Below are 57,671 nucleotides of genomic sequence, written 5' to 3' on the forward strand. Positions count from 1 at the left end.
CGGCGCGGGCGCGGGCGGCGCGGGCGCGGCGGGCTGACGTTTCGCGCTGGGCGACAGTTCTCGCCTTCCGGAGGCCGTGAGGTGTCGCTGAGCGCGAAACCTCGATGCTCGCCGCCGGCCTGCGCCGCGGGCGGTCGGCCGCGCGGCGCCGCTGGCCCGCGGCACGCTACGTCCGCAGGACCACGTCGGCCAGGGCGGCCGGGTCCTCGGCGGCGATGAAGGCCTGCTCCTGCGCGGCCCAGCGGTCCCACTCGCGCGCGAAGACCTCGCCGTCGCGGCCGATCGCCCGGTCCCAGCGCACGGCGTCGTCGGCCTCGAGCCACACCCGCAACGACGCCAGCGGTGCCGACGCCCGCGACAACGCCCCGCACCCCTCGACCACGATCGGCAGGTCGGGGTCCACCGACGCCCAGTCCGCGGCTGCATCGGCCGCCCAGTCCCAGCGCCGGTACCCGCTCGGTGCTCCGAGGACGTCCGTCACCACGGCGTCGGCAGCCGCACGCAGGCCGTCCCACCCGGGGTAGAGGTCGTCCAGATGCACGAGCTGCGCACCGAGCTGCTCCGCGACCTGTGCTCCGAGGGTGGTCTTGCCCGTGCCGGACCGGCCGTCGATGAGCACGACGGCGCGCCGGCCCGTGGCAGCGGCGACACCGGCAGCTGCAGCGGCCAGGCCGGGGGCGAGGTCACCGGCGGTGGTGCCCGTCGCACGGTCGCCGCCCGTCGCGCCGGCTGCGCGCTCCGCGTCAGGCACGCCACGTCCCCACGCTCACCGCGACCGCGATCGACACCGCGCCGATGCCGACCAGCGCCGCCACCATCGCCCACTCCGGCCCGGCGAACCGTGCGACCCGCGCCCAGGACCGCCGTCCGGGAGCACCGAACCCCCGTGACTCCATCGCCACCGCCAACGTCGTCGCACGCCGCAGCGCGAGCACGAGCAGCGCGAACGCCATCGTCGCCCCGCGGCGGAGCCGTCCGGAGTCGGCCAGTCCTCGCGCGCGTCGCGCCATCGCGAGCTGTCGCCAGTCGTCGACGAGCAAGGTCATCATCCGGACAGCGGCGAGCGCGCCGAGCACGAAGCGCGCGGGCAGCCGGAGCACCTGCGCGAGCCCGTCGGCCAGGTCGGTCGGGTCGACCCGCACGAAGAGCGCGATGGCTGGCACCCCCACCGCGAGGACCCGGAGCGCGGTCGCCAACGCGAGCGTGAGCGACCCGTCGGTGACGTGCGCGAACCCGAGGTCGAACCACTCCCGGCCCGAGGGCCTGCCGTACAGCGCGATGCTCACCGTCGTCAGCGGGACCGCGAGGAGCACCGGTGCGAGTCGGAGCAGCAGGGTCCGGACCGGCAGGCGCAGGAGCGGCAGCAGAGCGAGTTCGAGGGCCAGGGCGACGGCGGCGGAGACGACGTCGAGGCTGAGCACCAGGCAGACGCCGAGGGCGAGCACACCGATCAGCGAGGCGACCGGCTGGACGCCGGGGATGCCGGTCGCGCGGGCCGGCAGCGGTCGTCGCACGGGGTTCGTCGCGTCGGTTCCGTCCACCGCGTCCGCCGTGTCCGACCGGTCGGCCGTGCGGTCGTCCGTGTCGGTCCGGTCTGGAGGCCCGGGGCGGCTTCCGGCTGTCGGTCCCGTCTCCGGGGCGGTTGCGCCCGACGGTCCCTGGTCGCTCCGGACGGTCCGGGCGCCGTCCGGCCCGAGCACGACCTCGTCGGCGTCGAGTGCCCGGACGAGATCGCGATCGTGGGTGACCGCCACCACCGCGGTGCCGGCGTCGGCGAGGGCCCCGAGCCGACCGACGACGGCATGCCACGTGGCACGGTCCTGCCCGGAGGTCGGCTCGTCGAGCACGACGACCGGCGGCCGGGCCGCGATGACCGAGGCGATCGCGAGCCGTCGTTGTTCGCCCCCGGACAGCGTGAAGGGGTTGGCGTCGGCCAGGTGTGCGAGCCCGAACTCGTCGAGCAGCGCGGTGGCTCGTTCGGCGGCGTCCGGCGCGTCGAGTGCTCGGGGGCCGGCCTCGATCTCCTCGCGGACGGAGCGGGCGACGAACTGGTGCTCGGGGTCCTGGAACACCGTGCCGATCCGGGCGGCGAGTCCCCGGCTCGTCCAGGCGTGGGGCGCTGTGCCGATGCCGTCGGCGAGGGCGTCCGTGGCGCGGAGCTCACCGGCTGCCGGTGTGAGCAAGCCCGCGAGGGTCAGCCCGAGCGTCGACTTGCCGACGCCGTTCGGTCCGGTGACGGCGAGGACCTGCCCGGCCCGGAGCCCGAGGTCGATCCCGTTCCCGACCGGTTGCTTCGCCCGGGCCGTGCCGAGCCCCCGGGCTTCGAGCAGTACCGCCGTCCCCTGGTCACGCTCCCCCTCGCCGAGCTCCCCCGCGCCGGACTCCCCCTCGCCGAGCGGGCGGAATGCCGCGGTCGCTCCGCCGGACGCCCCGGGCATTTCGCCCGCTCGTCCGCGCGCACGCTGCCGCACCCGCGCCGAACCACGCCCCGGCTCGGCACCGGGCACCCAGACCCCGGCCGCCGTGAGCGCCTCGCCGTGGTCCGCCAGCACCCGGGCCGGCGGGCCGTCCGCGACCACGCCGCCGCCCGGTTCGAGCAGCACGAGCCGATCGACCAGGTCCAGCCAGGTGCCGATCCGGTGCTCCACCACGAGCAGCGTCGCCCCGGTCTCGTCGAGCAGTGCCCGGACGGCGTCGTGCACCTGCGCCACGCCGGCCGGGTCGAGGTTCGCGCAGGGTTCGTCAAGCACGAGCGCACCCGGCCGCATCGCGAGCACGCCCGCGAGCGCCAACCGCTGCCGCTGCCCACCGGACAGCTGCGCGGTGGAACGGTCGAGCGGCAGGTCGAGGCCGACGACGTCGAGCGCAGACCGCACCCGGTCCCAGGTCTCGTCGCGGGGGACGCCGGCGTTCTCGCAGCCGAAGGCCACGTCGTCGCCGACGCGGGACATCACCGTGTGTGCCTCGGGGTCCTGCATGACGAGACCGACACGCCCGCGGACCGCGCGGGGGTCGGCCTCGTCGACCAGGAGTGTCCCCTGTACCGAAGCAGCGGTGTCGTCCGAGGCGTCGGGCTCGTCGGGCAGCACGCCGGCGACCGCTCGCAGGAGCGTCGACTTGCCGGCACCGGACGGCCCGACGACGGCGACCCGCTCCCCCGGCGAGAAGGTCAGGTCGACGTCACGGACGGCCCAGGCGTCGCGCTCCGGGTACCGCCAGCTCCAGCCACGGAACACGATGCGCGCCCCGCGGACGCCGGCATCTGCGCCGGCGTCGCCGCCGGTGGAAGGGGACGTCGCCGACGGAGCGGGCACGGTCACACCAGGGCGCGGGGTTCGCGACGGCTGTGCTCGCGGCCGGCCGCGAAGGACGACAGCACCCCGGTGCGGGCGAGTGCCCGGACGATGAGCCACGAGCCCGCCCCCGCGATCACGGCACCGGAGATGACCGCGCAGATCACGTAGACGACCTTGAAGGCCACGTCGAGCCCCGGGTACCAGAGGACGGTGTCGTTGATGCCGAGTGCGAGTCCGGCTGCGGCACCGGCGAGCACGACGACCGGCAGGCGGTAGACGCGGTACAGGAACAGCGCGAGGACGATCTCCGCGCCGAGACCCTGGACGAGTCCGGCCTCGAGCGTGAGCCATCCCCACTGGGTGCCGAACAACGCCTCGACCGAGGCGGCGACCATCTCGCCGTAGAGCGCGGCGCCGGGCTTGCGGACGACGATCGCGACGATCGGTCCGGCGAGCAGCCAGACCCCGCCGAACAGGGCCTTCGTGCCGGGGAGCACGAGGTCCATGACGGCGCTGATGGGTTCGTAGCCGAACTCCCAGAGCCGGAAGACGACTCCGAGGGCCACCGCGAGGACACTCGCGACGACGATGTCGACGACCCGCCAACGCAGCGATCGCCGCGGAGCGGTGGTGACGGTTGTGGACGTGCCTGAAGGCATGCTGCTGACTCCTCCCTGCGCCGGCATGATCCGGATCAGGTTCGACGGTCGGAGCGCCGATCGCTCCCTCTCAGCCCGGCGGTCCCGGACTCCCGTGTGTGTGCCAGCAGTCTAGACGCGGTCGCGACCGCGTGACGGACTGGAGGCCCGTGGCGGCGTCGCCACGGGCCTCCCGTCCGTCAGGTGGTCACTTCTTGAGCGCGCGCACCAGCTTGCGGAGGACACGCCCGGCCACCCACACGAAGGGGATGCCGACGACGATCAGCGAGATCGGGTTCGGCTCGAACACGAGGTCCTTGCCCGGGCGGCGGACGTAGGCGCCGACGGGGGCCGACAGGCCGCCGCCACCGCCGCCACCGTTCTCGTCGTCTCCGCCGCCACCGAAGCCGAACCAGCTGACGGACACGGGGATGAGGGTCTGGTCGCCGACCTCGACGGGTTCTCCGTAGTTCGTGGAGACCCCGAGCGGGCGGACCTGGTCTGCGATCTTCGAGACGATGTTGGCCATGCGCGCGACGCTACTCGTCCGTTCCTCCACAGGCCGCGGGGCGCATCACGCATCCACAGCTGGGGCTTGTCTGCGGACGCGGACGAGCGCCGCCGATATGTTGGCCGCACCCACACCTGGAGGACCGTTTGCACACCTGGCCCGGAAACCCGTACCCGCTCGGGGCGACCTACGACGGGAGCGGCACGAACTTCGCGCTGTTCTCCGAGGTCGCCGAGCGCGTCGAACTCTGTCTGTTCGATTCCGACGGCAACGAAGAATGCGTCCGCCTGCTCGAGGTGGACGCCTACGTCTGGCACGCGTACCTCCCCAACATCGGCCCCGGGCAGGAGTACGGCTTCCGCGTGCACGGCCCGTACGACCCGGACTCCGGCGCGCGCTGCAACCCGTCGAAGCTCCTGCTCGACCCGTACGCCAAGGCGACGAGCGGCGAGATCGACTGGGACCAGTCGCTCTTCTCGTACACGTTCGGCGACCCGGACTCGACCAACGACGAGGACTCCGCGTCGCACATGATGAAGGGCGTCGTGATCAACCCCTTCTTCGACTGGCAGGGGGATCGCCCGCCGCGCACGCCCTACGGCGAGACCGTCATCTACGAAGCGCACGTCAAGGGGCTCACCGAGACCCACCCGGACGTGCCGGAAGAGCAGCGCGGCACCTACGCCGGCGTCGCCCACCCCGCGGTCATCGAGCACCTGCAGCGCCTCGGCATCACCACGCTCGAGCTCATGCCGGTGCACCAGTTCGTGAACGACTCGACCCTGCAGGACAAGGGGCTGTCGAACTACTGGGGCTACAACACCATCGGTTTCTTCGCGCCGCACTCGGCGTACTCGTCGTCGGGCGACCAGGGCCAGCAGGTCCAGGAGTTCAAGACGATGGTGCGCGAGCTGCACCGCGCCGGCATCGAGGTCGTCCTCGACGTCGTCTACAACCACACCGCCGAGGGCAACCACCTCGGCCCGACGCTGTCGTTCCGCGGCATCGACAACGCGGCCTACTACCGCCTGGTCGATGACGACAAGAAGTTCTACATGGACTACACGGGCACGGGGAACTCGCTCAACGTCGGGCATCCGCACTCGCTGCAGCTCATCCTCGACTCGCTCCGCTACTGGGTGACCGAGATGCACGTCGACGGGTTCCGCTTCGACCTCGCCTCGGCGCTGGCCCGCGAGTTCTACGAGGTCGACCGGCTGTCGGCCTTCTTCGAACTGGTGCAGCAGGACCCGATCGTGTCGCAGGTCAAGCTGATCGCCGAGCCGTGGGACGTCGGCCCCGGTGGCTACCAGGTCGGCAACTTCCCGCCCCAGTGGTCCGAGTGGAACGGCAAGTACCGCGACACCGTCCGTGACTTCTGGCGCGGCGAATCGTCGACGCTCGGCGAGTTCGCCTCCCGGATCTCCGGCTCGGCCGACCTGTACGAGCACGACGGCCGCACGCCCAAGGCGAGCATCAACTTCATCACCGCGCACGACGGCTTCACGCTGTACGACCTGGTGGCCTACAACGAGAAGCACAACGAGGCCAACGGCGAGGACAACAACGACGGCGAGAGCCACAACCGGTCGTGGAACTCCGGCGCCGAGGGCCCGACCGACGACGAGGCCGTGAACGCCCTGCGGCTGCAGCGTCGCCGGAACTTCCTGGCGACCCTGCTCCTGAGCCAGGGTGTGCCGATGATCGCGCACGGCGACGAGCTCGGCCGGTCGCAGTCCGGCAACAACAACGTCTACGCGCAGGACTCCGAGCTCAGCTGGATCGACTGGGACAGCGCGGACGAAGACCTCGTCCAGTTCACCGCCGACGTGGTGAAGCTGCGGCACGACCACCCCACGTTCCGCCGGACCCGGTACTTCAACGGCCGTCCCGTCCGTCGTGGCGAGGGCGAGCCGCTGCCCGACGTGGTCTGGCTGACCCCCTCGGGCGAAGCGATGGACCCCGAGGACTGGGACTCCGGCTTCGGCAAGAGCGTCGGCATGTACCTGAACGGCGAGGGCATCCGCGGACGCGACGCCCGCGGTGAGCGCGTCACCGACGTCGGCTTCATCACGTACTTCAACGCCCACGACGACGTCGTGACGTTCACGCTCCCGCCCGAGGAGTACTCCCCCGGCTGGACCGTCCGGATCGACACCGCCGACCCCGGCGCCCGCGACGAGGTGCTCGACGCGGGCACCCCGCTCGACGTCCCCGCCCGGTCGATGATCGTGCTGCGTGCCGAGCCCGACCACGAGGTCACGAGCACCCCGGTCGACGCCGAGCAGGACGGCGCCCCCGAACCGGACGCCCCGCAGGACGCCGTCACCCCGGTGAACCCGGCCGGTTCCACCGCACCGAGCGGAACCGCCCGATGACCGCCGGAACGCCCGGCGCCGCGAACCGCGTCCCCGCGTCGACGTACCGGCTGCAGGTCTCGGCCGACTTCGACCTCGACGCCGCACGCGACCTGGTCGACTACGTGCACGACCTCGGCGCCGACTGGCTGTACCTGTCGCCGGTGCTGCAGGCCGAGTCCGGGTCGAACCACGGCTACGACGTGGTCGACCACACGCGGGTCGACACCGACCGTGGTGGCGACCAGGCGATGCGGGCGTTGGCCGAGGCCGCGCACGCCGTCGGCCTCGGGGTCATCGTCGACGTGGTGCCGAACCACGTCGGCGTCGCGACCCCCGAGTCGAACCCGTGGTGGTGGTCCCTGCTCGAACTCGGGCAGGGCTCCCCCGTGGCGTGGGCCTTCGACGTCGACTGGGAAGCCGGCGACGGCAAGCTCCGCGTCCCCGTGCTCGACGACCGGCTGCTCGACGCGATCACGCTCGACACGTCCGACGCCGAGCGTCCGGTGCTCCGCGTCGGCGAGACCGCCTACCCCACCGCACCCGGAACGGTGCACGACGGCGACACCGTTGAGACCGTCCACGACCGCCAGCACTACGCGTTCGTGCACTGGAAGCGCGCCGACCACGACCTGAACTACCGCCGGTTCTTCGCGGTGAACACCCTCGCGGCGATCCGGGTCGAGGAGCCCGAGGTCTTCGCGGCCTCGCACGGGGTCATCGGCGGCTGGTTCCGCGACGGACTCGTCGACGGCCTGCGCATCGACCACCCGGACGGACTGTACGACCCGGCGGGCTACCTGCAGGACCTGGCGGAGCTGACCGGCGGGGCCTACACCCTCGTCGAGAAGATCCTCGAGCCCGGCGAGCAGCTGCCGAGCTCGTGGCCGGTCGACGGCACCACCGGGTACGACGCCCTCGGGGTGCTCGACCGCGTGTTCGTCGACCCCGCGGGCGAGCAGGCGCTGACCGCGGCGTCGGGCGCCGAACCGACCGACTGGCAGCAGCTCACGCACGACACCCGACGGGGCATCGCGGACGGCATCCTCGGCAGTGAGGTCGAGCGGCTCGCACGCCTGCTCGCGCCGAGCTCCGCGACGGAGACGATCACGCACGAGCGGATCGTCGACGCGGTCGCCGAGATCGTGGCCTCGTTCGACGTGTACCGCACGTACCTGCCCGAGGGCGCCCACCACCTCATCACCGCGCTCGAGCGCGCCGCCGAGGCCCGCCCGGACCTCGACGACGTCATCGACCGGATCGCACCGGCACTCGTCGACCCGACGAACGCCGCGGCGGTCCGACTGCAGCAGACCAGCGGCATGGTGATGGCGAAGGGCGTCGAGGACACGGCGTTCTACCGCACCTCGCGCCTGTCGTCCCTGAGCGAGGTCGGCGGCGACCCGAGCGTCTTCGCGGTCTCGGTGGCGGACTTCCACCAGGCACAGCGCGAACGGCTCGGCAGCTGGCCGCACACCATGACGACGCTCACCACCCACGACACCAAGCGCAGCGAGGACACCCGCGCCCGCATCGCCGTGCTGGCCGAGCTCGGCGACGAGTGGGCCGCCACGCTCGAGCGTCTGCAGTCGCTCGTGCCGTTGCAGGACCGCGTGTTCGCCGACCTGCTCTGGCAGGCGATCGTCGGCGCCCGGCCCGCCAGCCGTGAGCGTCTGCACGCCTACGCCGAGAAGGCCTCCCGCGAAGCCGGTGACAGCACCACCTGGACCGAGCCCGACGAGGCGTTCGAGCAGCAGATGCACGCGATCGTCGACGCCGCGTTCGACGACCCGGACGTGGTCGCCGTGCTCGACGCCCTCGACGAGCAGATCGACGCCGCGGGGTGGTCGAACGGTCTCGCCCAGAAGCTCGTCCAGCTCACCGCCCCGGGCGTCCCCGACGTCTACCAGGGCACCGAGTTCTGGGACCGCTCGCTCGTCGACCCCGACAACCGTCGTCCGGTCGACTACGCCGAGCGGCGTCACGTGCTCGCCGAGCTCGACGGCCCGGACGACGACGGCCCCGAGGACCTGCCGGCCATCGGCATCGACGGTGCCGCGAAGCTCCTGGTCACGACCCGCGCACTGCGCATCCGTCGGGACCACCCGGAGCTGTTCACCCGGTACCTGGAGCTCGAGGCCACCGGCAGCGCGGCCGACCACGTCATCGCGTTCGACCGCGGCGGTGCCGTGACGATCGCGACGCGTCTGCCGATCGGCCTCGACCGGGTCGGCGGCTGGGGCGACACGCTGGTGCACGCCGTCCCCGTCGAGCGCATCGACCTGCTCACCGGCCGACACGTCCCCGCCGACCGCGGGATCCCGCTGGCCGACCTGCTCACCACCTACCCGGTCGCGCTCCTCGTGCCCGCCGACGCGGTCGGTGCAGCCGGCCACGCCGACGCGGTGACCGCCGTGACCGACGCGAGCGGTGCCTCCCGGCCCGCCGCCGACCGCACGACGGACGCCACCGAGACCGACGCGCAGGCCGAGATCGACATCCTGGAGGGTCACGCATGACCGCACCCGACCGTTACGCCGTCTGGGCGCCCGAGCCGGACCGGGTCCGGCTCGTCGTCGACGACGTCGAGTACCCGCTCACCAAGGGCGACGACGACTGGTGGTCCACCGACGCCGTGATGCCGGTCGTCGGCGCACGCTACGGGTTCCGCATCGGCGACGACGACGCGGTCCGACCGGACCCGCGCAGCCGGTACCAGCCCGAGGGCGTGCACGGCCCGTCCGAGGTCGTCGACCCCGCACGGTTCGCGTGGACCGACGAGTCGTGGACCGGACGCCCGGCCCGCGGCGCCGTGATCTACGAGATGCACATCGGCACCTACACGCCCGAGGGCACGCTCGACGCCGCCGCCCAGAAGCTGGACCACCTGGTCGAGCTCGGGGTCGAGTTCGTCGAGCTGCTCCCCGTCAACGCCGTGAACGGCGAGTGGAACTGGGGCTACGACGGGGTCGGCTGGTTCTCCGTGCACGCCCCGTACGGCGGCCCGGACGCCTACGACCGGTTCGTCGACACGGCGCACGCGCTGGGGCTCGGGGTCATCCAGGACGTCGTCTACAACCACCTCGGACCGAGCGGCAACTACCTGCCGCTGTACGGCCCGTACCTGCTGGCCGGGCTCGGCAACACCTGGGGTGACTCGGTGAACGTCGAGCACCCCGAGGTCCGTCGGTACGTGCTCGACAACGTGCGCATGTGGTTCCGCGACCACCACGTCGACGGGCTGCGGCTCGACGCCGTGCACGCGATCCGCGACACCACCCGCCCGCACGTGCTGGCGTCGATGGCCGACGAGACCGACGCCTACTCGTCCTTCATCGGCCGTCCGCTGTCGCTCATCGCGGAGTCCGACCTCAACGACCCGGTGATGTTCCGGCCGCGCGAGGCCGCCGGGTACGGCCTCGCCGGGCAGTGGTCGGACGACTTCCACCACGCCGTGCACGTGGCGCTCACCGGCGAGACGAACGGCTACTACGCCGACTTCGCCCCGCTGTCGGCGCTGGCGAAGGTGCTCGAGGACGGCTTCTTCCACGACGGCACCTGGTCGTCGTTCCGCGGCAAGCGGCATGGCCGGCCGATCGACCGCGGGACCTCCCCCGCGACGGCCCTGGTCGTCGCGAACCAGAACCACGACCAGATCGGCAACCGCGCCGCCGGCGACCGGCTCGCCGCGACGCTCGACGACGAGGGGCTCGTGATCGCCGCGGCCCTGACGCTGCTCGGGCCGTTCACGCCGATGCTGTTCATGGGCGAGGAGTTCGCGGCCTCGACGCCGTGGCAGTTCTTCACCTCGCACCCGGAGCCCGAGCTCGGCAAGGCCACCGCAGAAGGGCGCATCGCGGAGTTCGCCGAGCACGGGTGGGACGAGTCAGCGGTGCCGGACCCGCAGGACCCGACGACGTTCACCAACTCCAAGCTCGACTGGGCCGACGTCAGCTCGGAGCGCGGCGCGGCGATCCTGCGTGCCTACCGGGTGCTCATCGCCCTGCGGCGCACCGACCAGGCGTTCGTCGACCACCGCTACGAGGCGAACGCCGTCCGCTTCAGCGAGGACCGCCGCTGGCTCGTGCTCACGCGCGGGCTGCTCGGTCCCGACGTGGCGCCGGTGCACGTCGTGGTGAACTTCGCCGACGACGCAGCCGAGGTCCCGGTGCCCGACGCCGTGGGCGAGGAGCTCTACGGCTTCGGCGCGACCGAGGTCGATGCCGGCGTCGTCCGGTTCCGCGGCCGCGGCGTGGTCGTGCTGCGCTAACCGACCGCGGGCTGCGCGAGCCACCCGCTGGCAGCACACACGAACGGCGACGAACCCCTGGGTCCGTCGCCATTCGTGTGTGCAGACGTTCGTGTGTCCCCGGCGTCAGCCCGCGTGGTCGGCGACCGCGTGCGCGTTCTTCCGCACGGACGGCAGCTTGCGGTGGTCCTTCACCAGGGAGCGGGTCTCGCGGATCCGGCGGTCGATGCCCCACTTCGTCACGAGCGCCAGGCTCTCGCGCACGATGTTGCCGCTCATCTTCGAGACGCCGAACTCCCGCTCGGTGAACGTGATCGGGGTCTCCACGACCCGCAGACCCGCCTCGAGGGCACGCCAGCACAGGTCCACCTGGAAGCAGTACCCCTTCGACGCGACCCCGGCGAGGTCGATCCGCTCGAACGCCCGCGAGGTGAACACCCGGAACCCGCCGGTCGCATCGCGCACCGCGATGCCCAGGGCGAGCCGGGTGTACAGGTTGCCCCCGCGGGAGAGCAGGAGGCGGTACCAGGGCCAGTTCTCGACCTTGCCGCCCTTGACCCACCGGGAGCCGAGCACCAGGTCGTTCGAGTCGGCGAGCTCGAGCATCCAGGGCAGGTACTCGGGGTGGTGGGAGCCGTCGGCGTCCATCTCGACGAGCTTGGCGTAGCCGTGTTCCAGGCCCCACGCGAAGCCGGACAGGTACGCGCCGCCCAGGCCGTCCTTGACGGTGCGGTGCATGACGTGCACCCGACCGGTCTCGCGGGCGATGGCGTCCGCGATGTCGCCGGTGCCGTCGGGTGAGTTGTCGTCGACGACGAGCACGTGCACGGAGTCGTCGGTCGCGGCCAACGTGCGCTCGACGATCGGCCGGACGTTCTCGGCTTCGTCGTAGGTCGGGATGATGACCAGGGTCTCGCTCATGGTGCTCCTCGTGCTCGCAGTCGAATGTATCGCTGGCTTGGTGGGTCAATCCGACGAGAGGTCTGCGAACACGATCAGATTGTCCGTGTAGTGCCCGGTGGCGGTGTCGAACGTGCCGTCGCAGGTGATGAGTCGGAGTTGCGGGGTGGGGGTGGGGCCGTAGACGTCGCTCGTCGGGAACGCCGACTTGGCGGCGCGTTCGGAACGGTCGACGGTGAAGGTGCGGGTGGTGCCGTCGGACATCCGGACGTGGACCTCGTCGCCGGCGACCAGTTCGTCGAGCCGGAAGAACACCGCGGCGCTCGTCGGGCTGTCGACGTGACCGGCGATGACGGCGGGGCCGACCTCGCCGGGGACGATCCCGTCGCTGAACCAGCCCGCGCTGTCCCAGTCGACGGGCGGGTCGAGTTCTCCGGCAGCACCGCGGTGCAGGTCCTCGAGCGAGGACCGCACGCCGATGGCCGGGATCGACACGCTGACCGGGGTGGCCGTCGAGCGGGCCTCGGGCGCGGCCGGGTCCTGGAACCCGTCGGTGCCGGAGCCCGAGGACGAAGAAGAGGACGAGGACGAGGACGACGACGACTGCGACGGAGACGACGAAGACTGCGGCGGGGACGACGCGCCACCGCCGACGGTCGACGCGACCGCCACCCCGGCCACGCCCCCGACCACCACGACGGCGGCGACCACGGCACCGATCACCACGCCTCGGCGCCGGACGGCCGAGACGCGCCCGGCGCTCCGACGGCCGCTCACGAGCCGCCTCCCACGTCGCTGGCGCATCCCCCGAGCACGTCGGAGGTCAGCATGGTCGAACCGATGGCCAACCAGGCGTCTCCGTAGTAGGTCGGTGTGGTCGCCGCCGTGCGGTCGGCCCGCTCGAGGTCGGCGGCAGCCGCACGGGAGGAACCGGCGGCCTGCTCGGCCGCGGCCCGCGCGGTGTAGGCCAGCGCGTTCGTGTCCTGCGTCACCGGGGTGCCACCGAGGTCGAGCTGCGAGGCGAGGCGCGGCGTCCGTCCGAGCGTGGGCGCGAGCGCCGCCGCGAGCTCCCGGTCGGGCGCCGAACACGCCTCGGCGTACCGGAGCGGCGTCCGCATCGCGTCGTAGCCGTAGAGCACGCGCCCGTCGCCACCGGCGGCCGGCATCGGGTCCACCGATCCGTCGGCGTGCACCTGGGACCAGTCGCTGGGCAGATCGGAGGCATCCAGCACGGCGGCCGTCACGGCGCGGGAACCCCGGTTCAGCGCGTTCCAGCGGTCGTCCCCGGTGGCGTCCGCCAGCACCGAGAAGGCCGCGGGCGAGGCGTACGACGTGTTGTAGCTGTAGGGCTCCCGATCCGCCCACGGTCCGGGCAGCAGGATCGTGCCGAGGTCCGTCCGGGCCGTCTCGTGCTGGAGGATCGCCGCCGCGATGCGCTTGCCCGCGGCGGTGTACCGGTCGTCGTCCCAGGCCTTCCCCGCGAGCACGAGCGCACGAGCGGCGTCGAGGTCGGCGTCGCTCGCGGACTGCTCATCGGCGACGCCCTCGTCGGACGTCCACCGCCACGCCAGCAGGTCGTCGCCCGTGAGCAGGTGGTCCTTCGTCCACTCCCAGATCGCGTCGAAGCGCGCACGGTCGTCGTTCGCGTAGGCGATGAGCAAGCCGTACGCCTGCCCCTCGCTGACGGTGTCACCGCCCTGGTCGGTGCGGACGACGCGACCGCCCTCGACGTAGCGGTCCAGGAACGCCGACCGCAGCTGCTGCGGTGAGCGCGCCCCGTCGGGCGCGGTGGTCGAGGTCGGGGTCGCCGTGCCGCGATCGGCGGTCGTGGTGCTCGACGACCAGGGACGGACGGCGACGATCGCGACGACGACGGCGACGAGGACCGCCGCCACAGCGGCGACCGGTATCCAGGTCCTGCGGGTCATGCTGGCCTGCCTCTCCGGGGATGGTGGGGGGTCGAAGGGGAGGCGCGGATCACGTGGGCCGTTCAGCGCACGTGATCCGCGCCTCCAGTCCGGGGCGTCAGCGGAACAGCGAACGGAGCATCGCGACGGCCGCGTGGACCGCCTCGGTCACCGGTCGGTCGGCGGCTGCGCCGCCACCGCCGGTCTGCACACCGCCGGACGGGGTGGCGGCGGTCGCCGCGGCGTCCGTCACGGGCACGACCGTCAGGTTGCCCTTGCTGTCGTCGAGGACGAACAGGGTCGAGACCGTGTTGCCGGCGAGGTCGACCTTGGCGGTGCCCCGCTGGCCGCTGCCGGAGACGTCGAGCGACCACTTGCCGGCGTCGACCGTTGCGTACTTGGTGGCGCTGCCGAAGGTGGCGTCCTCGGCGATCGGGGTGCCGTCGGAGGTCTGCACGTCGACGCGCTTCGCGGTGGTGGCGGCCTGGACGAGCCGGAGCTTCGCCTTGCCGTCGCCGGGCTGCTGCAGGTCGTCGGTGAACGCGGTCGTCTTCAGCCCGTCGTTCTTGCCGTAGGCGACGACGGTGCTGGCGTCGCCCTTCTGCACGGTGACGTCGGTGGAGATGACCGGGGTGGAACGCGGGGCGTCGGCGGCGCGCATCGACAGGACGTAGGTGCCGACCGGCAGCTTCTCGTAGGGGCTGACCTGGCCGTAGGTGACGTCGTCGAGTTCGAAGACGGTCTTGCCCCCGGCGAGGCTGGACAGTTCGACGTCGACGCCCTTCGTGTCCGGCGACAGGTGTCCGACGCGGAGCCAGCCCTGGTCGGCCGTCGCGGCGGAGGCGGTCTGCGGGGCGGCGAGCCCGACCGTCGCGGCGACGAGTGTGGCGGCGAGCGCTCCGACGACGACGGTGCGGCGGCGGTTCGTGGTGCGTGCGGTCATGATGGTGCTCCTTCGGGTCGAGGTGCGGTTGGCGTGCGGGTGTCGTGTCGAGGTGCGGGCCGTGCGGGTCGTGCGGTTCGTGTGGGCCTCCGGACGAGCGGTCGGAATGCCGGGGTCCACGCCGGAGCCCTCCGGGCATTTCGCCCGCTCGTCCAGCGGGCGCTCCGCCCCGACGTGTTCGCGGAGAACGGATCCGCGGCCGCCCCGGCGAGCGGGCGGAATGCCAGGGTCCACGCCGGAGCCCTCCGGGCATTTCGCCCGCTCGCGGAACGCCCGCTCGCGGAACGCCCGCTCGCCGGACGCCAGCTCGGCCAGCTCCCACTCGGCCGAGCGATCGGGGGTCACGAGGCGCTCGTCGCGGTCGTCGTCGGGTCGGCCGGGGCGTACGTCACCGTGAGACGTGCTCCCTCGCGCTCGACCGAGTCCGGCCGGAACGCCTGGGACATGGCGTCGAAGGTCCGAGCGACCCGTGCTGCCGAGGCGTCGTCGCTCGTGTGCAGGACGACGGTGCGGAACGGCTGGCCGGTCTCCCCGGTGCGCGGGGTGAACCGGTCGACCCGCACGTCCTGGTCGGCGAGCACCTGACCGAGCGCGATCATCGCCCGCGAGTCGACCTGTCCGGCGCGGAACTGCGACTTCGTGCCGTCGTCCGCACGCAGGGCCGGGTTCGAGGCGAGCTCGGTCCCCAGGGTCTTCCGGACGTCGGTGGCCCGGGTGATCGCGGTCTCGGCGGCACTGGCTCCCTCGGCGTGGATCCGGCGGACCTCGACCTGCTGGTCACCGGTGCCGAAGGTCGCGACGGCCGTGGAGTTCTCGATCGCCTGCCGCACGTCGGTGGACGAGTTGCCGCCGGTGCGCATGGAGTCCGTCGTGATGACGTAGTCCGAGTCCTTCCAGCCGTTCGGGGACTGCCGTTCCACCGCTCCGTCGGTGTCGAGCTTGTAGTACCAGACGACGTTGTTCCGGGCGAAGCCGTCGTCCACCAGGTCGACCCACATGGCGTCGTCGACCAGCAGACGCGAGGACTTCGGCACGTTGTCGCCCACCCACTGCTCGGCCTGCTGCATCGGCAGGTCGAGGTTGCCGAGCAGGAACCCGCGCAGCTGGGTCCCCCACAGCGGCACCGCGACGACGAGCGCCGCAGCCGTGACGACGGCCCAGGCGATGCCGAGGCCGCGCCGTGCCCTCGGGCCGAACCGGCTCCGGGTGTGGACCCGACCGGCGATCGTCAGGACGGCACGCTCGGCGGTGTACGCGACGAGGAGCGCCGCGAACGGGATGAGCATGATGACGTACGGCACCGGCAGGTACCCGTTCGGCCGGAACATCACCGCGAGCAGGAACACGAGCATCGCGGCGATCGGTCGGACCCGGCGCAGGAACAGCCCGACGACGGCGGCGACCGAGCCGAGCACGATGAACACCGGGTCGAGTGCCCACCACTGCGCGGCGGCCTCGTTCGCCAGGCTGCCCCCGTCGAACACCGATCCGGAAGCGGTCCGCGACCCGAGCTGGTAGGTGACGCCCTCCCACAGGCTGACCCGCCCGGCGCCCGGCACGAGTTCGCCCTTCACCGCGGCGAGCAGCAGGTACCCGCCGCCGATCAGCACGAGCACGGCCCCGGCGACGCTGAGCGTGTACCGGCGGGTGCTCTTGTCGGCGCGACGCACGGCCATCCAGATGAGGAACGGCAACGCGAGCAGGTAGGTCTCCTTGGACAGCACCGCGATGCCGAGGCAGGCAGCGGCACCGGCGAACCCGGCGAGCTGCTGGCGACGGCTCAGCACGAGGACGAACGCGGCGAGCAGCCAGGGCGTCGCGACGTTGTCGATGTACACGGTGCGGTGGTACTGCAGCGCGAGCGGTGACAGCGCGAAGACGAGTCCGGCCGCGGCCGCGGTGATCCGTCCGGCACCGAGCCGTCGGGCCAGGACGAACAGCAGGATGCTCGAGACGGCGGAGAAGAACACCATGGCCTCGCGCCCGGCCTCCACCGCGAAGGGGTACCGCGCGAACGCCCCGGTCAGTCCGGTGTACCCGGCGATCTGGATCCATCCGAGCGGCGGGTGGTCGTACCAGTACGTGTAGTGGGTGAGCTCGCCGAGGTTCGTGATCGCCCACGCCTGGGCGGTGTACGTCCCCTCGTCGTCGATGCGCTGCGGTGTGCCCGACATGTTCCAGGCCTGGACGAGCACGGTCACCGCGACGACGGGCAGCAACCACGTCAGGCTGGCGGCGTGCCGGCGGAACCAGGCCCCGATGCCGGTGCGGTGGGCGGTGGAGCCGCCCCGGATCGGGATGCCCGTGGTGTCGGTGATGCTGGCGGTCATCGGGTGCCTCCCGTGGTGGTGCCGGCGAACGCACGGTCGGACGACGCTGCGCCCGATCCGTCGAGGTCCGAGGCGAAGCCGACCACCTGTCCGGTGCGGTGCTGGCCGGTGTGCTCGGTCTTCTCCCACCCGTTCTGGCCCTTGGCGTGCCGGACGACTGCCCGGACCGCCGCGGCGGCGAGGAACACCTGGTAGGGCACCAGGCCGAGCACGAGCCGCACGTAGTCGCGGAGCCGGACCTTCTCGCCGTACAGTCGGCCGAACTCGTTCAGCCCGACGATCTCGACGGCCAGCAGCATGAGCGTCGGTGCGACCGGGATGAACGACACCAGGGCGATCGCCGTCGGCACCTTGACGAACAGGATCATCAGGACGCTCAGCGGGATGAGCAGCCCGGTGGCCGCCTGGATGAACGGCATCGTGAGCATGTAGCGGGCGAAGAACCGCTGCCGGAAGGACGGCAGCTTCTTCCACTCCCCCTTGCCGAGCACCTGCAGGAAGCCCTGGTTCCACCGCGTGCGCTGCTTGAGCAGCGAGGCGAAGGTCGGCGGGGTCTCCTCGCGGGTGACGGCCTCGGGGCTGTAGGCGACGACGACCTTCGCGCCGTCGGCGGAGAGCCGCACGCCGAGCTCGCAGTCCTCGGCGAGGCAGTGCGCGTCCCAGCCGTTCGACCACTCCAGGCGGGAGCGCGTCACGAAGACGGTGTTGCCCCCGAGCGGGATGAACTTGGACCCGGCGTGGAAGTGCAGGCGCGAGCGGAACCAGAAGTAGTACTCCAGGACGTTCCGGAGCGACCACCAGCTCGACGTGAAGTTCATCAGCTGGACGCCGCCCTGCACCACGTCGGCGTCGGTCTCCTGGAACCGCGAGTCGACGAGGGAGAGCAGCCGCGGGTAGACCTCGTCCTCGGCGTCGAACACCCCGACGATGTCGCCCGTCGCGTGCTGGAGCGCCAGGTTCATCGCCTTCGGCTTGTTCTTCGGCAGGGTGTCGTCCACCACGACCTTGATCAGGGAGGGGTGCCGAGCCGCCGCAGCACGCACGACGGCGTCGGTCTCCGGGTCGTCCTCCCCGACGATCGCGATGATCTCGAAGTCGGGGTGGTCCTGGGTCGCGAGCATGTCGAGCGTCTGCCCCATCACGTCCTGCTCGTGCCGACCGGGCACCAGGAGCGTGAACCGGTGCGCCGCCGGCCGCGGGGTCTGGCTGAAGCTGGTGGACTTCAGCGCGTCCCGGGAGCGCCAGGCGTGCAGCATCCACCAGAGCGTGGTCAACGCGATGATCGTGAGCAGCACGGAGAGGGCGATGAGGGTCGAGTAGCCGAGCCATTCGCCCAGCGACCAGGCGGCCTGTGGGAGCTGCCCCGAGCCTCCCGTCGGCACGTCCGTGGTCCCGCGATTCGGGACGTCCCCGGTCGTGCCGGGGCGTTCGTCGGGCTGGAGCAGCGGCCCTGCGGCCGTCAGCAACACGGCTGAGATGGTCATTCGGGGAACCCCTTCGGACGTGTGTCGGTGGACCGGAAGACGAGGGCCTTGTACGCGGCGAACCGGAACGCGGTGCCGAGGACGAGGCCGACGCCGTTGCCGGCGACGTTGTCGGCGAGGGTGGACGTGAAGCCGAGGACGTAGTGCGAGACGAACAGGCAGGCAGCGGCGATGCCGAGGCCGACGAGGTTCGTGGCAGCGAAGAGCAACCCCTCGCGGACGGTCTCGCGGCGGCCGGTCTGGCGCTGGGAACGGAAGGTGATGAAGCGGTTGCCGAGCCACGCGACCGAGGTCGCCACGATGGCCGACACGATCTTCGCGGCGATGGGACCGTCCGACATGACGGTGGCGCGGAGCAGGTTGTAGACACCCAGGTCGATGACGAAGCAGACGGCACCGATGGTGCCGAACGACGCGAGTTGCCTCGCGGTGGCGAGCAGGCGCGGGACCGTGCCAGGGCGCACGGTCCGCACCGCACCGGTGTCGGGTGACACCAGAACGGGGGTACGAGTTCGGGTCATGCCCCCGATTCGGGGGGCGTGGCTGGGTGGTTTGGGCGGGGTACGCGACTTGCCAGGCCTCTGCCAGATGCGCGACACATGCCGTTCATCTTGACGATCCATCAGCTGCGGTGGTCAGGGGCGCGGGGACGACGGACGGGAGGCCCGGTGCCAGCTGGCACCGGGCCTCCCGTCCGTCGGTCGGTTGCGTCTACGCGGGGCGCGACGACGGGGACACGTTCTTGGACGCGTCCCGTTCCGGGATGTCGCCGAGTGCCTCGTCGATCGCCGCGAGGGCGTCCGCGTCGAGCTTGACCCCGGCGGCCTTGACGTTGTCGGTGACCTGCTGCGGACGCGAGGCGCCGACGATGGCGCTCGCGACGTTCTCGTTCTGCAGGGTCCACGCGATCGCGAGCTGCGCGAGCGTGAGGCCGGCCTGGTCGGCGACGGGCTGCAGGCGCTGCACGGCTTCGAGGACCTCGTCGCGCATGAACCGCTTGATCATGTCCGCGCCGCCCTTCTCGTCCGTGGCTCGCGAACCCTCGGGCAGGGGCTGACCCGGCTTGTACTTGCCGGTCAGGACGCCCTGCGCGATGGGCGACCAGACGATCTGCGACAGGCCGAGCTGCTTCGAGGCGGGGACGACCTCGCCCTCGATGACCCGCCACAGCATCGAGTACTGCGGCTGGTTCGAGATGAGCTGGAAGCCGAGCTCCTTGGCGAGTGCGGCACCGGCGCGGATCTGCTCGGCGGACCACTCGCTGACGCCGATGTAGAGCGCCTTGCCCTGACGGACGACGTCGGCGAAGGCCTGCATCGTCTCTTCGAGGGGGGTCTCGTAGTCGTAACGGTGCGCCTGGTAGAGGTCGACGTAGTCGGTCTGCAGTCGCTCGAGCGAGCCGTCGATCGACTCCATGATGTGCTTGCGGCTGAGGCCGACGTCGTTGTGCCCCTTCGGGCCGGTCGGCCAGTAGACCTTCGTGAAGACCTCGAGGGACTGGCGCCGCTCGCCCTTGAGCGCCTCGCCGAGGACGGTCTCGGCGGCGGTGTTGGCGTACGTGTCCGCGGTGTCGAACGTGGTGATGCCGGCGTCGAGCGCTGCCCGCACGCACTGGGTGGCGACGTCGTTCTCGACCTGCGAGCCGTGCGTCAGCCAGTTGCCGTAGGTGATCTCGGAGATCTTGAGTCCGGAGTTGCCCAGGTACCTGAATTCCATGATGCCGACGCTACTGGAGTGAGCGCGCACGTGAGGGGTCCCGCGAGTGCCTGTCGGGGTGTGGGTGGGGGGGACGGATGCGTGCGTGGGGCGGGTCCGAGGTCAGGTCGGGTCGGGGTCGGGTCGGGTCGGGGTCGGGTCGGGATCGGGGTCGGGATCCGCGAGCGGGCGAAATGCCACGGTCTTCTTGCCAGCCCACCCACACCTTTCGCCCGCTCGCCCGGATGACCCCGGGCTGCGACTTCCGCGCTCCCTGCGATCGCCTCCACCCCGCGAACGGGCGAAACACCGCGGTGCAGTCGGCGGCGGGCGCGGTGTTTCGCCCGCTCGCGGGGGCAACTTTCCCTCCACATGGGCGAGAGCGGGCAAGCAGTCCACAGAGGAGGCCCGACTCCCGTCCTCGGGGTCGGTTCGCCGTCACGCTGTGGAGATGACCGCAAGACGCCGACTCCCGATGGCACTCCGCGACGCTTCGTTCCGGGTACGGGATGCGCTGCACAGAGGCGTTTCGCGTGGCCGACTCGACGCTCGAGATCTCGTCCGCCCGTTCCACGGCATCCGATCAGCGTTCCCACCGGAGTCCGTGGATGAACGCGCAAGGGCGCTCGCTCCTCGACTCCGCCCCGATCAGGTCTTCAGTCACGTCACTGCGGCAGCGATCATCGGCGTCCCGCTCCCCCGTCGTCTCGAACGCGATCAGCGGTTGCACGTCACGACGATCGGGACCGACCAAGCGCTCCGGGTCCGCGGCACGGTCGGCCACCGAGCCCGGTACGGGTCAGTCCGCGCGACGATCACACGAGGGGTGCCGCTGACCACTCCGGCCGATACGTTCGTCGCACTGGGCTCGATGCTGACGCTCGACGAACTCATCGTCGCGGGCGATGCGCTCGTGGGGTGGCTCGGCTGGGCGACGCTCGACGAACTCGCCCAGGCCGTCCGACGACGACGGGGCATCCGCGGGATCGTGAAGCTCCGCCTCGCGCTCGACGAGATCCGGAGGGGATCCCGGTCACCCGGAGAGACCCGGACACGGCTGGCACTCGTCCGCCGCGGACTCCCGGAACCGGCACTCAACCACGATGTCGTCGTCGACGGGCAGTGGGTCGCATGTGTGGACCTCGCCTACCCCGAGGCCAGGGTCGCGATCGAGTACGAGAGCGATCTGCACCGCACCGATCCAGCCACCTTCCGGAAGGACCTGACGCGCGGGGAACACCTCAAGGACGTCGACTGGTGGCTCGTCAGAGCAACAGCAGACGATGTCGCGCACGGCGTCGACCGTTTCGTGGACCGCATCCGTCGGCTGCTCGAGGTCGGCGCCAGAGGAGCCCACGACACGCGGGTTGCGACACTTGGGTGAACAATGGTTGACGCTTCAACCAAAACGGTGCACACTGGCGTATTATCAACTCGATGCAGGCGCATGGAACGCGTCGCACCGCAGACTCTCGTTCGGAAGAAGGACCACCATGACGCTCACCGCTGACACCGTTCCCGGCTACAAGACCGGCACCTGGAAGATCGACCCGACCCACTCCGAGGTCACCTTCTCGGTCCGCCACCTCGCCATCAGCAAGGTCAAGGGCAAGTTCGAGACGTTCGACGCCACCGTCGTCACCGCCGAGAACCCGCTCGAGTCGACCGTCGAGGCCAACATCGACGTCGCGTCGATCAACACCGGCCAGGAGCAGCGCGACCAGCACCTCAAGACGAGCGACTTCTTCCTCACCGAGGAGCACCCGCAGCTGACCTTCCGCTCGACGAGCATCGAGACGAAGGGCGACGACCTGCACATCGCGGGCGACCTGACCCTGCGCGGCGTCACCAAGCCGGTCGTCCTCAAGGCCGAGCTGGGCGGCTTCACCACGGACGGCTACGGCCAGGTCAAGTTCGGTGCCGAGGCGACCACGAAGATCGACCGCACCGAGTTCGGTGTGAACTGGAACGCGGCGCTCGAGGCCGGCGGCTTCACGCTCGGCAACGACGTCACGATCAACCTCGACGTCCAGTTCGTCCTCCAGGCGGCCTGAGCCACCTCCGACTCAACGCCCGACTGAGGGCACCGAGCGGCACTCCCCGAACCCGAGAAGAACGCCCCGACTCCGCACGGAGTCGGGGCGTTCTTCGTTGCCCGCACTGCTCCCCCGACCACGAGCGGGCGAAATACCACGGCCCTTCGTCCTGTCTCATCGGGCATTCCGCCCGCTCGACGATGCCGGCGCCGAAGTCGACGCCGACCCCCGCAAACACGCCCACGCCGGCACCCGTGCCCGTGCCCGAGCCCGAGCCCGTGCAAACATCCACGCCACGAGCGGGCGAAATACCACGCCGATCTCCTTAACACGCCGGACATTTCGCCCGCTCGCGCAAGAACCCGAGCGCGAGGCGGGCGAGCGACCACGGCCGAGATCGGGAGCGCGGCCGAGCGGGCGGAATGCCCGGGACGCAACGGGGACGAAGTGCGGCATTTCGCCCGCTCGCGGAACGAGGCGCGAGGACGCGCGGGACACGGAGCCGAGCGCCCGAGCAAGGGCAGCGCAGGGGCGCCGCCCCGGCCCCCGCCCCGGCCCCCGCCCCCGCCCCCGCCCCCGCCCCCGCGTAACGTTGGTACGTGGGACGGCACCGAGGGGAATCCGCACGCCGGACCCCGAGTTGCACGAGAAGCACCAACCACGAGCACGCCCGCACGACGAACAGGAGCACCACCATGGCCACCGACTGGATCGCGATGCAGGCCCTCGCGGCAGCCGAGTTCGGCCGCCGCGTCGCCGCCGTCGCCGACTGGGACGCCCCCACCCCCGACTCGGAGTGGACCACCCGCGACCTCGTCGCCCACGTCGTCGACGAGCAGCGCTGGATCCCGAAGCTCCTGACCGGGTGCGACTACGCCCAGGCCCAGGCCGACCTCGAGCCGATCGGCGACGACCTGGTGGCCGAGTGGCACCGGTTCGCCACGGCGGCCACCGACGCCTGGCGGAACGCCCCGCAGGACACCCCCGTGCACCTCAGCACCGACGTGGTGCCCGCCGCGCAGTACCTCACCGAGCAGACGAGCGACATCACGATCCACACGTGGGACCTCGCCCGGGCGACCGGCACCGAGGAGTCCCTGCCCGACGAGCTCGTCCGCGCCGTGTGGGAGTACTTCGAGCCGCAGATCGAGGACCTCGCCGCCACCGGCCTGTACGCACCCCCGGTCGACGTCACCGAGGACTCCCCGCTCCAGGTCCGTCTGCTCGCGGTCACAGGCCGCGATGCCAGAGTGACGGCATGACCACCGACACGAAGCGCCTCGGCAACTCGGGGCTCGAGATCAGCAGCGTCGTCCTCGGCATGATGTCGTACGGCGACCCGGACCGGGGATCGCACGCCTGGAGCGTCGGCATCGACGACGCCCGCCCGTTCGTCCGCCGCGCGTTCGAGGCCGGCATCACGACCTTCGACACCGCGAACGTCTACTCCGACGGCAGCAGCGAGGAGATCACCGGCACGCTCCTCGCCGAGCTGGCTCCGCGCGAGGACGTCCAGGTCTTCACGAAGGTCTTCAACCGGATGCGTCCCGGCCGGAACGGCGCCGGGCTGTCCCGCGCGGCGATCATGCACGAGATCGATGCCTCCCTGACCCGGCTCGGCACGGACTACGTCGACCTGTACCAGATCCACCGCTTCGACCCGGCGACGCCGATCGAGGAGACCATGGAGGCCCTCCACGACGTCGTCAAGGCCGGCAAGGCGCGCTACATCGGTGCGAGCAGCATGTGGGCGTGGCAGTTCGCCGAGATGCAGCACACCGCCGAGCGCCACGGCTGGACGAAGTTCGTGAGCATGCAGGACCAGTACAACCTGCTCGAACGCGAGGAGGAGCGCGAGATGCTCCCCTTCTGCGAGCACACCGGCGTCGGCGTGATCCCGTGGAGCCCCCTCGCCCGCGGCCGCGTCACCCGCCCCTGGGACGCCTCCGATTCGGGCTCGCGCGCGCAGACCGACGAGTTCGGCAAGACCCTCTACAAGCAGGACGAGGACGCCAACCGGGCGATCGTCGACGCGGTCGAGGCCGTCGCCACCGAGCGCGGCGTCCCGATGGCGCAGGTCGCCCTGGCCTGGGTCGCCGGCAAGCCCGCGGTCTCCGCGCCCATCGTCGGCGCGACGAAGGAGCACCACATCGACGACGCGGTGGCCGCAGCGTCGCTGACGCTCACCGACGACGAGGTCACGCGACTCGAGTCCGCGTACACGCCCCGGGTGCCGTCGGGTTTCTGACGCCCCCACGAGCGGACGGGAGGCACGGTGCCAGCTGGCACCGTGCCTCCCGTCCGTCAGGTGGTCACGGTGACCGCCGTGCTCAGGCGACCACGCTGCCGTCGGCGCGCTGCAGGCGCGCGATGCGCCGCCGCGCGGCTCGTTCGGAACCGGTCTGGTCGTCGAGCACCGCACCGATCCCGTCGAGCACGAGCTTCGTGGTGCGGACCACCGGCAGCTCCACCGGGCCGACGATCGGCGCACGGAGGCCGAGGAGCGACCGGTGCCGCGGGTCGAGCGTGGACACGGCGCCCTGGAACACCGCGCGGTAGCCGGGTCGCAGCAGACGGGAGAGCGGCGGGTCCTTGATGAACCGGACGACGTCTCGGGTGCGCGAGTCGACCAGGAGTTCGCCGCGGTCGAGGTACCCGTTCATCTGGGCACGGAGCTCCGCCTCGGACTCGGGCGGGTCGACGATGCGCATGAGGCGCCCGGCCTCTGCCCACTCGCGCACGTAGGCGTCGGCGCCGCCGGGGATCGGGCCTCCCCACCGCTGGGCGGCGCGGAGGAACGCATCGGTGAAGGCGAGGTGCACCCAGCGCGCCAGGTCCGGGTCGTTCGCCGCGTAGGGGCGGGTGGTGCCGTGCGCGTCGACGTACTGCCCGCGGACACGCTCGTGGAGCCGGAGCACCCAGTCGCTGCCGCTGCGGGCGGTCTGGCGGTCGCCGTACGTGACGGTGGCGATCCACCGGCTGGTGCCGGCCAGACGGCCGAACGGGTCCTCGCGGTACCGGGAGTGGTCAGCGACACCGGCGAGCGCGCCGGGGTGCAGCGCCTGGACGAGCAGTGCCCGCACGCCGGCGACGATGCCGTGGCTCCCGCCGTGCACCGCCCACGTGGCGGAGCCCGGACCGAAGAAGCCCGCGTCGGTGCCGTGTTCCAGGTCGTCCATCCAGGCCTCCGTGCCGGTCGAACCGCCCGTGAACGTCCGGTTGAGGCGGGATCGGAAGACGTCGGAGACAGTGGACATGTCGTCATGTTCCGTCCGTCACCTGGGCGCGGGGGTGGCATCGCGCAAAGTGGCCCTCCCAGCGTGCACGGGGGTGGCCCACTAGGTTGGGTCGGGTGAGCATCGACACGCCTCGTCCCTGGCTTGCCTCGTACGCCCCGGGGGTCCCGCACGACATCGAGGAACAGAGTGGTTCCCTGTACGACCTGGTCGAGCAGTCGGCCCGGAAGTTCCCCAGGCAGGTCGCCCTCGAGTTCTTCAAGCGCACCACGAGCTACGCCGACCTCGAGGAGCAGATCCTCCGCGCGGCGAACGGCCTGCGGAAGCTCGGCGTGGGCGCGGGTGACCGCGTCGCCATCGTCCTGCCGAACTGCCCGCAGCACATCGTCGCGTTCTACGCGGTGCTGCGGCTCGGCGCGATCGTGGTCGAGCACAACCCGCTGTACACGCCGCGGGAGCTCCGCCACCAGTTCGAGGACCACGGCGCCAAGGTCGCCATCGCGTGGGACAAGTCGGTCGCGACGCTGCAGGACTTCCCGGCCGACGTGCACCTCGACGCGATCGTCTCGGTCGACATCACCCGCGCCATGCCCCGGAGCACCCGGCTCGCCCTGGCGCTGCCGGTCGCGAAGGCCCGCGAGTCCCGCGCGAAGCTGACGGCGAAGGTCCGCGGCACGGTCAAGTGGGACGACCTCGCCGACACCCGCAAGCTGTCGAAGCGGCACCCGCGGCCGGCCACCGACGACGTCGCGCTGATCCAGTACACGTCCGGCACCACCGGGACACCGAAGGGCGCGGTGCTGAGCCACCGGAACCTGCTGGCGAACGCCGCGCAGGCCCGGGCATGGGTGCCGCAGATCCGCCGCGGCGACAACGTCGTGTACGCGGTGCTGCCGATGTTCCACGCCTACGGCCTGACGCTCTGCCTGACCTTCGCGATGAGCATGGCCTCGCGGCTCGTGCTCTTCCCCGCGTTCGACCCCGCCCTCGTCCTGACGGCGATCAAGCGCCACCCGCCGACGTTCCTGCCGGCCGTGCCGCCGATCTACGCCCGGCTGCAGCACGCGGCCGACTCGGCGAAGGTGTCGCTCAAGGGCATCGAGATCGGCATCTCCGGGGCCATGCCGCTGTCGCAGGACATCGTCGAGCCGTGGGAGGCCCGGACCGACGGCTACCTGGTCGAGGGCTACGGCCTGTCCGAGTGCTCCCCGGTCCTGATGGCCAACCCGGTCTCCCCCGAGCGTCGACTCGGGTCGATCGGCCTGCCGCTGTCCTCCACCGAGGCGCGCGTGGTCGACCCCGACGACGACACGAAGGTGCTCGGGATCGACGAGCCCGGCGAACTGCAGGTCCGTGGACCGCAGGTGTTCCGCGGCTACTGGGGCAAGGCCGAGGCCACCGACGAGGTCTTCACGCCCGACGGCTGGTTCCGCACCGGCGACATCGTGGCCATCGACGCCGACGGGTACGTCCGGATCGTCGACCGCCTCAAGGAACTCATCATCACCGGCGGCTTCAACGTGTCACCGTCCGAGGTCGAGGACACCCTGCTCAAGCACCCCAGCGTCAAGGAGGTCGCGGTCGTCGGCATCACGCAGGGCGGCAACGAGCAGGTCGTCGCGGCCGTCGTGCCGAAGGACCCCTCGACGTTCGACGCGGCTGCGCTCCGGGCCTGGTCGCGCGAGCACCTGGCGGCGTACAAGGTGCCGCGCCGGGTCGTGGTGGTCGAGGACCTGCCGCGCTCGATGATCGGCAAGGTGCTGCGGCGGAAGGTGCGGGACCAGATCCTGGACGGCTGACGCGCGAGCGCCGGGCGGCGCCGCTGATCAGCGGGCGCGCCGCGCAGGCAGCGCCAGCACGGACAGCCCGGCGACCACCAGCACGATGCCGGCCCATCCGCCGACACCCAGGCGCTCCCCCACCACGAACACCGCGAGCACCGCGGCCACGACGGGCTCGAGCAGCGACAGCAGCGTCGCGACCGACGCCGTCACCGTCCGGAGGCCGAGCGCGTACAGCGAGTGCCCGATCACCGTCGGCACCAGCGCCAGGTACAGGAACACCGGCCAGTTGCCGGCGTCGGTCAGGAACGGCCCGCCCGCCACCACGGCGAGCACGACGAGCGGCACCGCGGCCACCCCGAACACCGCGCCGACGAGCCCGCGTTCGTTCGGCCCGCGGGCAGCCCGTGCGGCCGCGACCCCGACGTCCCCACCGACCGGCATGCTGTCGGACTCCGCGCGACCGACGGCGATCGGCATCCGGCTCGTCGCAGCGTGCATCCCCCGCGCCACCGCCCACGAGTACAGCGCGTACGTCAGACCGGCGACCAGGGCGCTGCCGACGCCGACCGCGAGTGAGCGCCCGCCACCGTCGTGCTCGGAGCGCGCGAGGGTGACGACGACCATGCCGACCACGCTCACCAGGGTGGCGACGACCCACCGCCGGGTGACGCGCCTCCGGTCGGCGACCCACTCGACCAGGCCGGCGAAGACGGGCGACGAGCCGATGGCCAGGGTCGTGCCGAGCGCGACCCCGGCGTCGGCGAGGGCCGCGTAGAACGCGACCGCGTAGACCACGAGCGACGCGGCGCCGAGCAGTGCCCAGCCGCGGGTCCGGCGCTGCGTGACGGCACGCAGCGTGCCCCGACCAGCGGTCGCGGCGAGCACGAGGCCGCCGAGCCCGAAGGTGACTGCACCGAACACGAACGCCGGCACACCGGGCGCGAAGTGCGTCGCGGTCCCGGTGGTGCCCCAGACCGCTGCGGCGACCGCGATCGCCGCCAGGCCGCCGACGGGCCTGGAGGCACGCCCCGCGCCCGGTCCGTGGCTCACGAGACGTGGACGCTCGGCCGTCGGTTCACTTCGGGTTCCGCTTCGCGCAGGACCTCGCGCGTGACGGGGGCGACGTCGCCGGCACCGGTGAACACGAAGCGCAGGGCGTTCCGGATCGGGCTGCCCTCGTTCCACTCGAAGTAGATGCTCGGCACCACCCCGGCGAGGTCGCGGATGGCGAGGAGCGTCGACGCGATGGTGTTCGGGACGTTGCCGGAGCGGACCTTGAGCACGCGGAACCCGTGGATGACGTGGCCTTCGACCACCAGGTCCTCTTCGAAGTCGGAGGAGTCGGCGGGCAGGACCTCGAGGAACATCGTCGGCACGCGGGCCGGGATGCCGGAGTCGCGGCGTTCCTCGCGCCCCTTCGCCCGGTACGCCTCGGCCGTGCCGGCACCGGGTTCGTTCGCGATGATGCAGACGGAGCTGAACTGGTCGGCGTCGGCCTCGACGAACTGCCGCGCGGTCGCGTCGAGCTCGATCGACGATGCCCGGAGCTCGAACGAACGCCGCACGCGCGAGATGAGCGACACCACGACGATCGCGATGATGAAGATCGCCGCGATCCGCACGCCGTCGGGCCGCTCGATGACGTTGGCGACGGTGGTGTAGACGAACACGACCGAGATCACGCCGAACGCGATGGTGCGCTTGCGCTGCTGCTTGCGGCGCGCGGACAGCGTCACCGCGACCGCGGCGCTCGTGATGAGCACGAGCACGCCGGTGGCGTAGGCGCCGCCCTGCGCGTCGACGTCGGCCTGGAAGATGATCGTGATGACGAACGCGATGAGCGTGAAGATGATCACGAGCGGACGCACCGCACGCGCCCACTGCGGTGCCATGCCGTAGCGCGGCAGGAACCGCGGCACCAGGTTGAGGAGCCCCGCCATCGCGCTCGCGCCGGCGAACCACAGGATGGCGACGGTCGAGAAGTCGTAGATCGACCCGAACACGCCGCCCATGTACTCGTGCGCCAGGTACGCCAGGGCGCGCCCGTTCGCACCGCCGCCCGGCTGGAACTCGCGCTGCGGGATGAGGAACGTCGTCACGATCGACGACGTGATGAGGAACGAGCTCATGATGAGCGCCGCGACGGTCAGCAGGCGCTTGGTGCCGCGGATCCGGCCCTCGGGTCGATCGCTGGTGTCGTCGGTGGCGTCGCCGCGGACCTGCGGCATCACCGCGACACCGGTCTCGAACCCGGAGAGCCCGAGCGCGAGCTTCGGGAACACGATCAGGGCGATGCCGACCATCACGAGCGGGTTGCTGTGCTGTGCCGTCAGCCCGGACCACCAGTCGCTCGCCACCATCGGGTTCTCGAACACGTGCCAGAGGGCGACGATGATGACGACGGCGTTCAGGGCGAGGAACACCGCGACGAGGCCGACCGCGATGCCGATGGCCTCCTTGAACCCGCGCAGGAACACGATGCCGAGCAGGAGCAGCAGCGCCAGCGTGAGCGGCACCGGGATCTCGGTGAACCAGTGCGGCGTGTAGGGGTTCTCGGCGATGTGCGCCGTGGCGTCGGCCGCCGACAGGGTCATCGTGATCATGAAGTCCGTCACGGCGAACCCGAGCAGCACCAGCACGAGCAGCTTGCCCGCCCACCACGGCAGGAGCTTCTCGAGCATCATGATCGACCCGGCACCCCGGAAGCTGTCGTGCGCGATCCGGCGGTAGACCGGCAGCGCCCCGAACAGCGTGACGAGCACGAGGACGATCGTCGCGATCGGCGACAGCAGCCCCGCGGCGAGCGCGGCGATGGCGGGCTGGTACCCGAGGGTGGAGAAGTAGTCGACACCGGTCAGGCACATGACCCGCCACCACGGGTGGGTCTTCTCGACCTCGACCTGGTGCGGGCCCTGGTGGGAGGCTCCCTGGTCGGCCCCGTGCAGCATCCACCGGCGCAGGCGGGTGCTGCGGTCGAGGGGCTGCTCGGTGGCGTCGCGCTGGGCGGCCCGCTCGGCGTCTGTCGCGGTCACGTGGATGATGCTAAGCCGTCCGGGTGACCCCCGTGCACACCCGGACGGTCCTGTGGACGGGGCGCTCCCACTACCGCCGTGTGCGGGACAGTGTCGCCACGATCCCGGCCACGACCAGCAGCACACCGGCGGCGATGCAGGCGGCGAGCAGCAGGGTCGTGGTGTCCACTGAGAACATCGGCAGCGCACTCACGGCCATCGCCCCGGCGAACACGAGCATCAGGACACCCCACAGGATCGTGCCGAACCGTGCGCCACGGCGTGCGGGCCGCCGGACGGGCTCGTCGGGAGTGGCCGGTGGAGCCATCGGCGCAGTCGTCTCGTCGTTGGTCGTTCCGTCGTTCGTCATCGTCCCGTTCCTCACTCGCCGACCGTGATCGCCCGAGGCACCTCGACGCCGCCGCCGAGGATCCACAGGTGCACCGTCGTCGTCTCGTCCGCATCGGCCGTGCGTGCCGCACGGTTCTCGAGCGTGGTGGTCCGGAGCACCCCACCGGTGCCGTCGTCGTCGCCTCCGCCGGTGTCGACGCCGTAGCCGACACCGCTCACCTCGACCCGCACCGGCAGGTCGGTCGGCAGCAGCACCTCGGCCCCGCCGGCACCCAGCCAGAGGTTCACGTCGCCCCCGACCGCCGACGGTTCGAGCTCGCGGAGGTCCAGCGTCGGACCGCCGGCCAACATCGCGAAGTTCCGTTCGGTCCCCGAGGCGGCGCGTTCGACCTGCCACGTGGTGCCACCGATCAGCGAGACCTGGGTGCCGGCGGGCAGGACCCCGGTGACCACCAGGGCCACCGCGGCGACCGTCGAGAACAGTCCGAGCACGTCGTCGTCGCGGCCGCGGATCCCGGCGACGATCGTCGCGATCGCCAGCACCGCGAGCGCCGCGGCGATCCCGAGGACCGGGACGGACCACCCGGCCTGCTGCGCCCAGAACGCGACCCCGGCTCCGGCGACGAGTGCGAGTCCGAGGGACACGGCGACGTACGCCGCCCCGGGTCGCCGCTCCACCCGCTCGGCCCGCCGTTCGGCCGCCCGCTCGCGTTCGGCGCGCATCCGCTCCTCGTGCTGCCGTCGCCGGTCCTCGGGGCTAGCGGGTGCACCCCACTGCCAGGAGGCCCGTCCCGCGTCCGTCGCGCCGGTCGCGTCCGCGGTCCACGCGTTCCGGGCCGGGTGCGGCTCCTCGGGGCTGGTCCAGAAGTCGCCCCGCGGGGCAGCGGTCGGGTCGGTGCCGGTGCCGGTGCTCGCGGTCCGCTCACCGTCCACCCCGCGTCGGGCCAGGACCACGATGAGCCAGACGATCCCGCCGACGAGCACGATGCTCCACGCGGTGGCCAGGGTCGCCTCGAGCCAGCCGGGCATCCCCCAGGCGTCCGGGACCCCCTGCCACCAGAGGCCGCGGGCGGCGGGCACGAAGGTGAGCGCCACGAAGGCGCCGATCGCGATGAGCGCCGGGTCGCGGACCCCGCGGATCATCCGCTCGACGTGGATGCGTCCGGCGGTGTCGGGCAGCAGCGCCCAGCCGACGGCGTAGGCGAGGAAGACCGGCCCGCCCAGCAGCGCGACGACGATCGTCACGCCGCGGACCACGAGCGGGTCGAGCCCGGTGCGGCGGGCGACGGCACCGCACACGCCGGCGAGCCAGCGGTCGTCAGTGCGCGCGATGCCGAGGCCACGGACCCAGTCGAAGAACCGGGTCGTCGAGTCGGCGCTGCCGGCGGCGGTGCCAGGAGCGGAGTCGTGCTGGTGATCGGTCATGGCCACCAGCATCCCGGCAGTGCTGCGCCGACACCATCGGGGTTCCCCCTGACCGGTCCCTGATCCCGGCCCCGAACACTGCTGCGGGGGCCGTCCGGGTGCCAGGATTGCCCCATGGCCACCGCGACGATGACGCGCCCGACCCCCAGGGTCGTCGGCGGGGTCTGCAGCGGGTTCGCGGCGCACACCGGATTGCCGGTCGGGGCCGTCCGGCTCGCCACCGCGGTCCTGGTGGTCTGCGGTGGCGCCGGGCTGCTGCTCTACGCCTGGCTCTGGGCGACCGTGCCGAGCGCGGCCGTCGGGGCAGCCGCCGGCAGCGCACCACTCAAGTCCGTGCTGACCCCGGCCGCCATCGTCGACCAGGACGAGACCACCGCGTCCGCCCGGCATGCCCCGGTCGTCGAGATCCTGCTCGGCGTGGCCCTGCTCGCCGCCGCCGGTGCGGTGGTCGCAGCGCGGATGGGGGTGGCCGTCCCCCTCGAGGTCATCGTCCCCGGCGTCGTGGTCGTCACCGGCGCCGCACTCGCCTGGCGGCAGTTCGACGCGCTCCGCAACGTCCGCACGGCCGGGTCCTCCGCCCTCGTCGTCCGGGCGCTCGGGGCCCTGGTGCTCGTCGTCCTCGGCATCCTGCTGTTCTTCACGACGAGCAGCCGCCCGAACGTCTGGACCGTGCTCACCGCCGCGGTGGCCGTCCTGGTCGGGGTCGCCGTCGTGGTCGCCCCGTGGGTGGTCCGACTCGTCCGCGACCTCGCCGAGGAACGCGCCGCCCGCGTCCGCGACCTCGAGCGCGCCGAGTTCGCGGCACACCTGCACGACTCGGTGCTGCAGACCCTCGCCCTCATCCAGCAGAAGGCCGAGCCGGGTTCGGACGCGGCACGGCTGGCGCGGGCGCAGGAACGCGAACTCCGGTCCTGGCTCTTCACCGAGCGGGCGGAACCGGCGCGCGACCTCGGCGCGCAGCTGCGGGACACAGCCGTGGACATCGAGGCCGAGTACCCCGCCCGCATCGAGGTCATCGCGGTCGGACCCGCCCGCAGCGACCTGCCCGACGGACTCGTCGCCGCCGCCCGCGAGGCGATGCTCAACGCCGCCCGGCACGCCGGTGGGACCGTGAGCGTGTACGCCGAGACCGCCGGCGACCGGGTCGAGCTCAGCATCCGCGACCGCGGCCCGGGCTTCGACGTCGACACGGTGCCCGCGGGTCGGTACGGCGTCCGCGAGTCGATCATCGGCCGGATGCAGCGCCTCGGCGGCCACGCGACCATCGCGCCGGGGCCGGGCCGCACCGGCACCGAGGTCCGGCTGACCCTGCCGCTCGCACCCGCGGCGCACGACGAGGAGCACGCATGACCGAGCCCGCCCCGTTGACCGTCGCGATCGTCGACGACCACTCCATCTTCCGAGCCGGCGTGCGCGCCGGGCTGCCACCGGGCCTCCAGGTCGTGGGTGAGGCGGCGACCGTCGACGAAGCCGTGACGCTCGTCGCGGCCACCCGCCCACGCGTCGTCCTGCTCGACGTGCACCTGCCGGGCGGCGCCGGCGGGGGCGGTGCCGAGGTCATCACGCGGTCCGCACCGGAGAACCCGGACACCCGGTTCCTCGCGCTGAGCGTGTCGGACGCCGCCGACGACGTGGTGCGGGTCATCCGCGCCGGTGCCCGCGGGTACATCACGAAGAGCTCGTCGAGTGCCGAGGTCGCCGAGGCCGTGACCCGTGTCGCGGACGGGGACGCGGTGTTCTCGCCGCGCCTGGCGGGCTTCGTGCTCGACGCGTTCGGAGCGGTCAGCGGCGAGACGGCGCAGCACGACGCCGAGCTGGACCGCCTGTCCGCCCGCGAGCAGGAGGTCATGCGGCTGATCGCGCGCGGGTACGCCTACAAGGAGGTCGCGACGGAGCTGTTCATCTCGGTGAAGACCGTCGAGACACACGTGTCCAAGGTCCTGCGGAAGCTCCAGCTGTCGAACCGGCACGAGCTGACGGCGTGGGCGCTGCAGCGCAAGCTGCTCTGATCACTTCGCGCTGATCCTGGTGTACTTGTTCACTGCCCACGGCACGAACACCACGAGCATCACGGCGATCCCGATCAGCACGGTCAGCACGGGGTGCTGCATCGTCCAGATGTCCGGAACCGGGGCGGACCCGACGTTGCCGAACAGTTCGCGCGCGGCCTGCACGAGCGACGACACCGGGTTCCACTCCGCGAACACGCGCAGCACCAGCGGCAGGGTGTCGCTCGGCACGAACGCGTTCGAGATGAACGTCAGCGGGAACAGGATCATGAACGAGGCGTTGTTGATGACCTCGGGCGTCTTGACGCTCATGCCGAGCAGCGCCATCACCCAGCTGAACGCGTAGCTGAACAGCAGCAGCAGGGCGATGCCGGCCAGGAACTCGAGCGGCGACGAGTTCACCCGCCACCCGACCGCGAGCCCGGTGAGCATCATGATCGCCATCGAGATCGAGTTCAGGACGAGGTCGGAGTTGGTGCGCCCGACCAGGACCGCCGACGCCGACATCGGCAGCGTGCGGAACCGGTCGATCAGCCCCTCCTTCAGGTCCTGCGCCATCGCCGACCCGGAGAACGTCGCACCGAACACCACGGTCTGCGCGAAGATCCCCGCCATCAGGAACTGCGTGTAGTCGGTCCCCTGCACCTGGATGGCTCCGCCGTAGACCTGGCTGAACAGCAGCACGAACATGATCGGCTGCAGCACGGCGAACACGAGCATGTCCGGCGACCGCTTGAGCTTGATGAGGTTCCGCTTGGTGACGGTCCAGCCGTCCTCGACCCAGACGGCGAGCGGCGAGGTGACGACGACGGGCAGCTGGCGGCCCGGCGCGAGGGACGTGGTGGTCATCGTGCCGTCTCCTTCTGCCTGGTCGCCGCGGGTTCGTCGGCGTCGTCGTCCGTCGCGGCGTGTCCGGTCAGGCGGAGGAAGACGTCGTCGAGGGTCGGACGTCGCATGCCGGCGTCGTGGAGTTCGATGCCGGCCTCGCCCAGATCGGCGAGCACGCGCTGCAGGGCTGCCGGACCGGCCTCCACCGCGATGGCACGGGTTCGGCCGTCGCCCGAGGTCTCGACCTCGCCGACCCCGTACCGGCGCAGCACCGTCGTCGCCGCGTCGCCGTCGGCCTCGTCGACCAGGGTCACGACCACCCGGTGCCCGCCGACCTGCGCCTTGAGCTGGTCCGCGGTGCCCTCGGCGATGACCGCGCCGTCGTCGATGACAGCGATGTCGTCGGCGAGCCGGTCGGCTTCTTCCAGGTACTGGGTGGTGAGGAGCACCGTTGCCCCCTCGGCTACGAGGTCCTCGATGATGCCCCAGAGCGCCAGCCGGCTGCGGGGGTCGAGGCCCGTCGTCGGCTCGTCGAGGAACAGCACGCGCGGGTTCATCACCAGCGCCCCGGCGAGGTCGATGCGTCGCCGCATGCCTCCGGAGAAGCCCTTCACCGGACGGTCGCCCGCCTCGGACAGGTCGAAGACGTCGATGAGCTCCCGGGCACGATCGCGCGCTGTCCTGCGGCCCAGGTGGTAGAGCCGCCCGATCATCTCGAGGTTCTCGAACCCGGTCAGGTTCTCGTCGACCGCGGCGTACTGCCCGGACACCCCGATCGACCGCCGGGTGGCCTGCGGGTCGGCGATCACGTCGATGCCGTCGATCGTCGCGGTGCCCGAGTCGGGCGTGATGAGGGTGGTCAGCACCTTCACCACCGTGGTCTTGCCCGCGCCGTTCGGCCCGAGCAGCGCCTTCACGGTGCCCTGCGGCACCGACAGGTCGAGCCCGGCCAGCGCGTGCACCGGCCCGGACTTCGACTTGTAGGTCTTGGTCAGCCCGGAGGCTTCGATGATGGCCATGTCGCTCCTTCGTCGGACACGGTGGGTACCCGGGGGTCCGGTGGAGCGACGGACGTCACTCAGACGTCGAAGTCACCACCACCGAAGTCGCTGAAGCCACCGCCGAAGTCGGATCCGCTGTCGCCCCAGCCCGCATTGTCGAAGCCGCCGCCGTCGGATGCGCCGCCGTCGGACGCCCCGGCATCGCCGGATTCAGCACCAGTGTCCTCCGAACCACCGTCACCCGCAGCGTCGGTACCGCCATCGAACGAACCGGGGTCCGGCAGGAACGCGCTCATGATCGCCGAACCGATGACGTAGCCGGCCACCGTCCCGAGGATCGAGGCGCCGATCATGCTGCCGAACGACGGACCGCCGCGCTGGCCGCCGAAGCGTCCGCCGCCACCGCCGACGCCACCGAGCGAGCGCTCCATGAAGCCCGGCTGGCGGATCTCGGAGCGGGTCGCCGACTGGGCGAGCGAGCGGGGGTCGTCACCACGGGGCGCCTCACCGGGAGGCGCGGTCCGGGTGAACTCGTCGTAGACCATGCGCCGCTGCTCGTCGGTCAGCTTGGCGAAGGCCTCGGCGTGGACCTCTTCGATGCGCTCCGGCGGTGCCGTGCGGAGCAGGTAGCGGTAGCGCTCGACCGCACGCTCGTCGTCGGTCGTCGCACCCTGCTGCTGCGTCGGTGCGCCGCCCCACTGCGGGACGCCGTACTGGTCGCCTGCGCCCTGCGGTGCGGACGGCGCCGGCTGCTGGTAGGACTGCTGGCCGTACCGGTAGCCCTGCTGCTGCGGCGGCTGCCCCCACTGGTTCTGCTGTGCGTCAGCGGATCGGTCACGCTCCGGACGTCCGAGCAGGCGGTCGAGGAATCCCATGGTCGATGCTCCTTCGGGTGCACGGTGGGCCCGGTCGGACCCGTCGTGGACTGCAACACTACGAACCCCCGGCGTCGGCTGACTGAGCGCCCGCTCAGAGTCGGCCGGGAGGCGCGTGCCGGGCTGGCACCGTGCCTCCAGTCCGCACCGTGCGCACCTGCACATCCCGTGCGCGGTTCCGAGCTCCGTGCGCGCTTGCAGCGCCGCACCCGGCAGCCAACCCCGCACCGGATCGCCGACCCCGCACCGTGCCCACCACCCACCGGCCGGGAGGCGCGTGCAGGTCTGGCACCGCGCCTCCAGTCCGCACCGTGCCCACCCGCGCACCCCGTGCGCGGTTCCCAACCCCGTGCGCGGTTGCAGCGCCGCACCCGGCAGCCAACCCCGCACCGGATCGCCGACCCCGCACCGTGCCTCCGGTCTGCGCCGTGGCTCACCCCGCGGCGAGCGCCGCCGTCCACACCGCGTGCAGCTCGTCCGCGGCCCCCGGGTGCGCCACGAGGAACGGCTCCCCCACGGGCGGGAAGCCCTCGACGGGGCCGGACCGCGTCAGCACGACGCCCCCGGCCTCGTGCACGAGCAGCACCGCGGCCCCGTGGTCGACCGGGTTGAACGCCGAGACGCAGCCGCCGATCCCCCGCCCGGCCGCGACCTGGGCGATCGTCAACGTGCCCGATCCCTGCACCCGGAGCGTGCACGACCGGTCGGCCAGGGCGTCGAGGAACGCCCCGAACCCCGGCCACGGGCGGTGCCCGTCGAGCTCGGTGCCGACGACGGCACCGGCGAGCGGCCGGGGTGTGTCGTCGAGTCGGAGCTGGCGGTCGCGCAGGGTGGCGCCGCGGCCGCGTCGGGCCTCGAGCACCTCACCGCGCCAGGGGTCCGCGACGACGCCGACGAGGGGACGGCCGCCACGGGTCAGGCAGAGCGACATCGAGGTCCAGGGCACGCCGTTGGCCAGGTTGGTGGTGCCGTCGACGGGGTCCAGGAACCAGCGGTGCCGGTCGCCGGGGGCCTCGCCGTACTCCTCGCCGGTGAACCCGTGCGTCGGGAACACCATCCGCACGCGGGAGCGGACGTGCTGCTCCACCAGGCGGTCGACGTCGGTGACCAGGTCGGCGGGGTTCGCCTTGGTGTGGACCTCGCTGACCGGGTGTTCTCGCGTGTAGGCGATGACCTCGTGGGCGATCCGGTGGGCCAGGGCCTGGGCGCGCGAGGCGACCTCGGTCTCGGTGGGCTCGCGGTCGCGCTCGGGCCAGCCGTCGCGCTCGGCCGCCGACAGGGCTGCGCCGATGGACCCGACGTCGTTCGTGGTGATCGAGTCGACACCGAGCCGGGCCGCCCAGATCGCCGGCTCGACGTCGTCGATGGTCCAGACGGCGACGCGCAGGCCCAGGGCGTGCGCGACCTCGACCGTGCGCGGGGTGAGGAACGCGACGTCGAGGTTGAGCGTCGACGGCTCGAGCGCCTCGAGGTCCGCCGACACGGGCGGGTCGAGCGACTCCCATGCCAGCCACAGGTCGGCATCGGGCAGCACGGAGCGGACGGCCGCCATCGCCGCCGGTGCGCCGCACCAGGCCACCGCGGTGGAGCCGGTGAAGCCCGCGACGGTGCGGGCGGCGACCAGGGCGTCCTCGGCGTCGGTCAGGTCGACGAGCAGGGTGGACCGGCAGCCGTCGAGGCGTTCGAGCGCGCCGTCGAGCCGCGGGATCCGGTCGAGGCCGTTGCCGAGCCTGGCGACGTCGCACCAGTCGACGTCGGACACCCGGCGGGCGTCGCCCCACATCCGGCCGAGCGTCTCGTCGTGCAGCAGGACGGCGACACCGTCGGCGGTGCGGCGGACGTCGACCTCGATCACCTCGGCGCCGAGCGCCTCGGCGACCGCAATGGCGGGCAGGGTGTTCTCACGCCGGACGCGCGGCGCACCACGGTGGGCGACGAGGCGTGGCGGACGCACGCCGGGCCTCCCGTCCGGGCTCGTGGCGACCACACGGTCGACCGCAGCCGCAGCGGAGACGGTCGACGTCGGGACCCCCGCGCTCATCGCGCGACCTCGAGCAGCACGCCGTCGCGGTGGACGAGCACTTCACCCAGGCGCACCCCGGTCTCGGTGCCGACCGCCGGCGGTGGCCCGGTGACGTAGGCACGGAGCTCCGCGCCGTCGGTGCTGAGCACGACCTCGGCGAAGTGCCCCCGCATGAGCACCCGCGCGACCGTCGCGCGGATCGGCGAGTCGTCGGTGAGCACGACCTGTTCGGGCCGGATCAGCACAGTGTCGGCCGCCGTCGGGCTGACCGAGGTGCCGGCGAGGAACCGTCCGGTGACGACGCTCGTCGACCCGATGAACGAGGCGACGAAGCTCGTGGCGGGGCGGGCGTAGAGCTCCGTCGGGGTCGCGATCTGCTCGATGCGGCCGTCGTGCATCACGGCGATCCGGTCCGAGATGCTGAGCGCTTCGTCCTGATCGTGCGTCACGATCACGGTCGTGATGCCGAGCCGCTGCTGGATGCGGCGGATCTCGTCGCGGACGCTCACGCGGAGCTTCGCGTCGAGGTTCGACAGCGGCTCGTCGAGGAGCAGGACGTCCGGCTCCTGCACGATGGCGCGGGCCAGGGCCACGCGCTGCTGCTCACCGCCCGAGATCGCGGTCGGCTTCGAGCCGGCGTGGTGGCTGAGGCCGACGAGCTCGAGCGCGTCGCGCACGCGCTCGGCGACCCGCGCCTTCGGCACCCGTCGGGTCCGCAGCGGGAACGCGACGTTCTGCGTCACCGTCATGTGCGGCCAGAGCGCGTAGTTCTGGAACACCATCGCGCTCGGCCGGCGCTCCGGACCGAGCGACGTGACGTCGCGGTCCCCCATCGTCACGACGCCGCCGTCGGCGGGCAGGAACCCCGCCACCATGCGGAGCGTCGTGGTCTTGCCGCAGCCGGACGGCCCGAGGAGCGAGACGAGCTCGCCCTTCGCGACGTCGAGGTCGATGCCGGCGACGACGTCGCGCCCGCCGAGCGTCTTGCGCAGTCCGCGGATGGTGAGGCCGCCGGATCGGGTCCGGTCCGTCGTGCTGCCGTCGGCCTGGAGGCCCGGTGCGCGTTCCGAGACGAGCGTCGCGTCCGTCATCTGGTCGCCTTTCGTGCTGGTGTGGGTCATCGGATCTGGAAGCCGTCCGCCAGTCGGCCGCCCATGATGTGCTTCCGGGCGAGCAGCAGCAGGACCACGGACGGGATGCTCAGCGCGATCGCGAACACCGCCGAGACCTGGCGCGGGGAGTTCAGGACGAGCGAGTACATCGCCGTCGGCATCGTCATGTACGTCGGGGCGCCGACCAGGTACGTGCCCTGCGCCTCGTCGAAGGACGCCAGGAACGACATCACCATCGCGACGAGGATCCCGGGCCAGGCGATCGGGAACGTCACCTTCCAGAAGGTGCGCCAGCGGCTGGCCCCGGCGTCGCGGGCGGCTTCCTCGAGGGACCGCGGCACGGCCGAGAACGCTGCGGCGGGCAGCCACGTCATGAACACGACGCAGCCCAGGACGTGCACGATCAGGATCCCGGTGACCGTGTTCATGAGGTTCAGCGCGGTGAACATCGCCGACATCGTGACGAAGAGGCCCATCTTCGGGAACGCGTTCGTCGCGAACAGCCCGACGAGCACGAGCCGCCGCCCCGGGAACTCGATGCGGCTGATCGCCCACGCGGCGGGCAGGCAGACCACGGCGGCGATGAGGACCGTGAGCGGGGCGAGGACGAGCGAGTTCTGCACCGCGACGGCCAGGCTGCGGTCCTCGAACACGGTGCCCCACCACTGCAGGGTCCAGCCGTCGGGCAGCAGGTTCGGGTAGGTCCACGTCGTGGCGAAGGCCCGGGCGGCCAGCCAGACGAGCGGCCCGAGGATGAACACGGCCAGCACGATCGCGGTCGCCCAGACGAGGGCGGTGCCGGTCAGACGCTTGATCACTGCTGCTCCTGACGCTTCTTGTCGAGCTCGCCCGCGTTCGAGCGGACCGTCGAGCGGAGGTAGAAGACGCTCGCCGCCGCGGCGAACGCGAACACGATGAACGCCATCGCCGTCGACTGCTGCGGACGGTTGTAGGCCTGGAAGTACTTCGAGATGTCGACGCCGAGCATCGTCGGCGCGTTCGGACCGGTGAAGTACGGCACGGTGAACGAACCGAGCACCCCGATCACGGTGAACGTCGTCGCGATGACGAGCGGGGTCGCGGCCATCGGCAGGAGCACCTGCCAGACGACGCGCCAGGTGCTCGCCCCGGCGTCCTTCGCGGCCTCGACCAGGGCGTCCGGGGTGCCCTGCAGCGCCCCGGTGATCATCAGCACCGCGAACGGCAGGCTGGTCCAGACGCTGCCGAACACCACGGCGACGAGGGTGTAGCCCCACACCGGGACGTCCAGGCCGAACTGCGCACCGAGGCTGCGGAGGAACCCCTGCGCGTCGGTGAAGGTCAGGATCGACCAGCTCGCGATGACCACCGGCACGAAGATCGGCACCACGGCCAGGACGCTGAGGGTCTTGCCGAGGAAGCCTCCGCGGAGCCGCAGGATCACCGCGACGACGACCGCCAGCCCCACGGTCAGGCCGGTCGACAGCGCCGTGACCCCGAGCGTCGCGACCAGGTCACGCAGGAACGTGGGGTTGCCGAGCAAGGTGGTGTAGACCGCGAACGAGAAGCCGCGCACCGTGTCGCCGCCGATGTCGGCGAGCGCCTGGTTCAGGCCGCCGGTGAACCCGAGGCTGAACAGGGCGGCGTTCACCACCGGGACGCCGACGAACAGGATGACGACGAGCACCGGGGCGGCGACGAGGGCGAGGCCCTGCCAGCGCCGGCGGCGGGCCAGCCGCTCCTGCGCCGTGCGCCCGCTGGCGGGGTGCGCCGGGCTCTGGGCGTGGGGCGGGACGGGCGGGAGGCCCGTGGCGGAGTCGCCACGGGCCTCCCGGCCGGTTGCCGGGCCGTCCTGGACGGTCTGGGTCACTGCGGGACCTTCGCGTCCCACGCCGCGTTCATGTCGGCGGCGAAGTCGCTCTGGAACCCGAGGCGGAGCTGCGAGGGGTTCGCGTCGGCGAACTGCTCGGCGACCGACTTGGGCAGGCTGTCGAGCGGGATCACCGGGTAGCCGGAGACGGCGCTCGCGACGAGCTGCTGCCCCTTCGTGCTGAGCACGAAGTCGGCGAGCTTCTCGGCTGCCGCCTTCTTGGCCTTCGGCTCGGTCTTGGGGATGCCGAGGAAGCTCGCGCTGCCGGTGAACGACGGGTCCTCGATCTGCACGGCCTTGGTGGTCTTCGGGATGATGCCGGTCTTCTGCGAGGTGATGAACTGGTCGCTCCAGACCGGGGCCATCGCGATCTGGCCACTGCCGAGCAGCTGCACGACCTGGTCGTTGCCGTTCGGGTAGACGCCCTTCTGGTACGTCGACGGGCCGAGGTCCTTCAGGGCCGTGAAGCCCTTGTCCCACTTCGACTCGAGCGACTTGTCGTACTTCGTCTGCATCGTCTCCTGCTCGGCGGGCGTCAGGTACTTCGCGAGCACCGTGGCCACGAACGAACCACCCGAACCGCCGGACGACGGGGAGTTGTAGGCGAACTCGCCCGGGTTGGCCTTGATCCAGGCGAGCAGGTCGTCGAGGGTCTTCGGCGGGTCCGTGACCTTCTTCGCGTCGTACGCCAGCAGCACGCTCGAGGCGCGGTACGGGATGGCGCTGTCGCCGCCCTGCTGCTTCGTGGCGTCCGGGACGTCCTTCAGGTTCGGGATCGTGCTGTCGCTGACCGGTGCCATCAGCCCGGCCTTGCCGGCGGTGGTGACGAAGCCGGCGTCGACGAGGTCGTACGCGACGGACTTGCCGGCCTTGACCGCGGTGGCGAGGTTCGCCTGGGTCTGGGCGTCGTGCTCGCCGTGCAGGTCGATGCTCGTGCTGACGTGGATCTTCGGGTTCGCCTTCTCGAAGGCGGGGATGAGCGACTTGTCCCAGAGGTCCTGGACGTTGGTGTCGCCGCTGATGAACACGGTGAGGTCGGTGGTGCCGTCGGTGTCGGAGGCGTTCGAGGCGTTGGCGCTCTGGACGCAGCCGGAGAGTGCGACGGTCGCGGCTGCCGCGATGGCGAGGCCGGCGAGGACTCGGGTCTTCACGTGGGTTCTCCCTGTTCCGTGGTGCGTGGGGTGTGCGGGGTGGGGGCTTACGGGCGTGCGGGGGCCGTGCGGGCGGGACGTGTGGGAACGTTCCCGCGCCGGGGTCGAGTGTGGCGCTGGCGGGTGAACTCCGGGTGCCTCCGGCGTCGCCGCCGGGTGAACTCCGGGTGCGGTGCTCGCTCTGGTGCGAGGTTCCGTACTCCGTGCCCGCCCTGGAGCCCTGCACCGAGTACGGAACCTCGCACCGTTCGCGCCGCCCCTCGCACCGTGCGAGGTCACCGTGCGAGGTCACCGTGACATCGGTACCCGGGCATTCCGGAGCTTCGCGCGGAACGCGGACTCGTCCCACACGTCCTTCCAGCCGTACCGGATCACACCGCGCACCTCGGGGAAGGAGCGCAAGCGGTCCTCGCGGTACTTCTCCGCGATGACGACGTCCTCCGCCGACCGCCCTCCGCGCAGCGCTGCATCGCGGTACTTCACCTCACCGTCGAACTCGATCACCACGCCCTGGTCCGGGAGCCAGAAGTCCACGACGATGTCCGACTCGCCCGGGGTGGTGAAGCGTCGTTGCAGCACCGGGGTGGGAGCGCCGTACTCGTCCAGGCGGACCCGGACCAGCGATTCCCCCACCGAGTCAGCGGCTGGGTCCGCGAAACCGACGGACCGCAGGGCACGGCGCCGGCCCTTCCGTCCCCGCCGCGCGACCCCGTCCAGGACGGCGTCGCGGTCCGCGCCGAGGGCGAGGAGCCGGTCGAGGGCCACCACCGCTTCCGTCATCGGCAAGGTCATGGCGAGGTCCACGGCCGTCCTGTCGAACCCCGTCAGGGTCAGGTCGTCCGCGCGGAACCGCCACGTGCCCGCCATCGACGGGTCGAAGTCGGCGTGCACGACGAACGTCGCGTTGGTCGTCCGCGCATCGCGCCCGGGGCTGGTCAGGTGGACTCGTTCCGGCCACCGGCCCACGTGCGGCACACCGATGACCGCTGCCGCCGACAGGTGCGACACGACGAAGCGAGGTCTGATCCGGTCGACGAGTGATCGCACGAGCACGTGGTGCCGCTGCTCGGGGCGGAGGCCCTTCCACCGCTCGGCGTCCGCGTACCGGCCGTGCGCGATGCGGACCAGTTCCCCAGCGCGGGCCCGGACCCGGATCGCCGCGGCCTCGTCCGGCCGTGACTCGTGCGCGACGAGGACCGTGCAGTCGGGGACGGCGGGGAAACGGGGATGAGCAGCCATGCATCGGATGCTGGCGGACACCCGCACGGTGCGAGTGCGGCCGGATCAGGCTGTGGACAGCGGCGTCCATCCACAGTCGCGAGCGGATGAATCAGCAGCTGCGAGAATGAGCGGGTGAACGCACGCACCTGGGGTTGGCTCGCAGCCGTCATCGACGTCGTCCTCATCGTCGTCTTCGCGCTCATCGGGCGCTCGTCGCACGGTGAGGCCAACACGGCGCTGGCGCTCTGGACCACCGCCTACCCGTTCCTGGCGGGTTGGGCGATCGGGTACGTGACGAGCGGTGCCTGGGCTCGACCGCTGCGCTTCTGGCCGACCGGTGCCGTGGTCTGGGTCCTCACGGTCTTCGTCGGTCTGGCCATCCGCGTCGCCACCGGCCAGGGCGACGTCGACGGCAACCCGCTGCCGATCTCGTTCGTCATCGTCGCGACGATCGTGCTCGGGGTGTTCCTGCTCGGCTGGCGCGCGATCGCCCGCGGCGTGCTCCGGTTCACCGCGTCGCGGTCGCGACGGGACGCCGCAGCGTCCGACGCGTGAACGGCAGCCGCGGTTCCCAGCCGACGATCCTCGACGTCGCCGCACGTGCGGGGGTCTCGAAGTCGGCGGTGAGCCGCGTGCTCTCCGGGACCGGACGGTTCTCGGACGAGACCCGCGAACGCGTCGAACGAGCGGCAGCCGAGCTCGGGTACGTCGCGAACGCGATGGCTCGCGGGCTGGTCAGCGGTCGCACGAACACGATCGGGATGCTCGTCCGGGATGCATCGTCGATGGTCTACACCGCACTGCACGCCGTGATGGAGCGCCGCGCATCGGAGCTCGGCTACCGTGTCATCACCACGACGGGCGTCGGTCGGGTCGAGGACGAGAAGTCCGCCCTCGCCGCACTCGTGTCCATGCGCGTCGACGGGCTCGTCGTGTGCAGCGGCCTGATGCCGTCCGCCGACATCGCCGAGTTCGCGCCCCGCATCGCCACCGTCGTCGCGGGTCGGCCCGAGCTGCACCCGGCGCTCTCGAGCGTCTACTGCGACGAGGTCGACGGTGGGGCCTCCATCGCGGACGCCGTCGCCGATGCCGGCCACACCGCCGCCGTTGTCCTCACCGTCCCGCTCGACAACGCGATCACGCAGCACGCGCGATCGTCGGCGATGCTCGAGCGGCTCCGAGCACGTGGCGTCCGGGTGATCGACATCGACGCGAGCTTCGTGCGGCCACCCGACGACCTCGCCGCCGACCTGGTGGACGCCGTGCAGGAGTCGGGCGTGACCGCGGTGATGTGTCCGACGGACCGGCTCATGCTCGACGTGTGCGAGGCGCTCGCCCGCCGCGGTGTCGAGGTCCCGCGCGACCTCTCCGTCACCGGGTTCGACGGCGTCTACCCGCTGGCGAGCGACTGGATCGGCTTCACGACACTCGAGCAACCGATCGAGCGCATCGGCCGCGAGGCCATCGACCTCGTCATCGGCCGCATCGACGACCCCACCCGCCCCGTCGAGCACCGGTCACTGCGCGGCACCGTGATCCGCGGCCGCACCCTGCTCCCCCGCTGACGCCGACCCGCTGACCTCGCACGGTGCGCGTCGACACGACCCGTGCAGGCTCGGGGCCTCGCGCACGGTGCGAGGTCGCTCGGACCGCGCACGGTTCGTGATGCGGTGCGAGGCTCGAGAAGCACGCACGGTGCGAGGTTCGTCAAGTGGTGCCACCGTGGTGGCTGGGTGCGGCGCTACAAGCCTGCACCGAGCGGACAACCTCGCACGGGCCGACACAGACAGCACCGTGCGGCTTCGGCCCACGTCCGCAGCCGCGCCCGCGCACCGCGCCCCGCAGCGCCCGCACCCTCACCTAGAACAGCCCGCTGCGCGGCCCGTCCTCCGGACCGTCGAACCCGCGGAACATGTCCGACACCAGCGCCTCGATCTGCGGCTCCACCAGGCGTTCGACGGCTTCGGCGATCCGCGGCCGGTGGTCGATGAGCGCCAGGCACACCGCGGTGCCGGTCGACCGCGCACACTCGTCGGACAGCGCGATCTCGTGCCGGAGCGCAGCCTTGGCCTCGTCGGACAGCGGCTCACGCGGCGTCTGCTCCCCCGCACCGGTGCCAGCCAGCTCGCCGAGGGTGAACAGGAACGGCGACCCCGGCGACGGCTCGGGGTCCACGTCGAGGCCCTGGAACTCCGGCGACAACCCCTCGGCCGGCTGGTACCCGGCATGCCGCTTCCGGGCCGCCGCCCGCTCGAGTTCCCGCTGCAGCAGCGGCAGGTTCTTCGCCGTGTAGTCGTCGACGGCGTCCTCGACGATCGTCGAGATCCGCCCGATCAGCGCGTGCTGGACGGCGTGCGGCACGTCGGGTCCGAACCCGGCGGCCGCAGCGATCGGGGACCCGGTGCACTTCCGGCAGATGCGCGTGCGCGGGCGGGCGGTCCCGATCTGCCAGCGCGGCAGCCAGCGCAGCCACAGGTCGACCGCGCCACGCACGCGACCGTCGATGCCGTCCATCCCTCAACAGTAGGCCTGGAGGCGCGGATCACCCCCGCACACCGCGCCGGTCGGGCAATCCACCGGTTCTCAGGCCTGTGGTTCCGTCACGAAGTCGATCAGCTCCTCGACACGGCCGAGCAGCTCCGGCTCGAGGTCGGCGAAGGTGCGCACCTGCCCGAGGATCCGCTGCCATGCTCGGGCGATGTCGGCCTGCTCGGCGTGCGGCCAGCCGAGTGCCTGGCAGATGCCCGCCTTCCACTCGATCGAGCGCGGGATCGTCGGCCACGCCCGCAGCCCGACCCGCGCCGGCTTGACCGACTGCCAGACGTCGACGAACGGGTGCCCGACGACGAGCACGTGCGCTCCCCACCTGCCGCGCATCACGGCGTCGGCGAAGCGAGACTCCTTCGACCCGGGCACCAGGTGGTCGACCAGGACCCCGACCCGGCGCTCCCGCGTCGGCTGGAACTCGTCGAGCACCGCCGCCAGGTTGTCGACGCCGGAGAGTTCCTCGACCACGACGCCCTCGACGCGCAGGTCGGCGCCCCACACCTTCTCGACGAGTTCCGCGTCGTGCTTGCCCTCGACCATGATGCGGCTGGGGAGCGCCACCCGAGCACGCTGCGACTCCACGGCGAACGATCCGGACGCGGTGCGGAGGCGACCACCGTCGGACGCCTGCCGCACGGCGGGCGCGCCCCCGGGCCTCCAGTCCGAATGAACGGAACCGACGGAACCAGCGGCACCCGCACGGCCAGCGGAACCAGCCCCGACAGCACCCCCGGCAGACCGCCCGACCGGCGCCGACGGCCGTCCCAGCGTCACCAGCTCACCCTCGAGCAGGAACTGCCCGGTGAAGGGGAAGGAACGCGTGCGCCCCTTCCAGTCCTCGAGCGCGATGTTGCCCGCCTCGAGCCCCACCACGGCACCGGCCCACCCGGAGTCCGGGTCCTCGAGCACCATGTCCCGTTCGAGCGGCACCTGCCGCACCTTCTTCACCCCGCGCGAGCGCCAGTCCCCCGAGAGCACATCGCCGCCGTACCGGTCGTCGTCCACCCGCACGAGGGTACTGTCGACGACGGCCCGGACGACGTCGACCGCGCCGGTTCCCCATCATCTCGACGGAAGGCCCGCCCGTGCGCGCAGCGATCATCCACGCCCCGAACGACATCCGCGTCGAGGAGCGCGACCGACCCGGGCTGCTGTCCGGCAAGGACGTCGTCGTCAAGGTCCTCGCGGCCTGTGTCTGCGGATCGGACCTCTGGCCCTACCGCGGCGTCACCGAGACGAAGCAGCCCCGGCCGATCGGCCACGAGCTCGTCGGCGAGGTCGTCGCCGTCGGTGACGACGTCACCGGCCTGCACGAGGGCGACTTCGTCATCTCCCCCTTCACCATGAACGACGGCACCTGCCAGGCCTGCCGCAACGGCATGACCACCGGCTGCGACCACCTGTCCGGGTTCGGCAGCACGGACGCGTACGGCGACCCCGTCGGTGGCGCACAGGCCGAGTACGTGCGGATCCCGGACGCCGACGCCACGCTCGTCGCGGTCCCCGGCCCGGTCGACCCGGCCCTGGTGCCGTCGCTGCTCACCCTGTCCGACGTCTTCTCGACCGGTCACCACGCCGCGGTGTCGGCAGCGGTCGGCCCCGGCAAGACCGTCGTCGTGGTCGGCGACGGCGCGGTCGGCCTGTCCGCCGTGCTCGCCTCGAAGCGGCTCGGGGCGGAGCGCATCATCGCGATGAGCCGCCACGCCGACCGGCAGGCACTCGCCCGCGAGTTCGGTGCCACCGACATCGTGGCGGAGCGCGGCGACGAGGGCGTCGCGGCGGTCCGCGCGCTGCTCGGCGGCGACCTGGCCGACTGCGCCGTCGAGGCCGTCGGCACCGAGGAGAGCATGGACCAGGCGCTGCACTCGGTCCGCCCCGGCGGCAACGTCGGCTTCGTCGGGGTCCCGCACGGGGTGCCGACCATCGGCACGCGCTACCTGTTCGACACGAACATCGTCATCGCGGGCGGCATGGCCCCGGCCCGGAAGTACATCCCCGAGCTGCTGCCCGACGTGCTGTCCGGCGCGATCGACCCCGGTCGCGTCTTCGACCTGGAGCTGCCGCTCGACGAGGCCGCCGAGGCCTACCGCGCGATGGACGAGCGCCGGGCCATCAAGGTGCTGCTGCGCCCGTAGTGGCGCGCGTCGTGGACGCACCGACAGACGGACGGGAGGCCCGTGGCGGCGTCGCCACGGGCCTCCCGTCCGTCGTCTGGTCACGTCGGACAACCGGCGGCCCGCCCGCTCAGGCGTCGCGGATCGCCAGCACCCGGTGCGGCGCAGCCGCCTCGGCCCGCCATCCGCCGGGCAGCACGTCGCGGAGTTCGGGCACGGTGAAGCTCCGGCGGATCGACCGCAGGCCGTCGACGCGGATGAAGGTCCCCGCCGCCACGAGCGGTGACGCCAGCGCGTACGCCCGGTAGGCCGAGGGCGACCGCCGGATGTCGGAGTGCAGGCTGCGCCCGCTCGCGAGCAGTTCTGAGTCGGCGAGGAACCCCCGACGCTCCTCGTCGCCCAGGTGGTGCAGCACGTGGTTCGACACGACGACGTCGAACCGCTCACCCGCCGCGACCAGGTCACCGCTCGACTGCTGCCGGAACGTCACACCGGTCGGGGACGACCGCCGTGCCGCGGCGATGGCGCGTTCGTCCGGGTCGACCCCGACGACCTCGAGGTCGAATCCGTCGCTCGCCGCCCACCGCACCAGCGAGCGGGCCAGGTCGCCGCCGCCGCACCCCAGGTCGAGGACCCGGCCGCGGCCGCTGGCGGGCAGGGCCGGCACGACGTGGGACCGCCAGGCCGCACGCCAGCCGCTCACGAGCGCGTTCACGACGGCGAAGCGCCGGAACGTGCGCGCGAGGGCGCGCGGGTCGCAGTCCGGGTCGTCCATCAGCTCGGTCAGGTCGAGCGCGCGGGTGCGCAGGTCGACGGCCGGGAGGCCCGTGGTGCCGCCGTTCTGACGGCTCACGCCGCGCCCGTGGTCGCGACGGGCACGCGGGCGGGTGCGACAGCGGGTTCCGCCGCGGGTTCTGCCGCGGGCAACACCGCGGATTCGGCCGCGGGCGACGCCTCGGTCCGCACCGCGGTGAGCCGCGCGCTCTCGACGGTGAGGCCGGGGCCGAAGGCGAGCGCGACGACGGCGCTGCCGTCCTCGAGGCCGGCGTCGACGGCGTCCCGGAGCACGAAGAGCACGGTGGCGCTCGACATGTTGCCGTGTTCGCGCAGCACCCGCCGGCTCGACTCCATGGCGCTGTCGGGCAGGCCGAGCGACTCCTGGGTGCGGTCGAGGATGGCCCGGCCGCCCGGGTGCACCGCCCACACCGGCACGTCCGACGCCGGCCCGTTGTCGAGCAGCGGTTGCACGGCGTTCGGGACGTGCAGGCCGACGAGCTTCGGCACGGCGGTGGACAGGACCATCTCGAAGCCCTCGTCCCCGATGTTCCACGCCATCTCGGACGCCCCTTCGGGCACCACGGCCGTCGTGAAGTCGTCGAAGCGCAGACCGGCGCCGTCCCGGGCGACGACCGCGGCGGCCGCACCGTCGCCGAAGACGCTGTTCGCGACGATCTGGTCGGGGTCGTTCGAGGCGCGGACGTGCAGGGTGCAGAGTTCGCCGCAGACGACGAGCACGACGGCGTCCGGGTCCTGGTCGACGAACGCCGCGGCGATCCGGAGCGCGGGGAACGCGGCGCAGCAGCCCATGAAGCCGATGTGGTGCCGGAAGACGCCCCCGGGGAGCCCGAGCTGCTCGACGACGTCGATGTCGGGACCGGGCTGCGTGAACCCGGTGCACGACACGGTCACCAGGTGCGTGACGGCCTCCGGCGCGATGCCGGCACGTTCGACGGCGTCACGGGCGGCCGCGACGAACAGCGGCGGGGCGAGTTCGCGGTACCGGTCGTTGCGTGAGCCGGTGGACGGCGAGCGCAGGGTGCCGTCGTCATCACGGAAGGCCCCACCGGCACGCGCGGAGTCGAGTTCCTCGAGGACGGTGTGCCGCTGGTCGACCGCCGACCCGTCGAACGCGGCGGGGACGAGCCGTTTGCCGAGCCGCCCGAGGTCGGGTTGGGCGGAGAAGAGGTCACGCACCCGGGGCTGGTCGAGGGTCGTCTCGGGGACGGCGGTTCCGATGGCGCGGATCGTTGCGGACACGACTCATCCTGTCACCGGATCGCTGACGCATCCCCAGGATGCGCACGGCAACGGGACGCACGGGGACGGGAAGCACGGAGGGCACGGCACCGACCGGTGCCGTGCCCTCCGTGGTGGGACCGCCTAGGACTGCTGTGCGCGCTCCAGCACGAGTTCGCGCACGCGGGCGGCGTCGGCCTGGCCCTTCATGGCCTTCATGACCGCACCGATGATCGCGCCGGCCGCCTGGACCTTGCCGTCCTGGATCTTCGCCAGCACGTCGGGCTGCGCCGCGAGTGCTTCGTCGACCGCGGCCGTCAGGGCGGAGTCGTCCGAGACGACCTTGAGCCCGCGGGCCTCGACGACCTGCGCCGGCGAGCCCTCGCCCGCGATGACGCCCTCGAGCACCTGGCGTGCCAGGCGGTCGGTCAGGTCGCCGGACTCGACGAGCGCGATGACCTCGGCGACGTGCTTCGGCGACACCAGGTCACCGGGGGCGGCGTCCTGCGCGTTGGCGACGCGGCTGATCTCACCGGTCCACCACTTGCGGGCGGCCTGCGGTGCGGCGCCGGCGGCGACGGTGCCCTCGACCTCGTCGAGCAGCCCGCCGTTGACGACGTCCTGGAACTCCAGGTCGGCGAAGCCCCAGTCACCCTTCAGGCGACGGCGACGTGCGACCGGGGCCTCGGGCAGCGAGGCACGGAGCTCCGCGATGACGGCGGGGTCCGGCACGACGGGCAGCAGGTCGGGCTCCGGGAAGTACCGGTAGTCGTCGGCGTCCGACTTCGGACGACCGGCCGAGGTGCGGCCGGTGTCCTCGTGCCAGTGCCGGGTCTCCTGCGTGATCGTGCCCCCGGCGGCGAGGATCGCGGCCTGGCGCTGGATCTCGTAGCGGATGGCACGCTCGACGGCGCGGAACGAGTTGACGTTCTTGGTCTCGGTGCGGGTGCCGAGCTTCTCCTGCCCGCGGGGGCGCAGCGAGATGTTCGCGTCGCACCGCAGGTTGCCGCGCTCCATGCGGGCCTCGGAGACACCGAGCGCCCGGACGAGGTCGCGGATGACCTGCACGTAGGCGGCACCGAGCTCGGGGGCACGGTGCTCGGCGCCGAAGATCGGCTTCGTGACGATCTCGACCAGGGGCACACCGGCACGGTTGTAGTCGACGAGCGAGTACTCGGCACCCTGGATGCGGCCGGTGGCACCACCGACGTGCGTCAGCTTGCCGGCGTCCTCTTCCATGTGGGCGCGCTCGATCGGGATGTTGTAGATCGTCCCGTCGGCGAGCTCGACCTCGACCTCGCCCTCGTAGGCGATGGGCTCGTCGTACTGCGAGACCTGGTAGTTCTTCGGGTTGTCCGGGTAGAAGTAGTTCTTCCGGGCGAACCGCGAGGACTCGGCGATCGAGCAGCCGAGCGCGAGCCCGAGCTGGATCGAGTACCGCACGGCCTGTGCGTTCACGACCGGCAGCGACCCGGGCAGCCCGAGGTCGACCGGGGTGACGTTCGTGTTGGGCTCGCCGCCGAAGAAGTTCGGGGCGTCCGAGAACATCTTGGTCTTCGTCGCGAGTTCGACGTGGACCTCGAAGCCGAGCACCGGCTCGTAGCGCTCGAGCGCCTCGTCGAAGTCCATCAGCGCGTCCTTCTGCGCCATCAGATCACACCTTCCTGCGCAGCGGACTGCTGACTCTGGTCGAGGTCCGGGACGGACGCGATGAGCGGCGCGCCCCACTGCTGTTCGAGCAGACGCTCGAGGGCGGCACCGTAGCGGTACAGCCGGGCGTCCTCACGCTGGGGCGCCATCAGCTGCACGCCGACGGGCAGGCCGTCCTCGGGCGCGAGGCCGTTCGGGATGCTCATGCCGGGCACGCCCGCGAGGTTCGCCGGGATCGTGGTGAGGTCGTTGAGGTACATCGCCAGCGGGTCGTCGATGCGCTCACCGATCGGGAACGCGGTCGTCGGCGCCGACGGGCTGACGAGCAGGTCGACCTGCTCGAAGGCGGCCTGGAAGTCCCGCTGCACGAGCGTGCGGACCTTCTGCGCCGAGCCGTAGTAGGCGTCGTAGTAGCCGGCGCTCAGGGCGTAGGTGCCGAGGATGATGCGCCGCTTGACCTCGGGCCCGAAGCCGGCTTCGCGCGTGGCGGCCATGACGTCCTCGACGGTGGCACCGTTCTCGGGCGTGACCCGGAGGCCGAAGCGCACCGAGTCGAACTTGGCGAGGTTCGACGACGCCTCGGCCGGGAGGATCAGGTAGTACGCGCTGATCGCGTACGCGAACGACGGGGCGTCGATCTCGACGACGACCGCACCGGCCGACTCGAGCAGCGCGACCGTCTCCTGGAAGCGCTGGGTGACCCCGGCCTGGAACCCGTCACCCCCGGCGAGTTCCTTCACCACGCCGACGCGCAGGCCGCGGAGCGTGTCCGCCTGCAGCCCTTCGCGTGCGGCCGCGGCCATCGAGGGCCAGGCGTCCGGGATCGACGTGGAGTCCTTCGGGTCGTGCCCGCCGATGACGTCGTGCAGGAGCGCGGCGTCGAGGACGGTGCGGGACACCGGGCCGATCTGGTCGAGGCTGGACGCCAGGGCGATGGCGCCGTAGCGGCTCACCCCGCCGTAGGTCGGCTTCACACCGACCGTGCCCGTCACCGCACCCGGCTGGCGGATGGAGCCACCCGTGTCCGAACCGAGGGCGAACGGGGCTTCGTGCGCGGCGACCGCAGCGGCCGAGCCACCGCCGGACCCGCCGGGGATCCGGTCGAGGTCCCACGGGTTGCGGGTCGGGCCGTAGGCCGAGAACTCGGTGGTCGAGCCCATCGCGAACTCGTCCATGTTGGTCTTGCCGAGCGGCACGAGGCCGGCGGCGCGGAGCTTCGCGACGGGGGTGGCGTCGTACGGCGGCACCCAGCCCTCGAGGATCCTGGACCCGGCGGTGGTGGGCATGTCCTGCGTGCACAGGACGTCCTTGACGGCGATCGGCACACCGGCGAGCGGCCCGAGGTCGTCGCCCGCGGCGCGGCGGGAGTCGATCGACTTCGCCACCGCCAGGGCGTTCTGGTTGACGTGCAGGAACGCGTGCACGTCGCCGTCGACGGCGGCGATCCGGTCGAGGTGGGCCTGGGTGGCCTCGACGCTCGAGACGTCGCGCGCCACGAGGGCGTCGGCGAGCGCCGCGGCGCTCAGCTTCGTGATGTCGTCAGTCACTGTTCTTCGCCCTACTGTTCTTCGCCGAGGATGGCGGTCACGCGGAACCGTTCGCCGTCGGAGTCGGGCGCCCCGGAGAGCGCCTGCTCCTGCGTCAGCGTCGTGCCGACCACATCGGGTCGGGTGACGTTGCCGAGCGGCACGGGGTGGCTCGTCGCCGGGACGTCGTCGGTCGCGACCTCGGCGACCTTGGCGACGCTCTCGACGATGTGCGACAGCTCCCCGGTCAGCTTCTCGATCTCGTCGGGCGTGAGTGCGATACGTGCGAGGTTCGCCAGGTGTGCGACCTGCTCGCTCGTGATGTCAGGCATGGTGCTCCGTCGATCGGTTCGTGGAATGCCCCACAGTCTATTGGCTGCGTCGGGCGCGCAGGCGCGGCTGTGGACAACCCCCTGGAGGCCCGGTGCCGGTCCGCCGGACCGGCACCGGGCCTCCAGGGGGTCGAGGGTCACTTCCCGTTCTGGCCCCTCGCAGCCGGTGCCGCCGGGGCCACCGTCGCGGCGGGCGCCGGCGCAGCCGGGGCAGCGGGTACAGCCGGAGCGGCAGGCGCAGCCGTCTGCGTCTGCGTCGGCGTCGTCTGGTCGTCCTGCGCCGTCCCCTGCCCGGACGAGGACCCCGACGAGGACGAGGACGAGGACGACGACGACGACTTGCTCGCCTGCCCGATCATCGCCTGGCTCGGCGCCGGCAGCGCTCCCCCGCCGACGGTCTGGTCCAGGTACGCCATCATCGACTTCCCGACCCCGAACTTCGCGCTGTACCCGGTGGTGCCCTGCAGGAACGGCCAGTTCGCCAGGCTCACGCTCCCCTGCACGTTGCCGACCCAGGTGGCGTTCGTGTACTTCGTCGACGACGCGACCAGCCAGTTCTGCACGTCACCGTCGGTGGTGCCGGTCTTCGCGAACTTCGCCACGCTGTCGCCGGGGTTCGCACTCGCCGCGGTCCCCGACCCGGACAGGACGCCCTGCAGCGCGTAGTCGACCGTGCCCGCGACGTCGGCGGAGACGCCCTGCGTGCAGGACGACGGCGTCGGGGTGATCTTCGTGCCGTCCGCCTCGGTCACCGAGTCGATCGCGGTGGGCGTGCACACGATGCCGCCGTTGGCGAAGCCCGCGTAGGCCTCGGCCAGGTCGATCGGCGACAGCTCGTTCACGCCGAGGATCGAGGACGGCGTCTGCGTCAGGTCCCCGCCGTCGGCGCGGTGGATGCCCATCGACTGCGCGAGCTGGGCGATCTTGCACAGGTCGAGCTGCTTCCCCATCTGGGCGTACGCGGTGTTGATCGACTCGACCGTCGCCGCCTCGACCGACATCGACGACGGCACGCTCTCGGCGTTGGCGACGTTCCAGGTGCCACCCGCGACGTTCTGGCAGCTGTTGGTGAACTCGGCGTTCGCGAACTGGTGCTCCGAGGTGCTGACCGAGTCGGACAGGGTGTGCCCGCTGGCGAGCCACTCGGCCAGGGTGAACACCTTGTAGGTCGAGCCGGTCTGGAACCCGCCCGAGTTGCCGTACCCGGAGTCGGCGCTGTAGTTCACCGCCGTGGCCCCGGCCGCCGCGTTGTCCCCCTGCGTGTACGTGGTGTTCTGGACCATCGACATGATCCGGCCGGTGCCCGGTTCCACGGTGACGTTCGAGCCGCCGACGTCCACACCGGTCATCGTGGCCGGCACGTAGGTGGACAGGGCGGACTGTGCCTGGCCCTGCAGGTCGAGGTCGAGCGAGGTGTGGATCTGCAGGCCCTTGGTGTCGAGCGTGGCGATGCGTGCCGCCGCGGTCTTGCCGAACGCGGGGTCCTGCAGCACCTGGTCGCGGACGTAGTCGCAGAAGTAACCGGCGTCGTAGTGCGTCGCGGCGGTCGAGCACCCGTTGGCCGTCTCGGTGATCTTCGGCGTGACCGGCGTCGCGATCGCCTTCGTCATCTGTGCCTTCGTGATCGACCCGTGCGCCTGCATCCGGCGGAGCACGTAGTCGCGGCGCTCCTTCGTCAGCTCGTACCCGTTGGCCTTGCCGTTGTCCTTGTCGCTCGGCACGTCGATGCGCAGGTTCGACGGGTTGTTGAGGATCGCGACGAGCGTGGCCGACTGCACGAGCGACAGGTCCTTCGCGTGCACGCCGAAGTAGTACTCGGCCCCGGCCTCGGCCCCGTAGACCCGCCCGCCGAGCCCGACGATGTTGAGGTACCCGGTCAGGATCTCGTCCTTCGAGTACTTCTTGTTCACCGCGATCGCGTACCGCATCTCCTGCAGCTTGCGCTGCGGCGTGACGCCGGCCGCGTCCTCGTAGCAGGCTTCGACCTTCTTCTCGGTGGCGGCCTGGTCCTTGCCCGTGAGCTCCTCGCACTGCTGCACCAGGACGTTCTTCACGTACTGCTGCGTGATGCTCGAGCCGCCCTGCACGTCCCCGCCGACGACGGTCGCGGCGACCCCGCGGAGCGTCCCGAGCACGTCGATGCCGCCCTCGTCGTAGTAGCGCGGGTCCTCGGTGTCGATCGCCGCCTGCTTGAGCGAGTCCGCCATCTGGTCCGCCGTCACGTTCGTGCGGTTCTCGGCGTAGAACGAGGCGATCTTGACCTGCTTCCCGCCCTGCTCCGCGTACACGGACGACACCTGCTGCGGGGTCTGCACGTCGAGGTAGGTCGGCAGGTCCTCGAAGAACGAGACCGCCCCGGAGGTCCCCTCTCCCGCGACGGCAACCGCCGGGGTCACCGCGACGGCGACGAGCATGCCGGCGAGCACGGACATCACCACGAACATCAGGAGAGCACCAGGCCATCGCACCACACGCATGACGGCACCGTAGGCAGCAGGGCTGTACTGGTTCTGCCCTGGAACGAGTGCAGGCTGCGGTCGCGTTCAGGTTGCCACCCAGCCCGTTCCGAGGACGGGTCGCGATCCGCGCGGGCGCACCGATCCGGCCGGGAGGCCCGGGTCGACGCCGGCACGTCGGCCGCCGGTCACGATCGGGTCACGTCCACCGCGTCGCCACGACCGGCGGGTCCGCCCGGTCGGTCAGGGCCGGCCGCCCACTGCCCGTCGGCCACGGCCCGTCAGTCACGGGGCTGCAGGTCCTGCGGGCGCACGAGGTACATGTCCGGCGAGGCGCCGACGATGCCGTCACCACCCGACTTGCCGCGTCGGACCTGCTCGCGCACCAGGTCGCCGCGTCCGATGCCGATCAGGGCGACGTCGTGCAGCGATGCCGTGCCCGGCTTGAGGTAGTCGTTGTGGCCCACGGGGCGGCGGAACACGTCACCGGCCGACAGCGCATCGGCACCCCCGGCCAGGTCGAGCACGGTGGACCCGAACGACGCCCCGCCCGGGTCGGTGCCGAAGTACCCGGAGCCCGCGATGGGGTCACTGTGCGCGCCGCCGACGAACACCTGCCCGGTGGCGACGGCGAGGTCGGCCGCCGTCCGGACGTCGCTGCCCGGCGACCCGAGCACGGTCAGGGTGTCGGCGGTCATCCGGCCGGACGCCAGGGCCGTCATCGCCGTGGTCGACCCGTACGAGTGCGCGACGATGTTCACGCGCGGTTGGTCGCCGGCGCGGATCACACGCAGTCCCGCGACGGTGC

Annotated in this window: 48 protein-coding genes and 1 riboswitch (1 of these 49 running past the window's edge); of the genes, 13 read left to right on the forward strand and 35 right to left on the reverse strand. The window is 71.9% G+C overall.

All coding sequences use genetic code 11. The annotated features are described in order from the left end of the window. Positions 1–166: 166 nt before the first annotated feature. The 4 genes from HP445_RS16960 to HP445_RS16975 all read right to left on the reverse strand — a co-directional run bounded on the left by HP445_RS16960 (position 167) and on the right by HP445_RS16975 (position 4,463). Positions 167–751 (reverse strand): nucleoside/nucleotide kinase family protein, encoded by a 585-nt coding sequence (locus HP445_RS16960; RefSeq protein WP_241660460.1) that lies wholly within the window; start codon positions 749–751, stop codon positions 167–169. Beyond that, positions 744–3,314 carry an ATP-binding cassette domain-containing protein gene (locus tag HP445_RS16965; RefSeq protein ID WP_217500033.1) on the reverse strand — a complete coding sequence of 857 codons (2,571 nt, stop codon included), beginning with the start codon at positions 3,312–3,314 and terminating at the stop codon, positions 744–746. The genes HP445_RS16960 and HP445_RS16965 overlap by 8 nt, the downstream gene beginning before the upstream one ends. 2 nt (positions 3,315–3,316) lie before the next feature. Continuing rightward, positions 3,317–3,955: an ECF transporter S component gene (locus tag HP445_RS16970; protein WP_027464637.1), complete on the reverse strand. Its 639-nt coding sequence runs from the start codon at positions 3,953–3,955 to the stop codon at positions 3,317–3,319. Then, positions 3,950–4,061, reverse strand: a riboswitch (TPP riboswitch). It overlaps the preceding gene by 6 nt. Positions 4,062–4,142: 81 nt before the next feature. After that, positions 4,143–4,463 (reverse strand): hypothetical protein, encoded by a 321-nt coding sequence (locus HP445_RS16975; RefSeq protein WP_027464636.1) that lies wholly within the window; start codon positions 4,461–4,463, stop codon positions 4,143–4,145. Between the two features lie 128 nt (positions 4,464–4,591). Between HP445_RS16975 and glgX the strand changes: the two genes are divergently transcribed. The 3 genes from glgX to treZ are packed head-to-tail and all read left to right on the forward strand — an operon-like array spanning position 4,592 to position 11,072. Further along, positions 4,592–6,823: a glycogen debranching protein GlgX gene (glgX, locus tag HP445_RS16980; RefSeq protein WP_128781260.1), complete on the forward strand. Its 2,232-nt coding sequence runs from the start codon at positions 4,592–4,594 to the stop codon at positions 6,821–6,823. Then, entirely contained in the window at positions 6,820–9,321 is a 2,502-nt protein-coding gene (gene treY / locus HP445_RS16985; protein WP_128781259.1) for a malto-oligosyltrehalose synthase, read from the forward strand. The genes glgX and treY overlap by 4 nt, the downstream gene beginning before the upstream one ends. Continuing rightward, on the forward strand, positions 9,318–11,072 hold the full coding sequence (gene treZ / locus HP445_RS16990; protein WP_111034036.1) for a malto-oligosyltrehalose trehalohydrolase: 1,755 nt from the start codon (positions 9,318–9,320) through the stop codon (positions 11,070–11,072). Before treY ends, treZ begins: the two co-directional genes overlap by 4 nt. 105 nt (positions 11,073–11,177) lie before the next feature. Here the strand turns inward: treZ and HP445_RS16995 are convergent, their stop codons facing one another. The 8 genes from HP445_RS16995 to HP445_RS17030 all read right to left on the reverse strand — a co-directional run bounded on the left by HP445_RS16995 (position 11,178) and on the right by HP445_RS17030 (position 20,331). Next, positions 11,178–11,972, reverse strand: a complete 795-nt coding sequence (locus tag HP445_RS16995; RefSeq protein WP_111040190.1) for a polyprenol monophosphomannose synthase — start codon at positions 11,970–11,972, stop codon at positions 11,178–11,180. A 45-nt stretch (positions 11,973–12,017) separates the two neighbouring features. Next, positions 12,018–12,728, reverse strand: a complete 711-nt coding sequence (locus tag HP445_RS17000) for a class F sortase (RefSeq protein WP_164941238.1) — start codon at positions 12,726–12,728, stop codon at positions 12,018–12,020. After that, positions 12,725–13,879, reverse strand: coding sequence for a family 8 glycosyl hydrolase (locus tag HP445_RS17005; RefSeq protein ID WP_128781257.1), 1,155 nt, complete (start codon positions 13,877–13,879; stop codon positions 12,725–12,727). Before HP445_RS17005 ends, HP445_RS17000 begins: the two co-directional genes overlap by 4 nt. Before the next feature lie 97 nt (positions 13,880–13,976). Continuing rightward, entirely contained in the window at positions 13,977–14,801 is an 825-nt protein-coding gene (locus HP445_RS17010; RefSeq protein ID WP_111111288.1) for a DUF4397 domain-containing protein, read from the reverse strand. 341 nt (positions 14,802–15,142) lie between these two features. Further along, the gene (locus HP445_RS17015) at positions 15,143–17,131 is read right to left on the reverse strand and encodes an ArnT family glycosyltransferase (protein WP_128781256.1); all 1,989 of its coding nucleotides are present in this window, start codon (positions 17,129–17,131) and stop codon (positions 15,143–15,145) included. After that, positions 17,128–18,615 (reverse strand): glycosyltransferase, encoded by a 1,488-nt coding sequence (locus tag HP445_RS17020; RefSeq protein WP_128781255.1) that lies wholly within the window; start codon positions 18,613–18,615, stop codon positions 17,128–17,130. Before HP445_RS17020 ends, HP445_RS17015 begins: the two co-directional genes overlap by 4 nt. Further along, positions 18,612–19,136, reverse strand: coding sequence for a GtrA family protein (locus tag HP445_RS17025; RefSeq protein WP_110865635.1), 525 nt, complete (start codon positions 19,134–19,136; stop codon positions 18,612–18,614). Before HP445_RS17025 ends, HP445_RS17020 begins: the two co-directional genes overlap by 4 nt. Positions 19,137–19,326: 190 nt before the next feature. Next, positions 19,327–20,331, reverse strand: coding sequence for an aldo/keto reductase family protein (locus tag HP445_RS17030; RefSeq protein ID WP_071405490.1), 1,005 nt, complete (start codon positions 20,329–20,331; stop codon positions 19,327–19,329). A gap of 805 nt (positions 20,332–21,136) precedes the next feature. Here HP445_RS17030 and HP445_RS17035 point away from each other — a divergent pair. The 4 genes from HP445_RS17035 to HP445_RS17050 all read left to right on the forward strand — a co-directional run bounded on the left by HP445_RS17035 (position 21,137) and on the right by HP445_RS17050 (position 24,594). Beyond that, positions 21,137–21,694 carry a hypothetical protein gene (locus HP445_RS17035; protein WP_128781254.1) on the forward strand — a complete coding sequence of 186 codons (558 nt, stop codon included), beginning with the start codon at positions 21,137–21,139 and terminating at the stop codon, positions 21,692–21,694. A 109-nt stretch (positions 21,695–21,803) separates the two neighbouring features. Next, entirely contained in the window at positions 21,804–22,364 is a 561-nt protein-coding gene (locus tag HP445_RS17040) for a YceI family protein (protein WP_128781253.1), read from the forward strand. Positions 22,365–23,041: 677 nt separating this feature from the next. Continuing rightward, a complete protein-coding gene (locus HP445_RS17045) occupies positions 23,042–23,608 on the forward strand; it encodes a TIGR03086 family metal-binding protein (protein WP_110864494.1) in 567 nt (188 codons plus the stop codon). Then, positions 23,605–24,594 carry an aldo/keto reductase gene (locus tag HP445_RS17050; RefSeq protein WP_128781252.1) on the forward strand — a complete coding sequence of 330 codons (990 nt, stop codon included), beginning with the start codon at positions 23,605–23,607 and terminating at the stop codon, positions 24,592–24,594. The genes HP445_RS17045 and HP445_RS17050 overlap by 4 nt, the downstream gene beginning before the upstream one ends. Positions 24,595–24,676: 82 nt before the next feature. Here HP445_RS17050 and HP445_RS17055 read toward each other — a convergent pair whose 3' ends face one another. After that, a complete protein-coding gene (locus HP445_RS17055; RefSeq protein WP_128781251.1) occupies positions 24,677–25,603 on the reverse strand; it encodes an oxygenase MpaB family protein in 927 nt (308 codons plus the stop codon). Positions 25,604–25,698: 95 nt separating this feature from the next. Here HP445_RS17055 and HP445_RS17060 point away from each other — a divergent pair, with 95 nt between their 5' ends. Continuing rightward, a complete protein-coding gene (locus HP445_RS17060) occupies positions 25,699–27,381 on the forward strand; it encodes a long-chain-fatty-acid--CoA ligase (protein WP_071405488.1) in 1,683 nt (560 codons plus the stop codon). 27 nt (positions 27,382–27,408) lie between these two features. On the opposite strand, the gene HP445_RS17065 is transcribed toward HP445_RS17060, so the two are convergent. From HP445_RS17065 to HP445_RS17080, 4 genes are all read right to left on the reverse strand, one after another. After that, the gene (locus HP445_RS17065; RefSeq protein ID WP_111034022.1) at positions 27,409–28,416 is read right to left on the reverse strand and encodes a DMT family transporter; all 1,008 of its coding nucleotides are present in this window, start codon (positions 28,414–28,416) and stop codon (positions 27,409–27,411) included. Continuing rightward, the gene (locus HP445_RS17070; protein ID WP_217500037.1) at positions 28,413–30,314 is read right to left on the reverse strand and encodes an APC family permease; all 1,902 of its coding nucleotides are present in this window, start codon (positions 30,312–30,314) and stop codon (positions 28,413–28,415) included. The genes HP445_RS17065 and HP445_RS17070 overlap by 4 nt, the downstream gene beginning before the upstream one ends. Before the next feature lie 154 nt (positions 30,315–30,468). Then, a complete protein-coding gene (locus HP445_RS17075) occupies positions 30,469–30,747 on the reverse strand; it encodes a hypothetical protein (protein ID WP_111034024.1) in 279 nt (92 codons plus the stop codon). An 11-nt stretch (positions 30,748–30,758) separates the two neighbouring features. Next, entirely contained in the window at positions 30,759–32,153 is a 1,395-nt protein-coding gene (locus tag HP445_RS17080) for a PspC domain-containing protein (RefSeq protein ID WP_164941237.1), read from the reverse strand. 114 nt (positions 32,154–32,267) lie between these two features. Between HP445_RS17080 and HP445_RS17085 the strand changes: the two genes are divergently transcribed. Both HP445_RS17085 and HP445_RS17090 read left to right on the forward strand, forming a co-directional pair. Beyond that, positions 32,268–33,503 carry an ATP-binding protein gene (locus HP445_RS17085; protein WP_128781249.1) on the forward strand — a complete coding sequence of 412 codons (1,236 nt, stop codon included), beginning with the start codon at positions 32,268–32,270 and terminating at the stop codon, positions 33,501–33,503. Further along, complete coding sequence (locus tag HP445_RS17090; RefSeq protein WP_110864486.1) at positions 33,500–34,162, forward strand: LuxR C-terminal-related transcriptional regulator; 663 nt, start codon at positions 33,500–33,502, stop codon at positions 34,160–34,162. The genes HP445_RS17085 and HP445_RS17090 overlap by 4 nt, the downstream gene beginning before the upstream one ends. Here the strand turns inward: HP445_RS17090 and HP445_RS17095 are convergent, their stop codons facing one another. The 9 genes from HP445_RS17095 to HP445_RS17135 all read right to left on the reverse strand — a co-directional run bounded on the left by HP445_RS17095 (position 34,163) and on the right by HP445_RS17135 (position 44,240). Next, complete coding sequence (locus HP445_RS17095; protein ID WP_051596514.1) at positions 34,163–35,011, reverse strand: ABC transporter permease; 849 nt, start codon at positions 35,009–35,011, stop codon at positions 34,163–34,165. It abuts the gene before it with no gap. Beyond that, positions 35,008–36,009, reverse strand: a complete 1,002-nt coding sequence (locus HP445_RS17100; protein ID WP_128781248.1) for an ATP-binding cassette domain-containing protein — start codon at positions 36,007–36,009, stop codon at positions 35,008–35,010. The genes HP445_RS17095 and HP445_RS17100 overlap by 4 nt, the downstream gene beginning before the upstream one ends. Positions 36,010–36,068: 59 nt before the next feature. Then, entirely contained in the window at positions 36,069–36,866 is a 798-nt protein-coding gene (locus HP445_RS17105; RefSeq protein WP_071405482.1) for a hypothetical protein, read from the reverse strand. A gap of 433 nt (positions 36,867–37,299) precedes the next feature. Next, positions 37,300–38,907: an inositol monophosphatase family protein gene (locus HP445_RS17110; protein ID WP_128781247.1), complete on the reverse strand. Its 1,608-nt coding sequence runs from the start codon at positions 38,905–38,907 to the stop codon at positions 37,300–37,302. After that, a complete protein-coding gene (locus HP445_RS17115) occupies positions 38,904–39,980 on the reverse strand; it encodes an ABC transporter ATP-binding protein (RefSeq protein ID WP_241660459.1) in 1,077 nt (358 codons plus the stop codon). Before HP445_RS17115 ends, HP445_RS17110 begins: the two co-directional genes overlap by 4 nt. 26 nt (positions 39,981–40,006) lie before the next feature. Next, complete coding sequence (locus HP445_RS17120; RefSeq protein ID WP_128781245.1) at positions 40,007–40,819, reverse strand: ABC transporter permease; 813 nt, start codon at positions 40,817–40,819, stop codon at positions 40,007–40,009. Continuing rightward, positions 40,816–41,850: an ABC transporter permease gene (locus HP445_RS17125; protein ID WP_128781244.1), complete on the reverse strand. Its 1,035-nt coding sequence runs from the start codon at positions 41,848–41,850 to the stop codon at positions 40,816–40,818. Before HP445_RS17125 ends, HP445_RS17120 begins: the two co-directional genes overlap by 4 nt. Then, the gene (locus HP445_RS17130) at positions 41,847–43,001 is read right to left on the reverse strand and encodes an extracellular solute-binding protein (protein ID WP_128781243.1); all 1,155 of its coding nucleotides are present in this window, start codon (positions 42,999–43,001) and stop codon (positions 41,847–41,849) included. The genes HP445_RS17125 and HP445_RS17130 overlap by 4 nt, the downstream gene beginning before the upstream one ends. A 288-nt stretch (positions 43,002–43,289) precedes the next feature. Then, positions 43,290–44,240 carry a hypothetical protein gene (locus HP445_RS17135; protein ID WP_128781242.1) on the reverse strand — a complete coding sequence of 317 codons (951 nt, stop codon included), beginning with the start codon at positions 44,238–44,240 and terminating at the stop codon, positions 43,290–43,292. Between the two features lie 114 nt (positions 44,241–44,354). On the opposite strand from HP445_RS17135, the gene HP445_RS17140 reads away from it, so the two are divergent. Then, complete coding sequence (locus HP445_RS17140) at positions 44,355–44,777, forward strand: DUF3054 domain-containing protein (protein ID WP_206647629.1); 423 nt, start codon at positions 44,355–44,357, stop codon at positions 44,775–44,777. Next, positions 44,774–45,787, forward strand: coding sequence for a LacI family DNA-binding transcriptional regulator (locus HP445_RS17145; protein WP_128781240.1), 1,014 nt, complete (start codon positions 44,774–44,776; stop codon positions 45,785–45,787). The genes HP445_RS17140 and HP445_RS17145 overlap by 4 nt, the downstream gene beginning before the upstream one ends. A 295-nt stretch (positions 45,788–46,082) precedes the next feature. Here HP445_RS17145 and HP445_RS17150 read toward each other — a convergent pair whose 3' ends face one another. Both HP445_RS17150 and HP445_RS17155 read right to left on the reverse strand, forming a co-directional pair. After that, the gene (locus HP445_RS17150; RefSeq protein ID WP_017886998.1) at positions 46,083–46,736 is read right to left on the reverse strand and encodes a hypothetical protein; all 654 of its coding nucleotides are present in this window, start codon (positions 46,734–46,736) and stop codon (positions 46,083–46,085) included. Between the two features lie 69 nt (positions 46,737–46,805). Continuing rightward, positions 46,806–47,774: a DUF3097 domain-containing protein gene (locus tag HP445_RS17155; protein WP_128781239.1), complete on the reverse strand. Its 969-nt coding sequence runs from the start codon at positions 47,772–47,774 to the stop codon at positions 46,806–46,808. A gap of 80 nt (positions 47,775–47,854) precedes the next feature. Between HP445_RS17155 and HP445_RS17160 the strand changes: the two genes are divergently transcribed. Next, positions 47,855–48,904 (forward strand): zinc-dependent alcohol dehydrogenase family protein, encoded by a 1,050-nt coding sequence (locus HP445_RS17160; RefSeq protein ID WP_128781238.1) that lies wholly within the window; start codon positions 47,855–47,857, stop codon positions 48,902–48,904. Positions 48,905–49,013: 109 nt separating this feature from the next. Here the strand turns inward: HP445_RS17160 and HP445_RS17165 are convergent, their stop codons facing one another. From HP445_RS17165 to HP445_RS17195, 7 genes are all read right to left on the reverse strand, one after another. After that, positions 49,014–49,736 (reverse strand): methyltransferase domain-containing protein, encoded by a 723-nt coding sequence (locus HP445_RS17165; RefSeq protein ID WP_128781237.1) that lies wholly within the window; start codon positions 49,734–49,736, stop codon positions 49,014–49,016. Next, on the reverse strand, positions 49,733–50,920 hold the full coding sequence (locus HP445_RS17170) for a type III polyketide synthase (protein WP_128781236.1): 1,188 nt from the start codon (positions 50,918–50,920) through the stop codon (positions 49,733–49,735). The genes HP445_RS17165 and HP445_RS17170 overlap by 4 nt, the downstream gene beginning before the upstream one ends. A 123-nt stretch (positions 50,921–51,043) precedes the next feature. Continuing rightward, complete coding sequence (gatB, locus tag HP445_RS17175; RefSeq protein ID WP_035807593.1) at positions 51,044–52,549, reverse strand: Asp-tRNA(Asn)/Glu-tRNA(Gln) amidotransferase subunit GatB; 1,506 nt, start codon at positions 52,547–52,549, stop codon at positions 51,044–51,046. After that, the gene (gatA, locus tag HP445_RS17180; RefSeq protein ID WP_027464607.1) at positions 52,549–54,096 is read right to left on the reverse strand and encodes an Asp-tRNA(Asn)/Glu-tRNA(Gln) amidotransferase subunit GatA; all 1,548 of its coding nucleotides are present in this window, start codon (positions 54,094–54,096) and stop codon (positions 52,549–52,551) included. Before gatA ends, gatB begins: the two co-directional genes overlap by 1 nt. 11 nt (positions 54,097–54,107) lie before the next feature. Further along, entirely contained in the window at positions 54,108–54,407 is a 300-nt protein-coding gene (gene gatC, locus HP445_RS17185) for an Asp-tRNA(Asn)/Glu-tRNA(Gln) amidotransferase subunit GatC (protein ID WP_017887005.1), read from the reverse strand. 137 nt (positions 54,408–54,544) lie between these two features. Continuing rightward, positions 54,545–56,884, reverse strand: a complete 2,340-nt coding sequence (locus HP445_RS17190) for a transglycosylase domain-containing protein (protein ID WP_128781235.1) — start codon at positions 56,882–56,884, stop codon at positions 54,545–54,547. A gap of 260 nt (positions 56,885–57,144) precedes the next feature. Next, positions 57,145–57,671 carry the 3' end of an alpha/beta hydrolase gene (locus HP445_RS17195; RefSeq protein ID WP_128781234.1) on the reverse strand. Its footprint extends 886 nt past the window's final position, so 527 of the gene's 1,413 nt are visible here — the last part of the coding sequence; the start codon falls outside the window, past its right edge — the gene reads right to left on this strand; the stop codon is at positions 57,145–57,147.

It is taken from the genome of Curtobacterium flaccumfaciens (genome assembly GCF_013359815.1).
GTDB lineage: Bacteria > Actinomycetota > Actinomycetes > Actinomycetales > Microbacteriaceae > Curtobacterium > Curtobacterium flaccumfaciens.

What these genes read in the sequence shown, in the direction of transcription:
- HP445_RS16970 (WP_027464637.1), bottom strand. Translation starts at nt 3,955, where the DNA reads ATGCCTTCAGGCACGTCCACAACCGTCACCACCGCTCCGCGGCGATCG.
- HP445_RS16975 (WP_027464636.1), bottom strand. Translation starts at nt 4,463, where the DNA reads ATGGCCAACATCGTCTCGAAGATCGCAGACCAGGTCCGCCCGCTCGGG.
- treY (WP_128781259.1), top strand. Translation starts at nt 6,820, where the DNA reads ATGACCGCCGGAACGCCCGGCGCCGCGAACCGCGTCCCCGCGTCGACG.
- treZ (WP_111034036.1), top strand. Translation starts at nt 9,318, where the DNA reads ATGACCGCACCCGACCGTTACGCCGTCTGGGCGCCCGAGCCGGACCGG.
- HP445_RS16995 (WP_111040190.1), bottom strand. Translation starts at nt 11,972, where the DNA reads ATGAGCGAGACCCTGGTCATCATCCCGACCTACGACGAAGCCGAGAAC.
- HP445_RS17005 (WP_128781257.1), bottom strand. Translation starts at nt 13,879, where the DNA reads ATGACCCGCAGGACCTGGATACCGGTCGCCGCTGTGGCGGCGGTCCTC.
- HP445_RS17010 (WP_111111288.1), bottom strand. Translation starts at nt 14,801, where the DNA reads ATGACCGCACGCACCACGAACCGCCGCCGCACCGTCGTCGTCGGAGCG.
- HP445_RS17015 (WP_128781256.1), bottom strand. Translation starts at nt 17,131, where the DNA reads ATGACCGCCAGCATCACCGACACCACGGGCATCCCGATCCGGGGCGGC.
- HP445_RS17020 (WP_128781255.1), bottom strand. Translation starts at nt 18,615, where the DNA reads ATGACCATCTCAGCCGTGTTGCTGACGGCCGCAGGGCCGCTGCTCCAG.
- HP445_RS17025 (WP_110865635.1), bottom strand. Translation starts at nt 19,136, where the DNA reads ATGACCCGAACTCGTACCCCCGTTCTGGTGTCACCCGACACCGGTGCG.
- HP445_RS17030 (WP_071405490.1), bottom strand. Translation starts at nt 20,331, where the DNA reads ATGGAATTCAGGTACCTGGGCAACTCCGGACTCAAGATCTCCGAGATC.
- HP445_RS17040 (WP_128781253.1), top strand. Translation starts at nt 21,804, where the DNA reads ATGACGCTCACCGCTGACACCGTTCCCGGCTACAAGACCGGCACCTGG.
- HP445_RS17045 (WP_110864494.1), top strand. Translation starts at nt 23,042, where the DNA reads ATGGCCACCGACTGGATCGCGATGCAGGCCCTCGCGGCAGCCGAGTTC.
- HP445_RS17050 (WP_128781252.1), top strand. Translation starts at nt 23,605, where the DNA reads ATGACCACCGACACGAAGCGCCTCGGCAACTCGGGGCTCGAGATCAGC.
- HP445_RS17055 (WP_128781251.1), bottom strand. Translation starts at nt 25,603, where the DNA reads ATGTCCACTGTCTCCGACGTCTTCCGATCCCGCCTCAACCGGACGTTC.
- HP445_RS17070 (WP_217500037.1), bottom strand. Translation starts at nt 30,314, where the DNA reads ATGCTGCACGGGGCCGACCAGGGAGCCTCCCACCAGGGCCCGCACCAG.
- HP445_RS17075 (WP_111034024.1), bottom strand. Translation starts at nt 30,747, where the DNA reads ATGACGAACGACGGAACGACCAACGACGAGACGACTGCGCCGATGGCT.
- HP445_RS17080 (WP_164941237.1), bottom strand. Translation starts at nt 32,153, where the DNA reads ATGACCGATCACCAGCACGACTCCGCTCCTGGCACCGCCGCCGGCAGC.
- HP445_RS17085 (WP_128781249.1), top strand. Translation starts at nt 32,268, where the DNA reads ATGGCCACCGCGACGATGACGCGCCCGACCCCCAGGGTCGTCGGCGGG.
- HP445_RS17090 (WP_110864486.1), top strand. Translation starts at nt 33,500, where the DNA reads ATGACCGAGCCCGCCCCGTTGACCGTCGCGATCGTCGACGACCACTCC.
- HP445_RS17095 (WP_051596514.1), bottom strand. Translation starts at nt 35,011, where the DNA reads ATGACCACCACGTCCCTCGCGCCGGGCCGCCAGCTGCCCGTCGTCGTC.
- HP445_RS17100 (WP_128781248.1), bottom strand. Translation starts at nt 36,009, where the DNA reads ATGGCCATCATCGAAGCCTCCGGGCTGACCAAGACCTACAAGTCGAAG.
- HP445_RS17105 (WP_071405482.1), bottom strand. Translation starts at nt 36,866, where the DNA reads ATGGGATTCCTCGACCGCCTGCTCGGACGTCCGGAGCGTGACCGATCC.
- HP445_RS17110 (WP_128781247.1), bottom strand. Translation starts at nt 38,907, where the DNA reads ATGAGCGCGGGGGTCCCGACGTCGACCGTCTCCGCTGCGGCTGCGGTC.
- HP445_RS17115 (WP_241660459.1), bottom strand. Translation starts at nt 39,980, where the DNA reads ATGACGGACGCGACGCTCGTCTCGGAACGCGCACCGGGCCTCCAGGCC.
- HP445_RS17135 (WP_128781242.1), bottom strand. Translation starts at nt 44,240, where the DNA reads ATGGCTGCTCATCCCCGTTTCCCCGCCGTCCCCGACTGCACGGTCCTC.
- HP445_RS17150 (WP_017886998.1), bottom strand. Translation starts at nt 46,736, where the DNA reads ATGGACGGCATCGACGGTCGCGTGCGTGGCGCGGTCGACCTGTGGCTG.
- gatB (WP_035807593.1), bottom strand. Translation starts at nt 52,549, where the DNA reads ATGGCGCAGAAGGACGCGCTGATGGACTTCGACGAGGCGCTCGAGCGC.
- gatC (WP_017887005.1), bottom strand. Translation starts at nt 54,407, where the DNA reads ATGCCTGACATCACGAGCGAGCAGGTCGCACACCTGGCGAACCTCGCA.
- HP445_RS17190 (WP_128781235.1), bottom strand. Translation starts at nt 56,884, where the DNA reads ATGCGTGTGGTGCGATGGCCTGGTGCTCTCCTGATGTTCGTGGTGATG.